Source organism: Amycolatopsis sp. NPDC051128, from assembly GCF_040682715.1.
In the GTDB taxonomy this organism is placed as follows: Bacteria; Actinomycetota; Actinomycetes; order Mycobacteriales; family Pseudonocardiaceae; genus Amycolatopsis.
Genome location: NZ_JBFBBN010000055.1, coordinates 1 through 56321, shown reverse-complemented (window position 1 = coordinate 56321; position 56321 = coordinate 1). Strand labels below are relative to the sequence as shown.

The 56321-nt window shown below is 70.6% G+C and carries 52 protein-coding genes (1 of these 52 running past the window's edge); 32 read left to right on the top strand and 20 right to left on the bottom strand.

Features of this window, described 5'->3' with window-relative positions:
* A protein-coding gene (locus AB0M82_RS37945; RefSeq protein ID WP_364732815.1) for a phytanoyl-CoA dioxygenase family protein crosses the window boundary here: on the bottom strand, positions 1-740 show its 5' portion. 91 nt of this gene lie to the left of the window's left edge; the window shows 740 of its 831 coding nt (coding positions 1-740); it begins with the start codon at positions 738-740; its stop codon lies off the left edge, out of view.
* A 247-nt stretch (positions 741-987) separates the two neighbouring features.
* On the opposite strand from AB0M82_RS37945, the gene AB0M82_RS37940 reads away from it, so the two are divergent.
* Entirely contained in the window at positions 988-1593 is a 606-nt protein-coding gene (locus AB0M82_RS37940) for an AraC family transcriptional regulator (RefSeq protein WP_364732812.1), read from the top strand.
* 54 nt (positions 1594-1647) lie between these two features.
* Here the strand turns inward: AB0M82_RS37940 and AB0M82_RS37935 are convergent, their stop codons facing one another.
* Positions 1648-2748 (bottom strand): C40 family peptidase, encoded by a 1101-nt coding sequence (locus AB0M82_RS37935; RefSeq protein ID WP_364732860.1) that lies wholly within the window; start codon positions 2746-2748, stop codon positions 1648-1650.
* Between the two features lie 149 nt (positions 2749-2897).
* Positions 2898-3860 (bottom strand): nucleoside hydrolase, encoded by a 963-nt coding sequence (locus AB0M82_RS37930; RefSeq protein ID WP_364732857.1) that lies wholly within the window; start codon positions 3858-3860, stop codon positions 2898-2900.
* 52 nt (positions 3861-3912) lie between these two features.
* Between AB0M82_RS37930 and AB0M82_RS37925 the strand changes: the two genes are divergently transcribed.
* Complete coding sequence (locus tag AB0M82_RS37925) at positions 3913-4668, top strand: acyltransferase (RefSeq protein WP_364732810.1); 756 nt, start codon at positions 3913-3915, stop codon at positions 4666-4668.
* Positions 4669-4820: 152 nt separating this feature from the next.
* Here the strand turns inward: AB0M82_RS37925 and AB0M82_RS37920 are convergent, their stop codons facing one another.
* Entirely contained in the window at positions 4821-5393 is a 573-nt protein-coding gene (locus AB0M82_RS37920; RefSeq protein ID WP_364732807.1) for an NADAR family protein, read from the bottom strand.
* Between the two features lie 21 nt (positions 5394-5414).
* On the bottom strand, positions 5415-6671 hold the full coding sequence (ilvA, locus tag AB0M82_RS37915) for a threonine ammonia-lyase IlvA (RefSeq protein WP_364732804.1): 1257 nt from the start codon (positions 6669-6671) through the stop codon (positions 5415-5417).
* Positions 6672-6758: 87 nt separating this feature from the next.
* On the opposite strand from ilvA, the gene AB0M82_RS37910 reads away from it, so the two are divergent.
* Together AB0M82_RS37910 and AB0M82_RS37905 are read left to right on the top strand one after the other, a co-directional pair.
* On the top strand, positions 6759-7256 hold the full coding sequence (locus tag AB0M82_RS37910; RefSeq protein WP_364732854.1) for a SigE family RNA polymerase sigma factor: 498 nt from the start codon (positions 6759-6761) through the stop codon (positions 7254-7256).
* The gene (locus AB0M82_RS37905) at positions 7253-8251 is read left to right on the top strand and encodes a hypothetical protein (protein WP_364732801.1); all 999 of its coding nucleotides are present in this window, start codon (positions 7253-7255) and stop codon (positions 8249-8251) included. Before AB0M82_RS37910 ends, AB0M82_RS37905 begins: the two co-directional genes overlap by 4 nt.
* On the opposite strand, the gene AB0M82_RS37900 is transcribed toward AB0M82_RS37905, so the two are convergent.
* On the bottom strand, positions 8252-9676 hold the full coding sequence (locus AB0M82_RS37900; RefSeq protein WP_364732799.1) for a short-chain fatty acyl-CoA regulator family protein: 1425 nt from the start codon (positions 9674-9676) through the stop codon (positions 8252-8254).
* A gap of 228 nt (positions 9677-9904) precedes the next feature.
* Here AB0M82_RS37900 and aceA point away from each other — a divergent pair, with 228 nt between their 5' ends.
* Complete coding sequence (gene aceA / locus AB0M82_RS37895; RefSeq protein WP_364732797.1) at positions 9905-11185, top strand: isocitrate lyase; 1281 nt, start codon at positions 9905-9907, stop codon at positions 11183-11185.
* Positions 11186-11275: 90 nt separating this feature from the next.
* Positions 11276-12883 carry a malate synthase A gene (gene aceB, locus AB0M82_RS37890; RefSeq protein ID WP_364732795.1) on the top strand — a complete coding sequence of 536 codons (1608 nt, stop codon included), beginning with the start codon at positions 11276-11278 and terminating at the stop codon, positions 12881-12883.
* A gap of 117 nt (positions 12884-13000) precedes the next feature.
* On the opposite strand, the gene AB0M82_RS37885 is transcribed toward aceB, so the two are convergent.
* Positions 13001-16624, bottom strand: a complete 3624-nt coding sequence (locus AB0M82_RS37885) for a S8 family serine peptidase (protein WP_364732792.1) — start codon at positions 16622-16624, stop codon at positions 13001-13003.
* 143 nt (positions 16625-16767) lie between these two features.
* On the opposite strand from AB0M82_RS37885, the gene AB0M82_RS37880 reads away from it, so the two are divergent.
* Together AB0M82_RS37880 and AB0M82_RS37875 are read left to right on the top strand one after the other, a co-directional pair.
* Complete coding sequence (locus AB0M82_RS37880; RefSeq protein ID WP_364732789.1) at positions 16768-17259, top strand: SigE family RNA polymerase sigma factor; 492 nt, start codon at positions 16768-16770, stop codon at positions 17257-17259.
* 10 nt (positions 17260-17269) lie between these two features.
* Positions 17270-18139 carry a hypothetical protein gene (locus AB0M82_RS37875; protein ID WP_364732787.1) on the top strand — a complete coding sequence of 290 codons (870 nt, stop codon included), beginning with the start codon at positions 17270-17272 and terminating at the stop codon, positions 18137-18139.
* On the opposite strand, the gene AB0M82_RS37870 is transcribed toward AB0M82_RS37875, so the two are convergent.
* Positions 18130-18663, bottom strand: coding sequence for a TetR/AcrR family transcriptional regulator (locus AB0M82_RS37870; protein ID WP_364732785.1), 534 nt, complete (start codon positions 18661-18663; stop codon positions 18130-18132). The genes AB0M82_RS37875 and AB0M82_RS37870 overlap by 10 nt on opposite strands.
* A 90-nt stretch (positions 18664-18753) precedes the next feature.
* Between AB0M82_RS37870 and AB0M82_RS37865 the strand changes: the two genes are divergently transcribed.
* Positions 18754-19212, top strand: coding sequence for a nuclear transport factor 2 family protein (locus tag AB0M82_RS37865; RefSeq protein WP_364732782.1), 459 nt, complete (start codon positions 18754-18756; stop codon positions 19210-19212).
* Between the two features lie 374 nt (positions 19213-19586).
* On the opposite strand, the gene AB0M82_RS37860 is transcribed toward AB0M82_RS37865, so the two are convergent.
* The gene (locus AB0M82_RS37860; protein ID WP_364732779.1) at positions 19587-20864 is read right to left on the bottom strand and encodes a glycosyltransferase family 4 protein; all 1278 of its coding nucleotides are present in this window, start codon (positions 20862-20864) and stop codon (positions 19587-19589) included.
* A gap of 122 nt (positions 20865-20986) precedes the next feature.
* Here AB0M82_RS37860 and AB0M82_RS37855 point away from each other — a divergent pair, with 122 nt between their 5' ends.
* A complete protein-coding gene (locus tag AB0M82_RS37855) occupies positions 20987-22750 on the top strand; it encodes a sugar-binding domain-containing protein (RefSeq protein ID WP_364732776.1) in 1764 nt (587 codons plus the stop codon).
* Positions 22751-22858: 108 nt separating this feature from the next.
* Here AB0M82_RS37855 and AB0M82_RS37850 read toward each other — a convergent pair whose 3' ends face one another.
* From AB0M82_RS37850 to AB0M82_RS37840, 3 genes are read right to left on the bottom strand one after another with little or no spacing between them, the layout of a single operon-like run.
* Entirely contained in the window at positions 22859-23347 is a 489-nt protein-coding gene (locus AB0M82_RS37850; protein WP_364732773.1) for a glutathione peroxidase, read from the bottom strand.
* Positions 23348-23361: 14 nt separating this feature from the next.
* A complete protein-coding gene (locus tag AB0M82_RS37845; RefSeq protein WP_364732770.1) occupies positions 23362-24867 on the bottom strand; it encodes a glycoside hydrolase family 57 protein in 1506 nt (501 codons plus the stop codon).
* Positions 24864-25637 (bottom strand): methyltransferase domain-containing protein, encoded by a 774-nt coding sequence (locus AB0M82_RS37840; RefSeq protein WP_364732767.1) that lies wholly within the window; start codon positions 25635-25637, stop codon positions 24864-24866. The genes AB0M82_RS37845 and AB0M82_RS37840 overlap by 4 nt, the downstream gene beginning before the upstream one ends.
* Before the next feature lie 53 nt (positions 25638-25690).
* On the opposite strand from AB0M82_RS37840, the gene AB0M82_RS37835 reads away from it, so the two are divergent.
* Entirely contained in the window at positions 25691-26116 is a 426-nt protein-coding gene (locus tag AB0M82_RS37835) for a hypothetical protein (protein WP_364732764.1), read from the top strand.
* On the opposite strand, the gene AB0M82_RS37830 is transcribed toward AB0M82_RS37835, so the two are convergent.
* Complete coding sequence (locus AB0M82_RS37830; RefSeq protein ID WP_364732761.1) at positions 26094-26939, bottom strand: DegV family protein; 846 nt, start codon at positions 26937-26939, stop codon at positions 26094-26096. The genes AB0M82_RS37835 and AB0M82_RS37830 overlap by 23 nt on opposite strands.
* Positions 26940-27182: 243 nt before the next feature.
* Between AB0M82_RS37830 and AB0M82_RS37825 the strand changes: the two genes are divergently transcribed.
* The 7 genes from AB0M82_RS37825 (at position 27183) to mnmA (ending at position 34982) form a co-directional block, all read left to right on the top strand.
* The gene (locus AB0M82_RS37825) at positions 27183-27968 is read left to right on the top strand and encodes an electron transfer flavoprotein subunit beta/FixA family protein (protein ID WP_364732758.1); all 786 of its coding nucleotides are present in this window, start codon (positions 27183-27185) and stop codon (positions 27966-27968) included.
* 26 nt (positions 27969-27994) lie between these two features.
* Positions 27995-28954, top strand: a complete 960-nt coding sequence (locus AB0M82_RS37820) for an electron transfer flavoprotein subunit alpha/FixB family protein (RefSeq protein WP_364732755.1) — start codon at positions 27995-27997, stop codon at positions 28952-28954.
* 149 nt (positions 28955-29103) lie between these two features.
* Positions 29104-29886 (top strand): GNAT family N-acyltransferase, encoded by a 783-nt coding sequence (locus AB0M82_RS37815; protein WP_364732752.1) that lies wholly within the window; start codon positions 29104-29106, stop codon positions 29884-29886.
* Positions 29883-30767, top strand: coding sequence for a lysophospholipid acyltransferase family protein (locus AB0M82_RS37810; protein ID WP_364732750.1), 885 nt, complete (start codon positions 29883-29885; stop codon positions 30765-30767). The genes AB0M82_RS37815 and AB0M82_RS37810 overlap by 4 nt, the downstream gene beginning before the upstream one ends.
* Positions 30768-31257: 490 nt before the next feature.
* The gene (locus AB0M82_RS37805; RefSeq protein WP_364732747.1) at positions 31258-32625 is read left to right on the top strand and encodes an MFS transporter; all 1368 of its coding nucleotides are present in this window, start codon (positions 31258-31260) and stop codon (positions 32623-32625) included.
* Positions 32626-32689: 64 nt separating this feature from the next.
* Complete coding sequence (locus AB0M82_RS37800; protein ID WP_364732744.1) at positions 32690-33886, top strand: cysteine desulfurase family protein; 1197 nt, start codon at positions 32690-32692, stop codon at positions 33884-33886.
* A gap of 4 nt (positions 33887-33890) precedes the next feature.
* Positions 33891-34982, top strand: a complete 1092-nt coding sequence (gene mnmA / locus AB0M82_RS37795) for a tRNA 2-thiouridine(34) synthase MnmA (RefSeq protein WP_364732741.1) — start codon at positions 33891-33893, stop codon at positions 34980-34982.
* A 6-nt stretch (positions 34983-34988) separates the two neighbouring features.
* On the opposite strand, the gene AB0M82_RS37790 is transcribed toward mnmA, so the two are convergent.
* The 5 genes from AB0M82_RS37790 to AB0M82_RS37770 all read right to left on the bottom strand — a co-directional run bounded on the left by AB0M82_RS37790 (position 34989) and on the right by AB0M82_RS37770 (position 39406).
* Positions 34989-36260: a DUF222 domain-containing protein gene (locus tag AB0M82_RS37790; protein ID WP_364732738.1), complete on the bottom strand. Its 1272-nt coding sequence runs from the start codon at positions 36258-36260 to the stop codon at positions 34989-34991.
* A gap of 229 nt (positions 36261-36489) precedes the next feature.
* Entirely contained in the window at positions 36490-36942 is a 453-nt protein-coding gene (locus AB0M82_RS37785; RefSeq protein ID WP_364732735.1) for a GNAT family N-acetyltransferase, read from the bottom strand.
* 10 nt (positions 36943-36952) lie between these two features.
* The gene (locus AB0M82_RS37780) at positions 36953-37354 is read right to left on the bottom strand and encodes a GNAT family N-acetyltransferase (RefSeq protein ID WP_364732732.1); all 402 of its coding nucleotides are present in this window, start codon (positions 37352-37354) and stop codon (positions 36953-36955) included.
* Between the two features lie 79 nt (positions 37355-37433).
* Entirely contained in the window at positions 37434-38477 is a 1044-nt protein-coding gene (locus AB0M82_RS37775) for an MBL fold metallo-hydrolase (RefSeq protein WP_364732730.1), read from the bottom strand.
* A 104-nt stretch (positions 38478-38581) separates the two neighbouring features.
* Positions 38582-39406 carry a phospholipid scramblase-related protein gene (locus tag AB0M82_RS37770; protein WP_364732728.1) on the bottom strand — a complete coding sequence of 275 codons (825 nt, stop codon included), beginning with the start codon at positions 39404-39406 and terminating at the stop codon, positions 38582-38584.
* Positions 39407-39540: 134 nt separating this feature from the next.
* On the opposite strand from AB0M82_RS37770, the gene AB0M82_RS37765 reads away from it, so the two are divergent.
* From AB0M82_RS37765 to AB0M82_RS37750, 4 genes are all read left to right on the top strand, one after another.
* The gene (locus AB0M82_RS37765) at positions 39541-40578 is read left to right on the top strand and encodes a methionine synthase (RefSeq protein WP_364732725.1); all 1038 of its coding nucleotides are present in this window, start codon (positions 39541-39543) and stop codon (positions 40576-40578) included.
* Positions 40579-40663: 85 nt separating this feature from the next.
* Complete coding sequence (locus tag AB0M82_RS37760; protein WP_364732722.1) at positions 40664-41368, top strand: hypothetical protein; 705 nt, start codon at positions 40664-40666, stop codon at positions 41366-41368.
* Between the two features lie 11 nt (positions 41369-41379).
* Positions 41380-43560 carry an NAD-dependent DNA ligase LigA gene (gene ligA, locus AB0M82_RS37755; RefSeq protein ID WP_364732720.1) on the top strand — a complete coding sequence of 727 codons (2181 nt, stop codon included), beginning with the start codon at positions 41380-41382 and terminating at the stop codon, positions 43558-43560.
* Positions 43553-44047 carry a GNAT family N-acetyltransferase gene (locus tag AB0M82_RS37750; RefSeq protein ID WP_364732717.1) on the top strand — a complete coding sequence of 165 codons (495 nt, stop codon included), beginning with the start codon at positions 43553-43555 and terminating at the stop codon, positions 44045-44047. Before ligA ends, AB0M82_RS37750 begins: the two co-directional genes overlap by 8 nt.
* A gap of 73 nt (positions 44048-44120) precedes the next feature.
* On the opposite strand, the gene AB0M82_RS37745 is transcribed toward AB0M82_RS37750, so the two are convergent.
* The gene (locus AB0M82_RS37745; RefSeq protein ID WP_364732715.1) at positions 44121-44774 is read right to left on the bottom strand and encodes an amino acid-binding protein; all 654 of its coding nucleotides are present in this window, start codon (positions 44772-44774) and stop codon (positions 44121-44123) included.
* A gap of 236 nt (positions 44775-45010) precedes the next feature.
* Between AB0M82_RS37745 and gatC the strand changes: the two genes are divergently transcribed.
* The 8 genes from gatC to AB0M82_RS37705 all read left to right on the top strand — a co-directional run bounded on the left by gatC (position 45011) and on the right by AB0M82_RS37705 (position 53189).
* Positions 45011-45310, top strand: coding sequence for an Asp-tRNA(Asn)/Glu-tRNA(Gln) amidotransferase subunit GatC (gene gatC / locus AB0M82_RS37740; protein WP_364258800.1), 300 nt, complete (start codon positions 45011-45013; stop codon positions 45308-45310).
* Positions 45307-46824 (top strand): Asp-tRNA(Asn)/Glu-tRNA(Gln) amidotransferase subunit GatA, encoded by a 1518-nt coding sequence (gene gatA / locus AB0M82_RS37735; RefSeq protein ID WP_364732712.1) that lies wholly within the window; start codon positions 45307-45309, stop codon positions 46822-46824. Before gatC ends, gatA begins: the two co-directional genes overlap by 4 nt.
* On the top strand, positions 46821-48326 hold the full coding sequence (gene gatB, locus AB0M82_RS37730) for an Asp-tRNA(Asn)/Glu-tRNA(Gln) amidotransferase subunit GatB (RefSeq protein ID WP_364732710.1): 1506 nt from the start codon (positions 46821-46823) through the stop codon (positions 48324-48326). The genes gatA and gatB overlap by 4 nt, the downstream gene beginning before the upstream one ends.
* Before the next feature lie 8 nt (positions 48327-48334).
* The gene (locus tag AB0M82_RS37725; protein WP_364732707.1) at positions 48335-48871 is read left to right on the top strand and encodes a hypothetical protein; all 537 of its coding nucleotides are present in this window, start codon (positions 48335-48337) and stop codon (positions 48869-48871) included.
* Between the two features lie 423 nt (positions 48872-49294).
* Positions 49295-50392: a Gfo/Idh/MocA family oxidoreductase gene (locus AB0M82_RS37720; protein WP_364732705.1), complete on the top strand. Its 1098-nt coding sequence runs from the start codon at positions 49295-49297 to the stop codon at positions 50390-50392.
* Positions 50389-51306 carry a PmoA family protein gene (locus AB0M82_RS37715; RefSeq protein WP_364732702.1) on the top strand — a complete coding sequence of 306 codons (918 nt, stop codon included), beginning with the start codon at positions 50389-50391 and terminating at the stop codon, positions 51304-51306. Before AB0M82_RS37720 ends, AB0M82_RS37715 begins: the two co-directional genes overlap by 4 nt.
* 10 nt (positions 51307-51316) lie before the next feature.
* Positions 51317-52015, top strand: a complete 699-nt coding sequence (locus tag AB0M82_RS37710) for a cupin (RefSeq protein WP_364732699.1) — start codon at positions 51317-51319, stop codon at positions 52013-52015.
* A gap of 31 nt (positions 52016-52046) precedes the next feature.
* Entirely contained in the window at positions 52047-53189 is a 1143-nt protein-coding gene (locus AB0M82_RS37705; RefSeq protein ID WP_364732697.1) for a Gfo/Idh/MocA family oxidoreductase, read from the top strand.
* A gap of 87 nt (positions 53190-53276) precedes the next feature.
* Here the strand turns inward: AB0M82_RS37705 and AB0M82_RS37700 are convergent, their stop codons facing one another.
* Positions 53277-54482 (bottom strand): PQQ-dependent sugar dehydrogenase, encoded by a 1206-nt coding sequence (locus tag AB0M82_RS37700; protein WP_364732695.1) that lies wholly within the window; start codon positions 54480-54482, stop codon positions 53277-53279.
* A 65-nt stretch (positions 54483-54547) separates the two neighbouring features.
* On the opposite strand from AB0M82_RS37700, the gene AB0M82_RS37695 reads away from it, so the two are divergent.
* Both AB0M82_RS37695 and AB0M82_RS37690 read left to right on the top strand, forming a co-directional pair.
* Complete coding sequence (locus tag AB0M82_RS37695; protein ID WP_364732692.1) at positions 54548-55456, top strand: 2-hydroxyacid dehydrogenase; 909 nt, start codon at positions 54548-54550, stop codon at positions 55454-55456.
* Positions 55457-55500: 44 nt separating this feature from the next.
* Positions 55501-56076 carry a DoxX family membrane protein gene (locus tag AB0M82_RS37690; RefSeq protein WP_364732689.1) on the top strand — a complete coding sequence of 192 codons (576 nt, stop codon included), beginning with the start codon at positions 55501-55503 and terminating at the stop codon, positions 56074-56076.
* Positions 56077-56321: the final 245 nt, after the last annotated feature.

Genomic DNA, 56321 nt, shown 5'->3' with positions numbered 1-56321 from the left:
CCTTCGCTCACCTCGAGCCGCAGCGGTGTGCCGTCCATGCGCAGCGCAGGGTGGTAGTACTCGGCGACCTGCCTGGTCTCGCCCTCGATGTAGTGTCCGATCAGCGAGCGGCGGAACCGGTCGGCGCTGGTGTTCGGCCGGCTGCCGTGCACCATCGACCCGTTGAAGAACAGGACGTCGCCGGGCGCCATGTGCACTGGCACGGCCTCGTGCCCGGCGAGCGGGACGGTGACGTCGGTGAAGCTGATCCGGGTGTCGGCGTTCTCGGTGCACAGGATCGGCCAACGGTGGCTGCCGGGAACCATCATCATGCAGCCGTTGTCGTCGTCGGCGGGATCGAGCGCCATCCACGCGGCCACGCACGTGCCCGGCTCGGCACGGAGATAGAAGTTGTCCTGGTGAAGCGCCTGCCCGCGGGCACCGGCGGGTTTGAAGTAGAGCATCGACTGCACGGCGTACGGCTCGGCGCCCAGCAACAGCGTGAGGATGTCGGCCAGCCGATGATCGAGGAGCCACCGCAGCGTGACGTCGTCCCAGCGGTGCATCTGGGCCATGCGCGGGTAGCGGCGCAACGGGTCGCGGCTGTCCGGCTGCACGCCGACCACGTCGTCGGCATAGGACTTGCGGCGCCGTAGTGTCATGAAGTGCTCGCGCAAGCTGTCCACTTCGGGTTCCGCGAAGAGTCCCCAGGCCACGGCGTACCCGTCGTTGGCGAACGCGGTCTTGAATGATTCGCTCATGCCGACAACGATGTGACTCAGGCGTCTGGAAATACATCGATTATCCGCGCGAGGAGTTGTCGGATTGACTCATCCGGACTTGGGCCCGAGCTCCGAGCTCCGGCTGCGGACACAACCGACTTATTGGCGCTGCGAGCGCACCTGGTCCTGGAACCCGCGCCCGCTGACCGATCACCTGCTGTGGTGCGTCCTCGACGGGGTCGGCACCCTCGAACTCGACGGCCGCCGGTGCGACCTGGAACCCGGCGTGAGCATCGTGTTCACGCCCGGCGACACACCGGTTGCCCGGCACGACCCCAGCCGGAGGTTGCTGGTGTTCGGCGTACATTTCCTCGCCGACGGCCCGGTCTCCCCGCCCGGTCGCTGGGCCCTGGTCCGTGACCTGCGCCTGCTCGAGTCGCTGGCCCGGCGGGGCGACATCGCCCACCGCCGCGGCGACCCGTTCGGCCGCCGCCAGACCGTGCTGTGCCTGACGCAAATACTGTTCCTGATCTGGGAGGACGCGTTACATTCCCCGTGCGGGCCGGTCGACACCGCCCTCGACGACATCAGCGGCGCCATCCGCCAAGACCCGAGCAGGCGCTGGACCGTCACCGAGCTCGCCGCGCGTGCGTCGTTGTCGCGGGCGCAGTTCACGCGTCGGTTCACGGCGCATACAGGAATGCCGCCCGGTCGTTACCTGGTCCACGCGCGGATCACCCGGGCTACCGAGCTGCTGGTGGAGACGACGATGTCGGTCACCCAGGTAGCCGCCGCTCTCGGCTATTCCGACGTCGCCTATTTCAGCCGGCAGTACAAGTGGATTACCGGGCGTACGCCCGGTAATCGGGAGTCCCACATTCAGTCGCGATAAGTCCTGCAGCTCAGTAATGGTGAGCTGACTGCCGGAATAGCAGTATTCCTCCGGTTAGTTCGTCGGGCGGCCCGCTCCCGCGTAGTCGTCGCCGTTCCTGCGGTACGAGTGCACCTGCACCGCCTGGCCGGTCTGCGGCGCGTCGATCATCTGCTGGTTGCCGATGTAGAGCCCGACGTGGTGGATCTTCGTCGCCGGCTCGCCGTAGAAGATCAGGTCGCCCAGCTGCGGGTCGGTCACGTGCGGCACGCTCCGGAACTGCGTGTCCGCCGTGCGCATCAGCTTGATCCCGGCGCTCGCGTACGCCGCCGTCGTCAGGCCCGAGCAGTCGAAGCCCGGGTCGCTGCCGCCGGTGCCGTTGCCACCCCAGATGTAGGGGAGGCCGATCTTGTCGATGGCGAAGTTCACCGCGCTCAGCACCGCCGCGTTCGGCGCCGCCGAGCCCTGGCCGACCGTGCCGTAGACGTTGACCGTGGCCAGCGTCCGGTGCAGGAACAGCGGCGCCGGCTGCAGCGTGCTGACGGCGTCCCACCAGGTCTGGCCCTGGGACAGGTCGCGGCCGCCGGCGCACAGCGCCCGGCCGGTGGACAGCGCCGCGTCGTCGACGTTCTGCACATCGGGCTTCCCGCCCGAGTAGCTCGCCTGGTGCTTCGTCCAGATCGACGGCGTCAGCTGCATCGGCCCGGCGGCGTTCGGCGTCGAGACGACCTTGTTGTAGAAGTCGCGCACCTCGATCGTGCCGAGCGGCTTGTCCAGCACGCCGGTGGTGCCGAACTGCCCGCCGCGCGCCCGGCCGTGGTCCGTGGTCACTTTTCCGACCGCGGCCAGCGTCACCCAGGACAGGTGGCACCCGGGGACGTCCTTGCCCAGCTTCGTCGTCGCCTTCGCGTAGCCGACCATCGCGCGCAGCGGGATGTCGAGCCACAGGCTGGTCTTGGACGCCCAGGCGTCGAACTCGCTCGCTTCCGGCACCTTCGGCGGTGTCGGCGTCGGCGGCGCGGTCGTCGGCGGCTTCGGCGGCGTAGGCGTCTGCCTTTGCGTCACCGTCGGTATCACCGTCGCAGCGGCGTTCGCGGTCTCCTGCTGCTTCGGCGCCAGCTGGACCCCGGCCACCAGCGCGGCCGCGACCACCACCACGGCGCCGACCACGACCACGGCCTTCCGGCGGCGGGGTTCTCCGGCGGTCTCTTTCGCGAGGGCGGGTTCGTCCGCGAGGGCGGTCTCCTCCGCGGCGTCGGGTTCCTTCGCGACGGCGGTCTCTTCCGCGAGGGCGGGTTCCTTCGCGACGGCGTCGGGCTCTTCGCTCACCGGACGGCTCCGGTCAGCCGGTCGAGCACGAATCCGCGCAGGCCGTCGAGGTCGGTGTCCATGGCGACTTCGATCGGGCGGCCGGGCGTGAACTGCGGATCGTCTTCGCCGAGCCCTCGCCGGTCGACCAGGGTCTGGCCCCGTGCCGGGCCGAGCCCGCAGTCGACGTCGACCCGGTAGGTCTCGGTGTGCAGGATGCCCGGTGAGATCGCCTCGGCGACCGCGACCGCGTCGTGCATGACCATCCGGTCCTCGCCGAACACGCGCGTGTAGTGCTGCCGGTAGGTCGAGGTGAGTCCTTCGAGGACGGCGCCGGCCGGCCCGGAAGACGCGAGCTTCGCCAGCCACTCGCCGTCGACGGCGCAGCGGTGCGTGAGATCGAGCGGCACCAGCACCACCGGGACGTCCTCCTCGACCAGCACCCGGCGGGCCGCTTCGGGGTCGCTCCAGATGTTGAACTCGGCGGCGGTGGTGCTGTTGCCGAACGTCACCCCGCCACCCATGATCACGAGCCGCGCGATCTTCGCCGCGGCGCCCGGGTGGGCCGCGAGCAGCGCGGCGATGTTCGTCAGCGGCCCGATCGGGGCGATGGTCACCGGTTCGTCGGACGTTTCCAGCAGGTCGAGCATCAGCCGGACGGCGTCGCGCTCTTCGAGGGGCCGGCTCGCCTCAGGCAGCGTGTAGGAGTGGCCCGACAGGCCGTCGCCGCCGTGGACGGCCTTGGCGTCGCGCGGCTTCGAGTACACCAGCGGCCGCGCCGCCCCGGCGGCCACGGGCACGTCCGTGCGGCCGAACAGCTCCAGCAGCCGTCGCGCGTTCGATGTCGTGCGGTCCAGCGGGACGTTGCCGAAGACCGAGGTCACGCCCAGAAGGTCGATGTCCGGGGACAGTGCCGCCAGCGCGATCGCCAGCGCGTCGTCGACGCCCGGGTCGGTGTCGATGATCAGCTTCGTGCCCATCCAGCTCCCCTTGCCCGTGAACCCGTCCCGCACACAGGTTACGGTCACGGACATGACGTCGATGTGGGGTGCACCCGCGCTGTCGAGGGTGCGGGCCTGGCGGCGCGCCCGGCGCGATCCGCGACAGGCGAAGTTCCTGACCGCCGACTCGCTGCGCTGGGTGCTGCGCAACCGCGCGTACACGCCTTGGTACCTGGTCCGGTACTACCGGCTGCTCAAGTTCCGGCTCGCGAACCCGCACATCATCCTGCGCGGGATGCTCTTCCTCGGGAAGGACGTCGAGATCCACTGCCGGCCGGGCTACGGCCGGCTGGAGATCGGCCGCTGGGTGCACATCGGCGACGGCAACGCCATCCGCTGCCACGAGGGTTCGCTGCGGATCGGCGACAAGTCCGTGTTCGGCCGCCAGAACGTGATCAACTGCTACCTCGACATCGAGCTCGGCGCGGCCACGCTGGTCGCCGACTGGGTGTACATCTGTGACTTCGACCACGTCATCTCCGACATCCACGTGCCGATCAAGGACCAGGGCATCGTGAAGTCGCCGGTGCGGATCGGGCCGGACACCTGGCTCGGCACGAAGGTCAGCGTCCTGAAGGGCACCCGCATCGGCCGTGGCTGCGTGTTCGGCGCGCACGCCGTCGTCCGTGGCGACATCCCCGACTACTCGATCGCGGTGGGCGCACCGGCCCGGGTCGTCCGCAACCGCGAAGACGACTACGCGGCCGACGCGGCTCGCCGTGAAGCCGTCGCGGACATGGCGCGGAAGGCGAACAAGGCGCTGCAGAAGACCCTCGGCGAGCAGTAGAACCCGGACGGCTGGACGTCGGTCGTCCTCGCGCTGTGCGGCCTGGCTCGGTGCCGGCTCGTTGGCGTGGTCGTTTCGGCGACCACGCGCCGCTGAACTGGGCGGACGACGTCCGGCACGCCCCATCGCCGCCCCGATCCCGGCGCCGTGAATCAGCCTCGGGCGGCACGCAGCTGTTCGCGGACCTCCATCAGCGCGAAGCCGAGCAGGTTGAGCCCGCGCCAGTAGTCCGGCTTGGTCGCGTTCTTCTCCTCGCGGGCGAGGCCGGTGCCCCAGACGAGGTCCTTCTTGGACGCCTCGACGAGCACGGCGTCGCCGGTGCCGAGCAGGAACCGGCGCAGGTCCCGGTGTTGCCGGAACTTGGCCAGGTTGCCGTCGACGGCGATGTCGAACCGGTGCCGCTCCCAGGTGGCGGTGTCGAACCCGGTGACCTCGCGCCCGAGGACCTTCGCCGTCTTCGGGTCGGGGGCCTGCCGGATCAGCTCGGCCTTCTCGTGGTCGCCGAACAGCTCGGCCTTGCCGGCCATCATGTAGTGCTCGGCGGTCGGGTACACGACACCGCCGGTCTCGAACGGGTCGAGCCACCACTGGCTCAGGCAGCTCGCTGTCACCCGCCCCGATTTCGACGGCGTGTGGCCGTAGAACAGCAGGTACTCGGGCTCCGCACCCTCGTGGACCATTTCGCGCAACGCCTCGACATCGCGGACCCCGTCGACCTTCACCATGCGCCTAGTGCACCACAACCGTCACAGCAGGAAGTGGAACAGGGGGCTGCCGGGCTCGATCCGTTCGACCTGTAGTGGGCTCGCGTCCATCCGCGCCAGCAGCCCCGGGAGGTCGGATGACCGGGCGATCTCGACGCCGACCAGCGCCGGGCCCATCTCGCGGTTGGTGCGCTTGACGTACTCGAAGCGGGTGATGTCGTCTTCGGGCCCGAGCACCTGCTCGAGGAACCGCCGCAGCGCGCCCGGCTCCTGCGGGAACCCGACCAGGAAGTAGTGCTTCAGCCCTTCGTGCATCAGCGAGCGCTCGAGGATCTCGCTGTAGCGGCTGACGTCGTTGTTGCCGCCGGAGACCAGGCACACCACGGTCTGGCCGGGCTCGACGTCGACGACCGTGCCGAGCGCCGCCGCGGCGAGCGCGCCCGCGGGTTCGGCGATGATGCCGTCGGACTGGTACATCGCCAGCATCTCGGTGCACACCGCGCCCTCGGCGACCGCGGTCAGCTCGGCGCCGCTCTCGCGGATCAGCGGGTAGGTGACCGCGCCGGCCTCGCGCACGGCGGCGCCGTCGACGAACGAATCGAGCTCGGGCAGCCGCACCGGCTGCCCGGCCGCCAGGGCCGCGGCCATGCAGGCCGCGCCCGCCGGTTCGACACCGACGATCCGGACCTCCGGGTGCCGCTCGCGCAGCCAGCCGCCGACGCCGGCGAGCAGCCCGCCACCGCCGACCGGGACGACCACGACGTCGGGGACGAAGCCGAGCTGCGCGATCACCTCCGGCGCGACCGTGCCCTGGCCGGCGACGGTGCGGACGTCGTCGAACGCGGGCACCAGCGTCGCGCCCGTGCGCTGGGCGTCCTCGTTGGCCGCGGCGAAGGCGTCTTCGTACGTTTCGCCGACGACGATGACCTCGATGTGCGCGCCGCCGAGCGTCGCGATGCGTTCGCGCTTCTGCCGCGGCGTGGTGCCGGGGACGTAGACGCGGCCGTTCGCGCCGAGCCGCCGGCACGCGTACGCGACGCCCTGGGCGTGGTTGCCCGCGCTGGCGCAGACGACGCCGCGGTTCCGCACGTCATCGTCCAGCTGGACGATGAAGTTGTAGGCGCCGCGGATCTTGTACGACCGGACGGTCTGCAGGTCCTCGCGCTTCAGCCAGACCCGGGCGTCCACCCGGGACGACAACCGCGCGCTCGGTTCCAGCGGCGTGCGGGTCACCACCCCGGCCAGCCGCTCCGCGGCTTCGTCGATCGTCGCCGCGGTCACCGTGTCGATGTCATACACCCCGATGAATCTACGACTCACGCGTCCCGGGCAACCTCCCGGGCCTCCGGGCGCATCAAAGGGGTGTCGAACAGGATGGGGACGCCGATGGAATCGGGCTTCACGGAGTACGTGACCGCGCGGGCGGCTTGGCTGCGCAAGGTCGCGTACCTGCTGTGCGGGGACTGGCACCGGGCGGACGACCTGGTCCAGTCGGCGATCACCCGGCTCTACGCGAACTGGCCGCGGGCGTCCCGGGCGGACAACGTGGACGGGTACGCGCGCCGGACGCTGGTCAACACGTTCCTCGCCGAGCAGCGGACGTCCTGGTGGCGGCGGGTGGACCTGCGCGGCGCCGACCAGGAGCGGCCCGCGCCCGGCGCGGACGTCGACGCGGCGCTCGACCTGCGAGCCGCCCTGGACCGGCTGCCGGCGCGCCAGCGCGCGACCGTCGTCCTGCGTTATTTCTGCGACCTGCCGATCGCGGACACCGCGCGGGCGCTGGGCTGCTCGGAAGGCACCGTGAAGAGCCAGACCGCGAAGGCCGTCGACGCGCTGCGCGAACTGCTGCGCGAGCCCGTCGCCATTCCGGAGGGACGAGCATGACCGACCACGAACTGGCCACGAAGCTGAGGGAACTGGCCGAGGTGCCCGCGCCGCCGGCACGGATCGACCTCGACCGCGCCCGCCGGAGCGGGACACGCCGTCGCCGATTTCGGACCACGGCCCTGGTCGTCGGGTGTGCCGCGGTGGTGGCGGCCGGTGGCGTGACGGCGGTCTCGGTGTTCGACCGGACCCAGTCGCCCGGACCCGGGTCGCCGCCCGGGCCGGTGGCCGTGGCGCCCGTGCCCCGGCCCGCTCCGGCGCCGCCCGGCAACCCGCTGGTGACGAAGGCGAGCTTCGGCTGGCTGCCCTCGCAAACCGACCGGATCGAGTACGGCGTCGGTGACCACGGCGACTTCGCGCTCGCCATCGGCCACGGTGAGCTTTCGCCGATGATCTGGCTGGGGGTCTACGACCAGGAGCCGCCGCTGGACCGCCGTCATGACATGGGCGGGAAGGCGGTGCGCGTCCCGGTCCGGGTCGGCGACCGCGACGGCTACTGGGTGACGACCAACGCGGACGACCCCCTCAACGGCGGAAACAGCTACCTGCGCTGGCCGACCGCGGACGGCCGCTGGGCCGAGCTGAACGCCTACTACCTCGCCGTACCGGACCTGCGGCAGGTGCTGCTGCGGGTCGCCGGCGGAGTCACTTTCGCCAACCGGCCGGTGCCGTTGCCGCTGCACATCGAGAGCCTCCCGGACTCGTTCCGGATCGCCAACGCCGAGCTGTGGCGTCGTCCGGACGACGACAACGTCCCGTGGCGGGCCGTGCTGCAGTACTCGTCGAACGGCGCGCAGGTGACGATCACGGTCTCCCTGCCGGGCGGCCGGGCGGACGGCCTCGGCACCCCCGTCTGCACGACGAAGAACGGCCTGCGGGCGTGCGTCGCGATCGACCACCCGGCGGCGGCGGGCATCGGCGCCCAGGCTTTGCTCGACCGCATCACGCTGCTCGGCCGGGACGAGGGCAAGTGGACGACACACGTGATCGGATGATCAGCCCTTCGGCACCGCCGGGTAGGGGACGAAGGTGCTGGTGTTCTCGTCCACGGTGAGCTGCTTGCCGATGGTCGGGAACGCGCGCTGGGAGCACGCCGGGCGTTCGCAGACTTTGCAGCCCATGCCGATCGGCGTCGCCGCGGCGGGCTCGTCGAGATCGAGACCGGTCGAGTAGACGAGCCGCCCGGCGTGCCGCAGTTCGCAGCCGAGGCCCACCGTGAACGTCTTGCCGGGGCTGCCGTAGCCGCCGATGTTGCGCGACACCGTGCGCGCGATCCAGAAATAGCTCTTGCCGTCGGGGAGCGTCGCGATCTGGGTGAGGATCTTGCCCGGCTGGGTGAAGGCCTCGTAGATGTTCCACAGTGGACAGGCGCCACCGACCCGGGAGAAGTGGAACCCGGCTGCCGACTGCCGCTTCGACATGTTCCCGGCCCGGTCCACCCGCACGAAGGAGAACGGCACCCCGCGCTGCTTGGGCCGCTGCAGCGTGGACAGCCGGTGGCACGCGGTTTCGAAGCCGACGCCGTAGTGGTCGCACAGCCGCTCGATGTCGTAGCGGAACCGTTCGGCCGAGGCCAGGAACGGTCCATAGGGGAGGATCAGCGCCCCGGCGAAGTAGTTCGCCAGGCCGACGCGGCCGAGCGACCGCGCCGCCGGGCCGGAAAACGCCCACGAGTCGGCCAGCTCGGTGATCAGGTCGTCGTACTCCAGCAGCGCGATCTGCGAAGCCATCCGGAACGCCTGCTGCCCGACCCGCAGGCTTGGCGCCAGCCGCAGCACCCGGGGGTGCGGTTCGAAGCGGTGCTGCTGGCCTGAGCCTTCGTCGATGCCTTCGCTGGTCACCTCGACGCCGTAGCGCTGCCGAAGGCGGTCTTTCAGCGCGCCGAGCACCTGGCCCCGCTGCAGCGGGATCTCCGCGGCCATCTTCTCGGCGCGTTCGTCCAGTTCGGCGACGTAGTTCTCGCGCTCGTAGAAGAAGTCACGGACCTCTTCGTGCGGCAGCGCCGCGGCGGCGCTGCCGTGCAGGCCCAGGCCGTTTTCCGTGGTCAGCGCGGCGGTGTTCTCGACGGCGTTGCGGTAGCTGCGGTGCAGCTTGACCAGCGCCTGCGCGATCGCCGGCAGGTTGGTGGCCAGCTCGTTGAGCTCACCCATGGTGACGTCGACGCCGAGTGCCTCGTCGAGCAGCGCTTCCTTGACGTCGGCCACCAGCCGCGACGTGTCGTTGTTGGCGAAGAACTCCGTGTCGACGCCGAACGCCTGCGTGATCCGCAGCAGCACCGGCACGGTCAGCGGGCGCGAGTTGTGCTCGATCTGGTTGAGGTAGCTGGGTGAGATCTCCAGCACACGGGCGAGGTCGGCCTGGCTCATCGACCGGCTTTCGCGGAGGTGCCGCAGCCGCGCGCCGGCGAAAGTCTTCTCCATTCCTGCCCTCTTCTCCGGAAGGTTTCCGGTCCTGAACGGTTACGTGACCGGTCAAGAACGCGGATTTTGGCGCGGTTGCGAAACCTGCGATTCGCAACCTTTGCAAAGAGCGTACGGACTCTTCGCACAAATTGGCAAATTGGACAGCTGGACCGGGTTTTCGCTGCCGTGTCAGGGTCGCACCAAGCAAGGCGAGCAATCGCAAACTTCGCAACACCGGGAGTACCGATGACGGAACAGGCCAAGCAGGCGGCCGCGGAGCTGGCCGCGCAGTGGGCGAGCGACCCCCGCTGGGCGGGCGTGCAGCGCTCCTACTCGGCCGAAGACGTGATCAAGCTGCGCGGCAGCGTCGTCGAGGAACACACGCTGGCCCGCCGCGGCGCGGAAAAGCTGTGGGACCTGCTGCACACCGAGGACTACATCCACGCGCTCGGCGCGCTCACCGGCAACCAGGCCGTCCAGCAGGTCCGCGCGGGCCTGCAGGCCATCTACCTGTCCGGCTGGCAGGTCGCCGCCGACGCCAACCTGTCCGGCCAGACCTACCCCGACCAGAGCCTCTACCCGGCCAACTCGGTGCCGGCCGTGGTCCGCCGCATCAACAACGCGCTGGGCCGCGCCGACCAGATCAGCTGGGCCGAGGGCCAGACGGACATCGACTGGTACGCCCCGATCGTCGCCGACGCCGAGGCGGGCTTCGGTGGCCCGCTCAACGCGTTCGAGCTGATGAAGGGCATGATCGCGGCCGGCGCCGCGGGCGTGCACTGGGAGGACCAGCTCGCGTCCGAGAAGAAGTGCGGCCACCTCGGCGGCAAGGTGCTGATCCCGACCAAGCAGCACGAGCGCACGCTGAACGCCGCCCGCCTCGCCGCGGACGTGCTGAACGTGCCGTCGCTGATCGTCGCCCGCACCGACGCGCAGGCCGCGACGCTGCTGACCAGCGACGTCGACGAGCGCGACCAGCAGTTCCTCACCGGCGGCCGCACCGCCGAGGGCTTCTACGAGGTCACCAACGGCATCGAGCCGTGCATCGAGCGCGGCCTGGCCTACGCGCAGTACGCCGACCTGCTCTGGATGGAGACCTCGGAGCCGGACCTCGAGGTGGCGCGCAAGTACGCCGAGGCCATCAAGGCGAAGTTCCCGGACCAGATGCTGGCCTACAACTGCTCGCCGTCGTTCAACTGGAAGAAGCACCTGGACGACGCGACGATCGCGAAGTTCCAGCGCGAGCTCGGCCACATGGGCTACAAGTTCCAGTTCATCACGCTGGCCGGCTTCCACGCCCTGAACTACTCGATGTTCGACCTGGCGCACGGCTACGCCCGCGAGGGCATGACCGCCTATGTCGACCTGCAGGAGCGCGAGTTCGCGTCGGAGAGCCGCGGCTACACCGCGACGAAGCACCAGCGCGAGGTCGGCACCGGCTACTTCGACCAGGTCGCGACCGCGCTGAACCCGACCAGCTCGACGACGGCGCTCAAGGGCTCCACCGAGGAAGCCCAGTTCCACTGATCCCGGCCGCGGCCTGACGACGACCCCCTCCGTCGTCAGGCCGCGTCCCTCCCACTTCCCTTCCCTGCCCACAGCTCGCGGAGGCACCCCATGGTCGATCGGCTGAACTACCGCATCGAGGTCACCGGGCCGGTCGAGGGCCGGTTCGCCGAGATCCTGACCCCGGCGGCACTCGACTTCCTGGCCAAACTGGACAACACGTTCGCCGGACGCCGGCGCGAGCTGCTCGACGCCCGCCGCGTGCGGCGCGAGGAACTGCAGTCCGGCGAGAAGCCGCTGGGCTTCCTGCCGGAGACGCGGCGGATCCGCGACGACGAGTCGTGGCACGTCGCCCCGACCGCGCCCGGCCTGGAAGACCGCCGTGTCGAGATCACCGGCCCCACCGACCGCAAGATGACGGTCAACGCGCTGAACTCCGGCGCGAAGGTGTGGCTGGCGGACTTCGAAGACGCGACGTCGCCGACGTGGCACAACGTCATCGACGGCCAGCTCAACCTGTTCGACGCGATCCGCCGCAACATCGACTTCACCACCGAGGCCGGCAAGAACTACACCATCGGCGAGGAGCCGGCGACGATCGTCGCGCGCCCCCGCGGCTGGCACCTGGTGGAGAAGCACATCCGCATCGACGGGCGCCCGGTGTCGGCGAGCCTGGTCGACTTCGGCCTGTTCTTCTTCCACAACGCACGCCAACTGCTCGCTCGCGGCGTCGGCCCGTACTTCTACCTGCCGAAGCTGGAGAACCACCTCGAAGCGCGGCTGTGGAACGACGTCTTCCTGCTGGCCCAGCGCGAGCTGGGCATCCCGCGCGGCACGATCCGCGCCACGGTGCTGATCGAGACGATCACCGCCGCGTTCGAGATGGAGGAGATCCTCTACGAGCTGCGCGAGCACGCCGCCGGCCTCAACGCCGGGCGCTGGGACTACATCTTCAGCATGATCAAGAACTTCGCCGCGCACGGCGCCGACTTCGTGCTGCCGGACCGCGCGCAGGTCACGATGACCGTGCCGTTCATGCGGGCCTACACCGAACTGCTGGTGCGGACCTGCCACAAGCGCGGCGCGCACGCCATCGGCGGCATGGCCGCGTTCATCCCGAGCAAGGACCCGGAGATCAACGCGACCGCGATCGAGAAGGTCCGCGCCGACAAGGAACGCGAGGCCGGCGACGGCTTCGACGGCTCCTGGGTCGCCCACCCGGGCCTGGTCCCGATCTGCCGCGAGGTCTTCGACGGCGTGCTCGGCGGCTGGCCCAACCAGCTCGGCAGGCTGCGCGAGGACGTCCACGTCACCGCCGAGGACCTCCTCGACGTGGCCAGCGCCGGCGGCGAGGTCACCGAAGCGGGCGTCCGCGCGAACATCAACGTCGCCCTGCGCTACGTCGACGCCTGGCTGCGCGGCACCGGCGCGGCGGCGATCCACAACCTGATGGAGGACGCGGCCACCGCGGAGATCGCGCGCTGCCAGGTCTGGCAGTGGATCCGCAACGGCACGAAGCTCGAGGACGGCACCGCGCTGACCCGTGAACTCGCGGTCGAGTACCTGGACGAGGAACTCGCGTCGGTGCGCGCCGAACTCGGCGACGGCAACCGCCTCGACGACGCGTACGAGATCTTCACCGAAACCGCGCTGGGCGAGAAGCTGCCGAGCTTCCTCACCACGGGTGCCTACGCGCGGTACCTCACGGACGCCCGGTAGCAGGGCTCCGTCGGCCCCTACCTGACGAGGGGCCGACGGAAACCACACTGGTTGGGATGGTGTGGTCCGAACCGGTCCGGTGGCGGCGGCTCCCCGCCACCGGACCGGTTCATTTCGTCACCCGATCGCGTAGGCCCGGATCACCGTCTGCCGCACCGTGTTTCCGCTGTCGTCGGCCGCGCTCGCCCGCAGCGAGACGAACCCGCTCGCCGGGTTCCGCACCACGACCGTCCAGTGGTCCCCGGTCCGCGTCGTCACCGCGGGCTGCCAGGTGCGTCCGTCGTCGGTGGACGTTTCGACGGCCAGCTTCGTCCCGCCACCGCCGCCTTGCCGCTCGACGAACGCCGGGAACGCGAAGATCCGGCCGCCCGGCGCGCGGTTGCGGAGGTCGACCGCCGGGTCGAACCGGGCGGTGAGCAGCGGCAGGGCCTTGCCGTCCGCGGCGGCCGACGAGCGGAACGCCCACTCCGCCGAGACGTCGGTCCACAGTGGCCACCAGGCGGCGTGCCGGTGCGCCTCGGCGGTGAGCCGGTACGCGCCGTCGGCGTCCGGCACGGGGATCGTCGCGAGCGTGGGTTCTCCCGAAGGCTCCACCGGAATCGCGACGCCGTCCCTGGTGAGACCCACCGAGCCGGTGTCGCCGGAGAACGACTCGGGCTTGCGTGTTCGGCCGGCGGCGTCGCCGAACAGCGGCAGCCACAGGTCGAAGACGCCGTCCTTGCGCCACGCCCATGGCCGCGGCTTCTCGCCCGAGTGCGTGATGGTCAGCCCGCGCAGCGACGGCCCGGCCACGGCTTTGTTCCAGCCGAGCTGGTACTTCCGGCCCGCGGCCACGTCGAGGTTCTCGGTCAGCTCACCGCGATAACCGCCCGTCCACACCGTGTCCCACTTGCCGGGGGAGTAGTACTCGACGCGTTCCTGCTGCGCGGCCACGGGTTCGGTGTAGCCGTACCCGACCAGCCGGCCGAAGAACTCGCGCGCCGCGACGTAGCGGACTTCGCCGGGCGCGTTGTCGTGGTAGGCGGTGCGCACCTCGGCGAGGTCGCGGGTCTTCGGCCGCTGCACGCGGGGAGCCGTCACTTGCCGCTCGACGCCGTCGGCCAGTTCGTAGCGGAAATTCGGCGACGGACGGCTGACCACCGTCGCCGAAGCGCGGCCCGTCTTTGCCAGCTCCGTGAGCCGCTGCACGGTGACGCTCCGCCCGCCCCAGATCGTCGGCAAGCTCAGCTTCGGCAGTTCGCCGCCGAGCACCGTGGTCCCGGCCGTGTCGCCGGCCAGGGCGACCAGGCCGAGCTTCGCCCCGGCGTTCTCGACGTTCACGAGCCGCCGGTACATCTCGTCGACCGCCATGCCCAGCGACAGCCGGATGACCACGAGCTTGCCGTGCGCGTCGATCCTCGCCAGGTCCTCGGGCGTGCCCGCGCCGCCGAACGCCACCGGGAGCGTGGTGCGCCCCTCCGGGGCGGCCGACTCCAGCCAACGGCCCCGGACGGCGAACGGCTGTCCGTCGTCCGCGCTCAGCTCCAGGTCCGGCTCAGTCGCCCGCCGTTCCTGGCTGAAGGCGAAGCTCGCCGACGAAGTACCCGGCACGGTCGCGGCGAAGGCCTCGTGGAAGCGGGGATCGAGGTCGAACCCCTCGGCGAAAACGCATGCGCAGGCCGTGATCCGGCTCAGGCGCTGCACGCGGTGGGAGCCGCCGCGCGCGGCGGGGTTGTCCGCCTCCAGTGACACCGGCTTGCCGTCGCGCGCGTCCAGGGTCTGCGTGACGGCGTGGTCGAGGACCAGCTCGGGGTGGGTGATGAAGCTGTACGACGGTTCCCGGCCCGGCCGCGGCGTCTCGATGACGCTGTGCACGACGTAGCGGCCGCGCGGCAATCGGTAGGTGCCCGGCTCACCCTGGGTGAGCGCGCCGCTGTCGAGGTCGAGGATCGCTACCGGCGGATAGCCGGTCGGGGCCCACGGCTTGCCGTCCCGGTCGACGAGGCCGACGGTGAGGTCGTACGTCTCGTCCTCCTGCTTCACCGACAGCGCGGTGCGGGTGCTGATGTCCCCGCCGCGCGCGGTGAGGACGCCAGAGTAGGTGCCCGGGTGCCCGTCCCGCGCGGTGAACGTGAGCTCGGCCGGGGCGCTGCCGCCCGCGGGCACCGTCACGGTCGCCGGGAAGGTGACGATTCCGCCGAGGTCGGCGGTGAGCGTCAAGGTGACCGGGGTGGCGCCGGAGTTGTACCAGGTGACCGTGGCCTTCCTGGTCATCCCATGATTGGGCCATGGGAGGTTGGCCGACGCGCTGCCGGTGGCGGTGACCGTCGTGGTCGTCGCGCGGGCGACGTCGACGCGGCCGGTGCCGACCGCGGCCGGTCCGGCGTCGACGGGGGTGGCGGTGCTGGTCAGGGCCGCCTTGAGGCGCTCGGCGGTCCAGTCGGGGTGCTGCTGGGCGAGGATCGCCGCCGAGCCGGCGACGTGGGGCGACGCCATGGACGTGCCGCTCAGCGTCTGGTAGCCGTCGCCGACGGGCTCACCCGCGGGCGGGATCCCGGCCGGCCGCGCCGCGGTGATCGATTCGCCGGGCGCCGCGACCTCCGGCTTGGCCGCGCCGTCACCGACTCGCGGGCCGCGGCTGGAGAACGGGCTCAGGACGTCCTGTTTGGACACACTGGCGACGGCGAGCGCCGCGTCGGCCGCGGCCGGGCTCGAGACGCTCTCGTCCTGGCCGAAGTTGCCCGCGGCGACGACGAAGAGCGTGCCGTACTGGCGGGTCAGGGTGTTCACGGCTTCGGAGACCGGATCGGTTCCGTCGGACGGCCCGCCGCCGAGGCTCATGTTGACGACGCGGGCGTGTGCTTCGGTCGCCGCCCACTGCATGCCGGCCAGGACCATGTCGAACGTGCCGTCGCCGGAGTCGTCGAGGACCTTGCCGACGGCCAGCGTGGCGTCGGGCGCGACGCCCCGGTACTTCCCTCCCGACGCCGCGCCGGAGCCGGCGATCGTCGAGGCCACGTGCGTGCCGTGCCCGGCGCCGTCCTCCACACTGCCCTTGCCGGTGAAGTCCCTGCTCAGCGCCACGTGGCCGGCCAGGTCCGGGTGCGCGGAGGCGATCCCGGTGTCGAGCACCGCGACGCCCACCCCGCGGCCGGTCAGGCCGGCCTGCCACGCGGTGGGCGCGCCGATCTGCGGCACGCTCCGGTCGAGGCTCGCGTGCACCTTCGCGTTCAGCCACACCTTCGCGGCGCCCGCCTTGAGCGTGACGGGATCCGCGGTGAGCCGGTTCCAGAACGCCGCGGCGCCGGACTTCGGCTCGTCGAGCGCGGTGTAGCCGAGCGCGGACGGCCGGGCGGCCACGCCGGTCCGGGCGGTGACCGCCGGACCGGCCTCGCGGACCAGCAGCGGGACGTGCGGCGTGCGGGCGTCGTCGTAGCCCTGCCGCAGCAGGCCGGTGACGTTGAACAGCTGCTCGTCGAGCCGCCCGGCCCGGACCAGCCCGGCGGCGTCGCCGGGCAGGACGTACTGGTCGCCGTGCCGGGCGTACTGCTCGAACGGCACCGGGCGGTCCCGGTGGGCGGGCAGCACCCGCACGTCCGCGCCGCTGACCAGCACCTGGTCGCCGGTGACCAGGGTGATCCGGCTCGGCGCCACGGCCGGCCCGCCCGCCGGTCCGGCCGGCGGTGCGGCCGCCGCGGCGGGTGCGGTGAGCACGCCCGCGGCCAGGGTCACCGCGAGGACCGCGGTGATCGGTTTCCTCATGGAATGGTTCCTCACTATCGGGGGTCCCTCGACCAGTGGAACGGCCCCCGCGCGCCCACGGGTTGCCCGGAAGTTCGATCTCCGAGCAACCTCGGCGGCCACCGGCCCCGTTGGACAGGTGTGGGGGCGACGAGGAGGAATCGGTGAAACGGTCGGAAGAAGCGGGGTACCGCGACTACGTCACGGCCCGGATGGAGGTGCTGCGCCGCACGGCTTACCTGTTCTGCCGGGACTGGCATCTCGCCGACGACCTGGTGTCGATCACCATCGGCAAGCTGTACCGGCACTGGCCGCGGGTCCGGCGCGTGGCGCACCTCGACGCCTACGTGCGCCGGATCCTCGTGCGGACGTGGCTGGACGAGAAGGCCAGGGCGTGGCGGCGGGAAGAGCCGGCGGAGACGCTGCCGGAGCCGGTGGTGCTGCCCACCGACGACGTCGTCGAACGGATCGGCCTGCTCGAACTGCTCGACGCGCTGCCGCCGCGGCGCCGGGCCGCCGTGGTCCTGCGCTACTACTGCGACCTGTCCATCGAAGAGACCGCCGAGATCCTCGAGTGTTCACCCGGAACCGTGAAGAGCCAGACCGCGCGCGGTCTCGACTCGCTCCGCGCGCTCGTCGCCGCGAGCCAGAGCTGATGGAGGGAAAATGAGCAAGGACCAGTTCGACGCGGCGATCGGCGTCGTGCCACCGTCCACAGTAGACTTAGAGGCGGTGCTGGAGCGAGAACGCCGGCGCGCGCGGGTCCGCCGTGTGGTGAACCCGTGGACCGCCGTGGGTGCGGGCGTGGCGGCGGTGGCCGTCGGCGCGGCGGTCGTCCTCACCCCAGGCGACCCGGGCCCGAGCATGGTTTCCCCGGGCGCGGCCGCGACACCGTCGGCGCCGCCCTCGTCGGATCCGTGCGGCCACTCCCCGTACCCGCCGCAGACCGGCGCCCCGATCCCGGAAAGCTCCGCGGTCGCGGCCGGCCGGCTGACGAAGGTGCTGACCACCGCCGTCCGGCAGCGGGTCGCCGCGGGGACCCGGCTGAGCGTCAACAGCCAGGGGCAGTATCCGAAGGGCACCCAGCACGGGCCGCTGACCTTCTACCACGTGTTCTCCGCCCAGGTGTCGCACGGCGACGGGTGCAGCGGCGGCGAGGACTACTTCAGCGCCGCGGCCACGACGTCGGAAGGGCCGCGGCGGGGCAATGTCTGGGCCGTCGTCACGCGGCTCGGCGGAAACGCCACGCCGGAGACCGAGTGCGGCCCGTCGCCCGTCGGGACGCAGGGTTCGTGTCACCGCAGGACCGGGCCGCACGGCGAAACGATCGTCGAGCAGACGTTCACGCTCCCCGACGGGCCGACGGTCAACCGGACGAACGTCGCGAGGTCCGACGGCACGGGCGTCATAGTGGAGGCGCAGAACGTCGCAGATGACGCGAAGCAGGGTGGCGCTCCCGACATGCCGTCACCGCCGCTGAGTCTCGCCCAGTTGACGGAGGTCGCGCTCGATCCGGGGCTGACGCTCTACCCCTGAGCGGCCAGCAGGACCTTCGCGGCCCCGCGCGCCGTGGTCGCCTCGCCCGGGTCACCGGTGATCGCGGCGAGCACGGTCGCGCCCTCCACGAGCGAGAACAGCTGGTCGGCGAGGCCGCCGCCGGGCACGAGGTCGTGCAGGTAGGCGCGGACCTCGGCCTTGTGCCGGCGGATCGCGGCGGCGATTCCCGGGGCGGGCTCGCCGAACTCGCCGAAGGAGTTGATGAACGCGCACCCGCGGAAGCCCGGCTCGGCGAACCAGTTCTTCAGCCAGTCGAACACGGCGAGCGGGTCGTCGCCGCGGGCGTGGACGAATTCGCGCAACGACTTCCGCCAGCGCTCGTCACGGCGCAGGAGGTAGGCCTCGACCAGGTCGTTCTTCGCGGGGAAGCACTGGTAGAGCCGTTTGAGCGAGACGCCCGAGCGCTCGCGGACGGCGTCCATCCCGACCGCTTGCACGCCGTGGGCGTAGAAGAGCTCTTCGGCGGCCTCCAGCAGCCGGTCGGTCGCCTCCGTGGAATTCATGTCACCTGCCCCTGGCGCGGAGAATGGTCGTTCTCTAGTCTAGCGGGAGAACTGGAGAACGTACGTTCTCCGCGTCCGGAAGGAGCCTTCATGACCCCGCGCCCGCCTTTCCCGCCGTTCGACGAAGACACCGCCCGCCAGAAGGTCCAGGCCGCCGAGGACGCGTGGAACACCCGCGACCCGGAGCGGGTTTCGCTGGCGTACACGGAGGATTCGGTGTGGCGCAACCGCGACCAGTACGTCGTCGGACGGTCGCGGATCGTCGGGTTCCTGACCGCGAAGTGGGCGCGCGAACTGGACTACGCCCTGCGCAAGGAGCTGTGGGGCTTCCGTGGCAACCGCATCGGCGTCCGGTTCCAGTACGAGTCGCGGACCGCCGAAGGCCAGTGGTTCCGCAGCTACGGCAACGAACTGTGGGAGTTCAGCGACGAGGGCCTGATGCGACGGCGCGAAGCGAGCATCAACGACGTCCCGATCGCGGAGGCGGACCGCCGCATCTTCGGCCCGCGCCCCGAGTCCGAGCACGGCGTGCTGCTGCCGGTCTTCTAGCCCGCGGCCGAACCGTCCCCGGTCTGCGGCGCGCCGCGGGGTGGCACCTTCACCTGACCGGGCCGGGATTTCGCCGCCAGCACGGTGAAGCGCACTGTCACGGGCTTTCCCGAGTGAACGGGACGAACCGATCACGGAAGGCGAATACGTACCGGTCCCTGCTGTTCCGCTTACTGTTTCCAGCGGGCACCGGCGCGTTGCTCGCTGCGAGGCGCACGTCGCGCCGTCCCCGAGCAGCCCCCATGACCAGCAGGTCGAGAACCACCCTTTTCGCCGTGTCAGCCGTGGCCATCGCCGTCGACGGAGCCACGGCCGCGCCCGCCGCGGCTCAGCCGGACTGCGTCCGGCCCTGCCATTTCTGAGCCGGCGGCTACCTACAGTTCCGGGATCTCGGCCGGGACGGGTTCGAAGGCGTTGCCCGTGGCGATCTTCGGCCGGGGCAGCTCGACCGGTTCGCCCGGTTTCGTCCGCCGGTAGACGGCGGCGGTCGCTTCGGCGATGCGGCCCCAGTCGAAGTCCGCGGCCAGCCGGGACTGCGCGGCCCGAGCCCGCTCCGCCGCGGCCTCGGCGTCGCCGAGCACCGCCGTCACCGCGTCGGCCAGGGCGCTGACGTCGCCGGGACTGAACGCCAGCCCGGTCTCGCCGTGCACCACGACCTCGCCGAGCCCGCCGGCGGTCGACGCCACCAGCGGCGCCTTCGCCGCAGCGGCCTCCAGCGCGACGATCCCGAACGGCTCGTACCGGCTGGGCAGCACGACGGCGTCGGCCGCGGCCAGCGCCGCCCGCAGGTCCCGGTCGGACAGGTGCCCGACGAAGTCGACCGCGCGCCGCACCCGCAGCTTCCGCGACTGCTCGACCAGCTCGTCGAAGTGTCGTCCTTTTCCGGCGACGACCACACGCGTGCCGGGGTGGCGGCGCCGGATGCGGGGGAGCGCGGCCAGCAGGTCCTGCACGCCCTTCTCCCACTCGAGCCGTCCGAAATAGAGCAGCACCGGCGCCCCGGCCGGGCTGTAGACCTCGCGGGCGCGGGCGATCTCCTTCGCGGGGACCTGCCAGCCGCGCTCCTCGATGCCGTTGTGGATCACGGTGACGTCGCCGGCTTCGACCTCGAAGAGGTGCGCGACCTCGCGGCGCATCGCCTGCGAGCAGGTGATCAGCGCGTCGGCGCGGTTCGCCAGCCACCACTCGACGGAGTGAACCTGCTGGTTGAGCGGGTGCGACAGCCAGCCGGAGTGCCGTCCGGCCTCGGTCGCGTGGATCGTGCCGATCAGCGGCACCCGCGCGGCCTCGGCGATCGCGATGGCCGGATGCGCGACCAGCCAGTCGTGCGCATGGACGACGTCGGGCTGCCAGCCGCGCAGCAGGTCCTGCGCGGCGCGGATCATGGCGTGCCCCATGGCCAGCGTCCAGGCGACGAGGTCGCGTTCGAACGTCACGTGCATCGGGTCCTCGGCGACCCGGATGATCCGCACGCCCTCGACGACGCGGTCGGTGCGCGGGTGCGTCCCGGCGTCGGTGCCCGCCGCGTGCCGGCAGAGCACCACGACCTCGTGGCCTTGGCGGGAGAGGTGGCAGGCGAGCGCGTGCACGTGCCGGGCCAGGCCCCCGATGGCCACTGGCGGGTACTCCCAGGACAGCATCAGCACACGCATGCGCAGAGGCTACTCGCGAGTCGGGAAGGCTCGGCGAGCCGTGCTGGACGAGGGTCGGGATCTCGTGCGAATGTGACGTCGATCACTGGTCGATCGGGAGATCTCTGCCACCATCGGCCGGGATGACTTCTCCCGAGGACACCGGCTGGCGCCGGCTCGACCCGCCCCTGCCGACCCCGTGGACCGGCGAAGTCGGCCCGGGCAACGCGCTGCCCGAGTACCCCCGACCTCAGCTGACCCGGCCCCGCTGGCTGAACCTCAACGGCGTCTGGGAGTACGCGGGCTGGCCGTCGTCGCCGGACGAACCACGGCCGTCCGGGTACGCCGAGCGCATCCTGGTGCCGTTCCCGCCCGAATCGGCGTTGTCCGGAATCGGACGACGCGACGAGGTCCTCTGGTACCGGCGCCTGGTCGAGATCCCGGACGATTGGCGCGGCGACCGCGTCCTCCTGCACTTCGGCGCGGTCGACCAGACGGCGAAGGTGTGGGTCAACAACCAGCTCGTCGCGACGCACGAAGGCGGCTACACGGCGTTCAGCGCGGACATCACCGACGTCCTGCGGACCTCGGGGCCGCAGGAGCTGACCGTGCGGGCCGAGGACCGGACCGACATCGAGCCCTTCCCGGTCGGCAAGCAGCGCAACGCGCCGGGCGGCATCTGCTACACGGCGTCGTCCGGAATCTGGCAAACGGTGTGGCTCGAGCCGGTGCCCGAGAGCCGCGTCGACCGGCTGGAGCTGACCCCGGACCTCACCGGCGTGACGGTATTCCCGCAGGTCACCGGGGGCGCCGAGGTCGTGGTCGTTCTTTCGGCAACGGACGCAGAGGTCGCGCGCGCGTCCGGCCCGGCCGGGACGTCGGTGCGCGTGGACGTTTCCGAACCACGCCTCTGGACACCCGAAGACCCCCACCTCTACACGCTGCACGTCCGGCTCCTCGACCGGCACGGCGACCTCCTCGACGAGGTCGGCAGCTACGTGGGCCTGCGGACGGTCGGCCTGGTCCCGGACGAGCACGGCCGGCCGCGGATCGCGCTCAACGGGCGGGTGACCTTCCTGCACGGCCCGCTCGACCAGGGCTACTGGCCGGACGGCATTTCGACCGCGCCCACCGACGACGCGCTGCGCTTCGACTTGGAAAAGACGAAGGAGTTCGGGTTCAACTTCGTCCGCAAGCACGTCAAGGTCGAGCCGGCCCGCTGGTACTTCTGGGCCGACACGCTGGGCTTGGTCGTCTGGCAGGACATGCCGTCGCTGACCGTGTCGTTCGACGGCCCACCCGGGATCGCGCCGGACCCGGTCCCGCGGGCGCGGGAGCGGTTCGAAGCGGAGCTGACCGAAATGGTGACCCAGCTGCGGGCGGTCCCGTCGATCGTCGGCTGGGTGCCGTTCAACGAAGGCTGGGGCGAATTCGACACGGCCCGGGTCGCGGAGCTGGTCAAGGCCCTCGATCCGACCCGGCTGGTGATCGCGAACAGCGGCGTCAACTGCTGTTTCTCCCGGCCGGACAGCGGCGCGGGCGACGTCTACGACGACCACACCTACGTGGGCCCGGGTTCGCCGTCGGTCCACGACGGCCGGGCGGTGGTCGACGGCGAGTACGGCGGCCTCGGCCTGGTCCTCGACGACCACCGCTGGCCCGGCCCGCCGAACGCGTACGAAATGACGCCGACGCCGGAGCGGCTCACCGAGCGCTACGCGGAGGTGAGCGCGGCTCTGGAGCGAGTGGTGGCGGAGCGCGGCCTGTCCGGCGCGGTCTACACCCAGACGACGGACGTCGAGAACGAGGTCAACGGGCTGCTGACCTACGACCGTCGGGTGGCCAAGGTGGATGCGGCGGTGGTCGCGAAGTGCGTCCGGGCGGTCATCGAGGCGGGCTCGGCCTGATTTCCGCGACGCGGGTCGCCTGAAGGTGCCCGGCGGCCGTGGTCGGCTTTCGGCAACGCGCCGGGACGGCTCCGCGCCGCCCCGGCGTTCGGTGTCGGAATCCGGGCGTTACGCAGGCAGCGCGGCCTCGATGGCCTTGACGACCGCCTCGTCCTCGGGCTCGGTGCGCGGCCGGAACCGCGCCAGAACCTCGCCGTCCGCGCCGACCAGGAACTTCTCGAAGTTCCACTGGACGTCGCCCGCCGCGCCCTCGGCGTCGGACGTCTTGGTCAGCTCCGCGTAGAGCGGGTGCCGGCCCTCGCCGTTGACGTCGATCTTCTCGAACAGCGGGAACGTGACGCCGTAGGTCGTCGAGCAGAACGTCTGGATCTCCTCGGCGCCGCCCGGTTCCTGCCCGGCGAACTGGTTGCACGGGAATCCGACGACGGAGAAGCCCTGGCCGCCGAAGCGCTCCTGGAGCCGCTCCAGGCCCGAGTACTGCGGGGTCAGGCCGCACTTCGACGCGACGTTGACCACCAGCAGCGCCTTGCCGGCGAGCGAGCCCAGCGAGCTGTCCTGCCCGTCTAGGGTCTTGACCGGAATTTCGTGAAGCCCCATGCGATGAGTCCCTCTCAGTCGTGCTTCAGCGCCCGGGCGTCGAGGTGCCCGAACGGTCCGTCGTCGGCGCGGTAGGCGGCGGCGAGTTCTTCGGCCCGTGCGCGGTCGCCGCGCCGCAGCAGCCCGGCGAGCGCGTCGAAGCGCTCGGTGTGCACCGCCGCGCGGCGTCGCGCGTAGTCCGCCGCGGAATCCTTGGTGACCATGAACGCCCAGTCGCTCTCCAGCGCGAGCATCGCCTCGGCCACGGCCTGGTCGGCGACGGTGTCCCGGGCCGTGGCCGGCAAACCGGCGACGAGGTCCAGCAGTCGTTTCTGCAACGCCGCGTTGGCGTCGACCATGTCCTTGACCTGCTCGCCGTCCCAGACGCGCCAGTCCTTGCCCGACCCCCACGACGAGGAGGGCAGGTCGATCGGCGCGCCGACGTGGCCGGCTTCCACCGCGCCCTTCAGCGTCGTCACCCGGACACCGGCCTCGGGGAGCGCGCGCAGCACGCCTTCCAGCCAGGCCGGTCCTTCATGCCACCAGTGCCCGAACAGTTCCGTGTCGTAAGCGGCGACGACGAGCGCTTCATGCCCGTGTTGCGCCTTCAGTGAACGCAGCCGCATCACGACGGTGTCGACGAAGTCCTTGACGTGCTGCCCGAGCACGTCCGCCGCGAGCGACGGGTCGTATGGCGCCTTGTCCGGCGGCTCGACCGTCTTCCCGGTGACGCGCGACGCCTTGAGCCCGACCTCGTGCGCCCACGTGTGAAAGTCGCGGTACGCCGCATGGCCCGGGTAGCCGGCCTTCGGCGACCACACGCGGTAGGTGACCTCGAGGTCCCGGCCGAACGCGAGGACGTCGGTGCCGCCGACCGGCCGCGCGGACCACGTCTCACCGCGCAGCGACGGGCCGTCGACCATGAACCGCCGCACGCCGGCGGCCGCGTAGTCCTTTTCCATACCAGGCGCGTAACCGCACTCCGGTGCCCAGAACCCCTCGGGCCGCGACCCGAGCCGCAACGCCGTGTCGGCGAGACCGGCGTTCAGCGCGAACTCGCGCACCCGCGGGTCGAGCAGCGGCTGGAACGGGTGGGCCAGCGGACCGCCGAGCAGCTCGATCGTCGAACCGTCGACCAGCGACCGCAGGATCGGGGAGAACCCGTGCCGCCACCGCGTGCCGAGTTCTTCGGCCGCGCGCACCGCGGTCCGGTGCTCGGCCGCCGCGAGCTCGCGCAGCAGCGGGTCGCCGCGCCACAGCGTCGCCGCGTGCTGGGCGCGCAGCTGCCAGTGGCCGAGCCAGTCGTGGAACGCGCGGATGCTGTACGGGTCGTCGAGCTGCGCGGCGAGCACCGGCGTCACGCCCAGCGTCAGCACATCGCGGCGGCCTTCGGCGGCGAATCGTTCGAGCAGCTCGACCATCGGCAGGTAGGAGTGCGCCCACGCCTGGTAGAGCCATTCCTCGCCGACCGGCCAGCTCCCGTGGTGCGGCAGCCACGGCAGGTGGCTGTGCACGACGAGGCAAAAGGTGCCTTCGCTCATCGGCGCACCGCCACGGCGATCAGATCGAGACTGGCGTCGAGGTCGTCGCCGTGGATCTCGAACCCGGTGGCCTCGATCGCGGCGACGTCGGCGAGCAGCGCGGCCGGCCAGACGGCCTGGCCCGGCAGCTCGCCCATGACCACGTCGAGCTGCGCGTCGATGATCGAACCGCCGTACCGCTCGTCGAGCGCGCGGACGGCCTCGCCGTGGTGCAGCCCGTGCAGCGACTCGACGTCGAAACCGGCGTCGGTCAGCAGTCCGGCCAGCTCGCCCGGCGCCAGCTCGCGGGTGTGGAACGGGTTGAGCGGCGTGTCGCTGTCCGGGGTGAAGGTCAGCCGGTTCGGCGTCGTGACCAGCAGGCGCCCACCCGGCTTGAGCACCCGGTGGCATTCGGCGAGGAACCCGGATTGATCCCACAAATGCTCGATGACCTGGAAGTTCGCCACGACGTCGACGGCGCCGTCCCGCACCGGCAGGTACGCCAGGTTCGCCCGCGCGACGGCGACCTCGGGGTAGCGGCGGGCGACGTGTTCGGTGGTCGGCACGTCGTAGTCCAGCGCGAGCACCCGGCGGGCCGTCGTCGCGAGGAGCCCGGCGCCATAACCCTCGCCGCAGCCGGCTTCGAGCACCGTCGCGTCCGTGCAGTGGGAGAGCAGGGCGGCGTACGCGGCTTCGTGGCGCCGGAACCAGTAATTCTCCTCGGCGATGCCGGGGACGGTCCGTTCGCCGGTCAGGTGCAGCGCCTCGGCCCGGGTGGCTGGGGTGGTCACCTCCGCGACCCTAGCGGGTGTCACGTCCGGCGCGGCCGTCTCGTTCCGTGGTCATGCAACGGACCATCACGCGCATATTGCTCGTCTTCTTCGGCCTCGTCGAAGTGCCCGTCGGCCTCTGGCCGCTGATCTCACCGACCGGCTTCTACCAGGACTTTCCCGGCTTCCGAAGTGGCTGGGTCGCGATGGACGGCCCTTTCAACGAGCACCTCCTGCGCGACTTCGGCGGGCTCAACCTGGCGCTCGCGGCCCTGCTGATCGGGGCCGCCGTGATCGGCACCACAGCGGTGGCGCGGCTCGCGGCCGTCTCGGCACTGCTGTTCGGCGCGCCGCACTTCTTCTACCACCTCGGCCACGTCGGGCACTTCGAGCGGATCGACCAAGTGCTCATCCTCGCGACGACCGGGCTCGGGATGCTGCTGCCGCTCGCGCTCCTGCTGGTCCCCGGGCGCCGGGTCAGTTCACCGGCGACACCGTGATGCCGAGCGCGCCCGGCCCGAGGTGCGCGCCGATGACCGTGCTCGCCTCGACGACCATGCTCTCGGCCATCCCGGGCACCCGGCGTTCGATCTGCCTGCCGATCTCGAGTTCGCGGTCGTCGGCGCCGAAGCGGGTCACGGCGATGTCGGCGCGGAAGCCGCCGGACTTCTTCACCGCGAGGTCGACCATCTTGGCCAGCGCCCGCCGCGTGCCGGGGACGCGGGCCAGCGGCGCGACCTCGCCGTCCTTGACCGTGAGCAGCGGTTTGATCGAGAACGCGGTGCCGAGCATCGCCTGCGCGGCGCCGATCCGCCCGCCCCGGCGCAGGTACTCCAGCGTGTCGACGTAGATGAACTCGGTGCTCGCGGCGCACCGGCGCTCGGCGGCTTCGATGACGCGCCCGGCGTCCGCGCCGGCCGCCGCCGCCCGGGCCGCGGACACCGTGGCGAAGCCGAGGCTCATCCCGGTGGTGCGGCTGTCCAGCACGTGCACCGGGATGCGGACCTGCTGGGCGGCCTCCCGGGCCGCGCGGACGGTTTCGGACATGCGGCCGGAGATGTGGATGCTCACGATGGCGGACGCGCCGGAGGCGGCCGCTTCCTGGTAGGTCCAGAAGAACGCCCCCGGGTCCGGGGGCGCCGTGGTGATCACCTGCCCCGCTCTCATCGCGTCGATCACCTCGCCGCGGTCGAACCGGTTCTCGTCGTCGGAGCGGCTTCCCAGGTTCAGCTGGATCTGGACGACTCCGATGGCCCAGCGGGCGGCGACGAGGTCGGGGAGGCAGGAGCTCGAGTCGGTGATGACGGCGATGCGCGCGGGCATGGTGCGGGAGATTAACGGGGATCGACTTACTGGCAGTAGGTCACGGTTGCTCCGATCGGACGAACGGCAGATCGGGTGGGGTAACCGGTCAACTACCAGGACGATCGTCCCAGTAGATTGCGCATCCAGGTGAATGGCGTCACCTCGACGGGTCCTGGCGACGGAATGCCCCTAATCTACCGGCCAGTAGAGCACTGACCCGTGGGCGTCCGCGGGCCACAACCGGGAGGTCGAAGCAGACCCATGACGAACATCGTTGTCCTGGTCAAGCAGGTACCGGACACCTACTCGGAGCGGAAGCTCAACGGGTCCGACCACACCCTTGACCGCGAATCCGCCGACGCCGTGCTCGACGAGATCAACGAGAAGGCTGTCGAAGAAGCGCTGAAGATCAAGGAAGCCGGCGAGGGCGAAGTCACCGTGATCTCGGTGGGCCCGGACCGCGCGACCGACGCCATCCGCAAGGCGCTGTCCATGGGCGCCGACAAGGCCATCCACGTCTCCGACGAGGCGCTGCACGGCTCTGACGCGATCGCCACCGCCAAGGTGCTCGCCGCCGCGATCTCGAAGGTCGAGGGCTTCGACCTCGTCATCGCCGGCAACGAGTCGTCCGACGGCCGCGGTGGCGCCGTCCCGGCGATCCTGGCCGAGCTGCTCGGCCTGCCGCAGGTCACCTACGTGCGTGAGCTGACCGTCGAAGGCTCGACGATCAAGGCCACCCGCGAGACCGAGGACGGCCTCACCCGCCTCGAGGCGAACTTGCCCGCGGTCGTCAGCGTCGGCGAGAAGATCAACGAGCCGCGCTACCCGTCGTTCAAGGGCATCATGGCCGCGAAGAAGAAGCCGGTCGAGAAGTTCACCATCGCCGACCTGGGCATCGACGCGGGCGAGGTCGGCCTCGCCAACGCTTGGTCCGCTGTGACCGAGTCCTCGCCGAAGCCGCCGCGCACCGCCGGCGAGAAGGTCGAGGACGAGGGCGACGGCGGCACGAAGGTCGCCGAGTACCTGGTCGGCCAGAAGCTCATCTGACAAGGGTTCGAGGAGGAAGTAGAACAATGGCTGAAGTACTCGTCCTCGTCGACCACGTCGACGGTGAGGTCAAGAAGGTCACGCTCGAGCTGCTGACCGCCGCCCGTGCGCTCGGTGAGCCGTCGGCCGTCGTCGTCGGCCCGACCGGCACCGCCGCCAAGGCGAAGCAGGCGCTGGCTTCGCACGGTGCCGCCAAGGTGTATGTCGCGGAAGGCGACGACGCCGCGAACTACCTGGTCACGCCGAAGGTGGACGTGCTCGCCGCGCTGGCGCAGCAGGTGTCCCCGGCCGCCGTCCTGGTCACCGCCAGCGGTGAGGGCAAGGAGGTGGCGGCCCGCCTGGCCGTCCGGCTCGGCTCCGGCCTGATCTACGACGCCGTGGGCGTCAACGGCGACGGCGTCATCGACCAGTCGATCTTCGGTGGCGCGTTCTCGGTGAAGTCGAAGTCCACCAAGGGCGCCCCGGTCGTCTCCATCCGCCCGGGCGCGGTCGAGGCCGAGCCCGCCGAGGGCGCGGCGGCCGAGGAGACCGTCGAGCTCCCCGCGGTCGACGCGGCGAAGTCCACCCGCATCACCGGCGTCGAGCCGGTGACCGGCGGTGACCGCCCTGAGCTGACCGAGGCCTCGATCGTGGTCTCCGGTGGCCGCGGCGTCGGCTCGGCGGAGAAGTTCGACGTCGTCGAGAAGCTGGCCGACTCGCTCGGCGCGGCTGTCGGCGCCTCGCGTGCCGCCGTCGACTCCGGCTACTACCCGGCGCAGTTCCAGGTGGGCCAGACCGGCAAGACGGTGTCGCCGCAGCTGTACATCGCGCTCGGCATCTCCGGCGCCATCCAGCACCGGGCCGGCATGCAGACGTCGAAGACGATCATCGCCGTCAACAAGGACGCGGAGGCGCCGATCTTCGAGATCGCCGACTTCGGCATCGTCGGCGACCTGTTCAACGTCGCGCCGCAGCTGACCGAGGCGGTCCAGAAGCGCAAGGGCTGATCCACAGCCGACGTGAAGGGCCTTTCGGGACGTCCCGAAAGGCCCTTCACGCGTTTCGGGGCCGGAAAACCGGCAATTAACTGAACGTGCACTGACCGGTCATCGGATGGCACTCTCCGCGGCCTCCTCCGCGCAGGTAAACCTTGACCATGACGACGTCACAGCTCCTCGTCAGCACTGATCAGGCGGGTGCCGAGCGCCCCGCGGACGCTCCCCGGTATTCACTTCTCGTCGCCCACGCGAACGAAGAAGTGGTTGCCGCGCAAAAGCTGCGCCACCGGGTTTTCGCCGAGGAGATGGGCGCGCGCCTGCACTCCCCGCGGCCCGGACTGGACGTCGACGAGTTCGACGAGTTCTGCGACCACCTCGTGGTCCGCGACGACAACACCGGCGACATCGTCGGCTGTTACCGCATGCTGCCCCCGGAGCGCGCCGCCCAGGCCGGGAAGCTGTACGCCGACAGCGAATTCGACCTGACCGCGCTCGACGGCCTGCGGGTGTCGCTGGTCGAAACCGGCCGTTCGTGCGTGCACCCGGACCACCGCAGCGGCGCCGTCGTCAGCCTGGTCTGGGCCGGGATCGCTCGCTACATGCTGCTTTCGGGCCACCGCTACCTCGCCGGCTGCGCGTCCGTCCCGCTGGTGGACGGCGGTTCCTTCGCCGCCGGCGTGTGGGATGTCCTGCGCACCAAGCACTACTCGGACGAGGCCACGCGCGTCTCGCCGCTGATCCCCTGGGACCACCAAGGCGTCGAGCGCCCGGCGCGGGCCACGTTGCCCCCGCTGATCAAGGGCTACATCCGGCTCGGCGCCAAGGTGTACGGGCCGCCCGCGCACGACGCCGACTTCGGCGTCGCGGATTTCTTCGTCGTGCTGGACCTGCACAACGTCGACGAGCGGTACCTGAAGTTCTTCCTCGGGGCCCAGGGATGAGCCACGCCTGGATGCCGGCCTCGCCGTGCGGCGACGGCTGCCTCACCGACGGCGACCCGATGGTCGGCGTCCCGCGCCAGGTCCTGCGCTTCGCGGCGGCGATCTTCGTCGTCCTCGCGGCGCTGCTGTCGGCACCTTTGTTGCTGGTTGCGCGGCGCCGAGAGCGCTTCGTCGCGCTGATCTTCCGCGGTGTGCTCCGGGCATTCGGCGTCCGGTTGGACGTCCGGGGCGGCGCCGATTTCCTGACCGCCCCCGCCGGCCGCGGCGCGCTGGTGGTCAACAACCACATCTCGTGGCTGGACATCGCGGCGATCAACGCGCTGCGGCCGATGCGCGCGCTGGCCAAGCAGGAGATCGCGGGCTGGCCGGTGCTCGGCGGCCTGGTCCGCCGCGGCGGCAGCATCTTCCTCGACCGCGAGCGGCTGACGACACTGCCCGCCACGATGGCGTCGCTGGCCGACGCCCTTCGGACGGGTTCGCTGGTGAGCGTCACCCCGGAGGGCACGACCTGGTGCGGCCTGGCTTCCGGCCGCTTCACGACGGCGACGTTCCAGGCGGCCATCGACGGCGGCGTCCCAGTGCGCCCGATCGCGTTGCGGTACCGCCTCGCGGACGGCCGCGAGACCAGCCGCCCGGCGTTCATCGGCCCGGAGTCGCTGATCGCGTCCCTGCGCCGGGTCGCGGCTCTGCGCGGCCTGGTGCTGGAGGTCCACATCTGCCCGGAGATCGCCCCCGGTCGTGCGGAGACCCGCCGCGAGCTGGCGGCCCTCGCCGAGGCGGCGGTCCATTCCGCGCTGGGCACGGTGCGGATCCCGGTGCAACGGCGGCGCCGGACCCCGCGCGGGCAGAAGGCCCCGCTGGCTTCGCCTCCCGCGAAGTGATCCGGGCCCTGTCGCCGCGATCCGGCGACAGGGTCCGGGTCGGCTTGGGGTGAATGCCTGTTCTGGTCGACGTGAGCGCGGGCCTGCCATCGTGATCCGGTGACAGGCCCGTTCGCCGCTCGGCAGAGTCAGGCTCGAGGTCCGCCGAGGCTGGCTAGGTGCCGGTCGGGCTTGAAGTTCCGGCGAGACTGGCTTGGGGCCGGTCAGGTCCTGAGCATCCGGTGAGGTCGCCCCGGAGCCTGGATCAGGCAGTGAAGATACGCCGGTGCCGGTCAGGGCGTGCCGAACGGGCGTGGCGTTGGCCTGGCCCGGAGAGGTGCCTCGTACCGGCTGGGCCTGCTCGGCGTCATGCGCGCCGAAGACCGCCGAGACGCCCTGCCGATCGAGGCCACCAAGGGTGGCGGCCGACCTGCCGCTGGAACCGGCGATGCGCCGCTCAGCCTGAAACCGGCTTGACCTCCAGCGGGCTGGAGGTTGCACGCTGCTGATCATGGCCTCGACGATCGCCTCAGCACCCCCTCGCCGAAGCGTGCTTTGGAGCGCGGAACACCGGCTGACCACGATCGCGCTGCTGCTCGTGGTCACCTTGGTCGCGTTCGAGACCATGGGTGTCGCGACGGCGATGCCGACCTTGGTAGCCGACCTTCACGGGCTGTCGCTGTATTCGTGGCCGTTCACGGCCTTCCTGATTTCCAGCGTGGTCGCGACGGTGCTTTCGGGCCGGATCGGCGACCGCCGCGGCCCGGCGCCGGCGCTGCTCGCGGGGCCCGTCCTGTTCGCGGCCGGCCTCGTCGTGGCGGGGACCGCCAGCGGCATGCCGATGTTCCTTCTCGGCCGCGCGCTGCAGGGCTTCGGCTCGGGACTGCTCCTGGTCTCGGTCTCGCTCCTGATCGCGCTGACGTTCACCGACCACGAGCGCCCGGTGATCTACGCCGCCAACGCCGCCGCGTGGGTCCTGCCGGCGGTGATCGGCCCCTCGGTGGCCGGGGTGGTGACGGTCAGCATCGGCTGGCGTTGGGTCTTCCTCGGCCTGGTCCCGCTCGTGGTCGTCGGTGCGGCCATGCTGGTGGTGGTCATCCGCCGCTTACCTGCGCACGCACCCGCCACAGGCGGCTGCCGCGCGAGCGTGCCCCAGGCGATCATCGCGGCGCTCGGCGTCGCGGCGTTGACGTGGGCTGCACAGCACCAGTCGCTCCTTTCCCTCGGCTACGGCGCGGTCGGCCTCGTGGCGCTCGGCTACGCCCTCCGGACACTGCTGCCGGTCGGGACGCTGACCTCCCGCCCCGGCCTCCCCACGGTCGTCGCCTCCCGCGCCCTGATCGCCGGCGCGTACGCCGGGATGGAGGCGTACCTGCCGCTGACGATGAGCGCGGTCCACGGCTACAGCCCCGCCCTCGCCGGCCTGCCGCTGACGATCACGGCTTTGGGCTGGTCCGCGGCCTCAGCCGCGCAGGGCCGGTTCCTCAGTTGGTCGAGGGAGGCATCGCTGCGGACGGGGTTCTGGCTGGTCGCGGCCGGGTTGGTCTGCTTCGGCCTGGTCTCGCAGCCCTGGTTCCCGGGCTGGCTGGCGTTCGTGGCCTGCGCCGTCGGCGGCGCCGGTATGGGCATCGCGATGCCCGCGATCTCCGTCCTCCTGCTCCGCTACTCGCCCGAAGGCGAACGCGGGTACAACACCTCGGCGATGCAGCTCGCGGACTGGATGGGCTCAGCGCTGCTCATCGGCTTGGGCGGCGTCCTGCTGAGCGTGGCGGGCTCGGTTCTCGACCCGTCGCCGGCGATGGCCCTGCTCACGGTGGCCTTGGTGGCACTCGCGTTGCTGGGCGTCAGGCTGACCGGACGGTGGCCGTCGAAGGTGTGACAGCCCACTTCGAGGGCCAGGGTGGGCTTCGTCACGCGCTGAAGCGGACTACCCTGAAGGGGCGATGACCTATCTCGACCACGCGGCGACCACACCGATGTTGCCCGAAGCCATAGCGGCGATGACCGAGGCGCTGTCCACCGTGGGCAACGCCTCCGCGCTGCACTCTTCGGGCCGCCGGGCCCGGCGGCTGGTAGAGGAAGCCCGCGAAGCCATCGCCGACGCCCTGGGCGCCCGTCCTTCCGAGGTGATCTTCACCGGCGGTGGCACCGAGAGCGACAATCTCGCGGTCAAGGGCATCTACTGGGCCCGCCACGACGAGCAAGAGCGGCGCCGTCGCATCTTGTGCGGTGCTGCGGAGCACCACGCGGTGCTCGACACCGTCGAGTGGCTCGAAGCCCACTGCGGCGCCGAGATCACGTTGCTGGACGTCGACAGCCAAGGCCGCGTCTCGCCTGACGTCCTCCGCGCCGCCATCGCCTCGGATCCCGAAACTGTGGCGCTGGCGACCGTGATGTGGGCCAACAACGAGGTCGGCACGATCAATCCGATCCCGGAGCTGGCCGCGGTCTGCGCCGAGTTCGACATCCCGCTCCACACCGACGCGGTCCAGGCCGTCGGCGCCGTTCCGGTCGACTTCGCCGCCAGCGGCGTCGCTGCGCTCACCCTGACCGGACACAAGCTCGGCGGCCCGTTCGGTGTGGGAGCACTCCTGCTGGGACGCGACGTAACCTGCGTGCCCCTGCTGCACGGCGGAGGCCAGGAGCGCAGCGTTCGTTCCGGCACCCTCGACGTCCCCGCGATCGTGGGCTTTGCGGCTGCCGTGCGAACCAGCGTCGCGACCCGGGCCGAATACGCCAAGAGGGTCGAGGAGCTGCGAGACGGCCTCATCGAGGTCATCCGACGCGAAGTGCCTGACGGCGTGCTCAACGGTGGAGAAGGCGAACGGCTGCCCGGCCATGCCCACTTCACGTTCCCCGGATGTGCCGGCGACAGCCTGTTGATGCTGCTCGACGCCAAGGGCATCGAATGCTCGACAGGATCCGCCTGCACGGCGGGTGTCGCCCAGCCGAGTCACGTGCTGCTCGCCATGGGTGCAGACCCGGTGGCGGCCCGTGGTTCTCTCCGTTTCTCCCTTGGCCACACATCCACTGCCGCAGACATCGAGGCAGTGGCCGCCGAGATCGGCGGAGTCGTCACGCGGGCCCGGCAGGCCGGCCTGGCCGGAATGCGCAAGCAGACCCAGAAGCAAGAGGTGTAAGGCAATGCGGGTATTGGCCGCGATGAGCGGAGGAGTGGACTCGGCGGTCGCTGCGGCACGCGCGGTCGACGCTGGGCACGACGTCGTCGGCGTGCATTTGGCGTTGTCGGCCAAACCAGGCACCTTGCGGACCGGCTCGCGCGGGTGCTGCACGATCGAAGACTCGCATGACGCTCGGCGCGCTGCCGACATCCTCGGAATCCCCTTCTACATCTGGGATTTTGCGGAGCGCTTCACCGAAGAGGTCGTCGAGACCTTCGTGGGCGAATATGCCGCTGGGCGTACACCGAACCCGTGCGTCACCTGCAACGAGAAGATCAAATTCGAAGCTCTTCTCGAAAAGGCGATGGCGCTCGGATTCGACGCGGTCGCGACTGGCCACTACGCGCGCCTCTCCGTCGTTGACGGCGTGCCCGAGTTGCGTCGGAGTGCGGACAGCGGCAAGGACCAGTCCTACGTGCTCGCCTCCCTCACTGCGGAACAGCTCAGCCACGCCATGTTCCCTCTTGGCGACTCCTGGAAGACCGACGTGCGAGCCGAAGCGGAGCAGCGGGGTCTGTCCGTCGCCAACAAGCCGGACAGCCACGACATCTGTTTCATTCCGGACGGGGACACGAAGAAGTTCTTGGAGAACCGGTTGGGGCAGCGTCCTGGTGAGCTCGTGGATGCGGAAACCGGTGCGGTACTCGGACAGCACACAGGAGTGCACGGGTTCACCGTCGGGCAGCGCAAGGGGCTGGGTATCGACGCGCCGGCGCCGGACGGCCGTCCTCGGTACGTCCTGTCGCTGGAACCGGTCTCCGGTTCTGTCAAGGTCGGCTCCGTGGCTGGGCTCGGGGTCAAGGTGATCGAGGCTGATCGCGCGATCTGGCCGAGTGGTCGGCCGCTGACCGAACCGACCGAGTGTGTGGTCCAGGTGAGAGCCCACGGAGGCATCGTCGAAGCGGTCGCCGACGTGGACTCGGACACCATGACTGTGCACTTGCGTGAACCGCTGCGCGGAGTCGCCCCGGGCCAGGTCGTCGTCCTCTACCGCCCGGATGCCGAGGGTGGGGATATCGTCCTGGGCAGCGCGAAGATCTCGGGCACACGCTGACCTCCGTCACTTCCGTGGCTTCTTGCCGAACCAGTTTCCTCGTCGGCGGCCGGGGTGTAGCGACGGTGGCGTTGTCGAGTGCACCTGCCCGGCCGGTGTCGCGACGTTCACGGTGCCGTCCGGAGTGACCTCGTATTCCCAGCCGGGCTGCCCCTTCAGCTTGCGGTGCCGCGAGCAGTAGGTGATCGGCTGATCCGCCGCCCCTTCGGTCTCGCCCTGGGCGCGAGTCGCTTCGACTGCGCAACTTTGCGCGGGGCGCGTACAACCGGGCTGTCGGCATTCCTGGTCCCGGACACGGATGAACTCGTCGCGCTTGAGCGGGTAGCGCGTTGGCGAAAGCTCGATCGCCTGACCAGTTTGTGGGTCGGTGAGAACCCGTCGCAGCGTCGTGTCGGGCCCGCCGATGATATGGCGAGCCACCGACGCTGCGATGGATCCGCGGCCGGCCAGAACGGCCGGCGATTCGCTGAGGCCGAGGTAGGTCTCCAGATCGATGTGCAGGAACACTTCGGTGCGCGGACTTGGACCGCCCGTGCCACTGAGGAGCAGATCCATGGCCACATCAGCGCGGAGTTGATCCAGTGTGCGGGACTCGTCCGGAGTCTTCAACGCTCGAGCGGCCCGGTCGATGCGGGCGAAGGCGGCGGTCGCCTTCTCGGTCGGTGCGTTGTTGACCGACAGATGGGCCACGCCGGTGTCCTGGTGGTGCAGGGCCAACCGACGCTCGACGAGCTTTCGCTCGGTGCGGAGCGCTGCTCCTTCCGGATCGGCCTTCGCGGCTGCGTGGGCCGCGGCCCGGCGGACCTGGGTAGCGTTCCGCCCCGGAACCCGGTCCACGAGCGCCGCATCCACGACGCGTACGCGATCTGGGGACAACCACGCCGTCGCATCCGTGATCTTCATGACGCGATAGAGGTCGAGTTTACCGTCATCCATGAGGTTGAGCATGCGAGGGAGACGAGCAATCAGTGCGTTGGCCGCGGAAACGATGGAGCTGGCGCGGTGTTCTGTTATGGACAAGGCCAAAGCCACTTCCGAAGCCACGCTGGGAGCACGTCTCCGGCGCACGCTCAGGTCTGCGATCGCTCGTAGTTGAAGGGCTTGCAGCTTGGAAATCTCGGCGTCGGTATCGCGGATGAGATCGATGACCTGGTCGTCTTTCATGCGCTGCAAAGTATGCGGGTCGGTGCGGATCGATCCCTGCATGAGCGAGGGTTTGTCGTCGGTGTTCCGATCGGTCTCAGGAGTGATCTTTCGGAGCGGTTGTGAAGATGCCATGAGCGTGACGGTACGGGCGTTCGCAAGAAAAGTCATCGTGGTTCGCGGGAAAGGGTGGTAAAAGGGAGTGAACGGTCCGTTCGCGCTCTTCGCGACTTGACGGACCGGAATTAATTCGGGATGGTTCGCGTGCGTGGGTAAATTCGTCACCGATGCCAAGAGGAGGGTCGGAAATCTTATGTCCTATATAGACAAACAGGTGTCCGATGGGCGTCGAGGCTCTCCACGTTCAGAGTTTGAGCTTGAACCCCGTATGAGTCGGCTCGAAACCGAGCCGCTCGTAGAACCGATGTGCTGCTGTCCTCGAGACGTCCGACGTGAGCTGCACAAGTGCGCATCCGCGCCGTCTCGACTCGTCAATCGCCCAGCGCATGATCTCGGCGCCGAGTCCGGAGCCTCGATGGTCGACGTGGATCCGGACGGCCTCGATTTGACCACGAAGCGCGCCGCGCCTGGCCAGGCCGGGAATGATCGTCAATTGCAGTGTTCCGACGGGCTCATCGTCGGACGCGGCGACCATCAGGAGTTGGTTCGCGTCCGCGTCGATCTCGTCGAAGGCCCGCAGGTACTGCTCGAGGTCTCGAGGGTCGTCGCGGGTGGCGCCGAGCTGATCGTCCGCCAGCATGCGCACGATCGCACCGACGTCGCCGCGCCGCGCTCTGCGGATGGTGTAGTCGGTCACGGCGCCAGTATCACAGGACGCGGGTGAACCCTTGGTAGGTGTGTTCGAGCCCGAAGCGCGCGTAGAAGTCTCGCAGGTCGGCGCGATTGAGCCCGGAATCCAGGTGCAGGCGGGTGCAGCCTCGCCGGCGGGCTTCGTCGATGCCCCAGGTCAAAAGCGCGCTCGTCACGCCGCGCCGGGCGGCGCGGATGCCTTCGAGCAGGCCACGGGTCGCGCCTTCCCACGCGAGCCCCCGCAATATCGTCAGTTGGGCGGTGCCGGCGACGCCATTGTCGTCCTCGGCCACCACCAGCGTGACGTGCGGTGTGTTCATGAGTTCCCGGAGCGCGGCTGCCAGCGGTTCGCCCGGTGCGCCGAACAAGCGCACGAGCGCCTCGATGTCCGTTGCCCTGGCACGTCTGATGACATCCATTGCACCCAGTATGCAGGAAGCCCGTCGACGGTCATAACCGCTACAACACGACTACCCGCGGTGTTGACTGCCGTCTCCCTCAGGGCACCGTGTAGTGCCGAACCCCGTCGGCGGCCTGGGCGGTCAGTTTGCCCTGTGACACCAGCAGGTCGAGATGTGCTGCGGTTTCCAGGACCGCGAGCATCTGGTTGAACGAGTCCATTTCGGACAGCTTGCGGTTGCGGCGCGTCCAGCCTGTCCGGTGCGCGGCTTCGAACGCCGTACTTGCCCCGGCCGCGATCTGGGCACCCATCGTCTCGAGGCGGTGCCGGTGATGTTCCAAAAGTTCGTCGACCCGCGTATGCACGCTTTCGGACACCGGACCGTGCGCGGGAAGCATGCGCCGGTCGGGCATCGCGCGCACCAGCCGCAAGGAGTCGATGAAGTCGTTGAGCGGCAACTCGGCCGGCACGGGCTGGAACCCGATCGAGGGCGTGATGTGCGGCAGCACGTGGTCACCGGAGAACAGCAGACCGGCGGAGTCGTCGACAAAGACGACATGCCCGGCCGTGTGCCCTGGAGTGGCGACGACGTCGAACGCCCGTCCTGGCAGGATCGGCCGTCGTCCCGGTGTCAGCCATTCGTCGGGCGCTTCCCAGAGATCGGCCTCCGTGTGCCGGCGGTTCGTGCCGAACTCGCGGGCCAGCGCCTCGACGACTTCGCCGGCGCCGGCCTGGAACAACAGATCGACTTGGGCTTCCATCGGCAGCCGGTCGGGGTTGCCCGACACCTTGAGCGATGGCTCTTCGTCCTGGCCGAGGGCGATCTTCGAGCCGAATTCACGGCGGAGGACGACAGCCTGCGAGTAGTGGTCCCGGTGGACGTGAGTGACGAGGAACTCGCTGACGTCCGCGAGTTCGGCGCCGATGCCGCCGAGTGCATCCGCGAGCTGGTGGCGGGCCACGGTCAAGGCCCATCCCGAGTCGACCAAGACCAGCTTCTCGCCATCGGTGACCGCGTAGACGTTGACCGCTCGCAGAGCATCGTTGGGCAATGGCAACGGAATCCGGTAGACGCCGGCCGAGACCTCGTAGATTCCGGGCTCGGTCCAGTTCCTGTCGCTGCTTTCCGGCAACGGTTCCACGGTGACCTCCGTCCCGGCGAGACTGCGGCGTCCCGGCCTTTCTTCACACTGAGCCGTGCCGGGCCCGCTGTCCACCGAGAGAAGATGAGACGCCGGTCACTCGATCAGTTGGTGTCCTGCTTCAGGGCGGTGTCGATCGTGAGGGCGGCGGCGACCACCATGCTGGCCAGTGGATCCGGCAGAGGGTGGGGGATCTCCACGACGTAGTTGTCCGCCGTCGTGAAGGCAGCCTTGAGGAACCCGCCCCAGGTCTTGGTTATCCGGGCGACCTCGGTGCCGGCGTGGTCCCGGATCGAGAAGTTCCAGGCGCGCCAGTTCTCGGCGAAGATCCCGCCGACCGAGTGGCCGTCGACGACGAAGCCGAATCGGATCTTCCCGAAGACGTTCTCCTGGACGATCTCGCCGATCGGCGTCTCGTCGGCCCTCGTGACGAGGAACCGTGACTTGAACACCTTCGCGGGCCGGGTCACCTTGAGCACGGTGCTGTGGTTGGCGTCGCGGACTTCGAACTTGTGGGTCAGGAACTGGTCGTAGTTGGTCAGGAGCCGGATCGCCTTCTTGAGCGTGCTCTGGCCGACCTGGACGACCCCGCCGAGCTGGTTGCCGTGCTGGTCGAAGACGCCGAACTCGTTGGCCATCTCAATCAGCTTGGCGCGTTGGTTGACCACCAGCACCGGCTCGGTGAACAGAGTCCCGCCACCGCTGCGCGTACCGCCTCGACCACCGGTCGCGCGATTGACCTGGCTCTGGATCCGTGCCGGGTCGTGGCCACGCTCGATGTCCAGCTCGATCGGCGCTGAGTCGCTCGATGGCGGTGCCTGGTTGGCCGGCCGGGTGTCGGCGGTCCAAGCCTGGCCATCCCACCAACGGTGCAGATGGGGATCCCGTGCGTCGGGGTACCAGCCGGGTTGCGGTGGCGAACTCGTCATGGCCGCGCAGCCTATCCGCGTGGACCCGCTCGTGGTGCCGGTAAGCGGAAATGCGGTGAATGTCCGCCTCGTGGCGGCTCGGTGCGGTGGCCCGGTCGGCGTCGTCGGCTGGTGATCGACCAGAATCGGTGGTCGTGGATGAGCGACTTTGGCCCAGCGGCGCCGCGACGGCGATCGGTTCGATGCCGGGGACAGACCCCGCGGAGGCGGCGGCGGTCGTGTTCGGGGAGCTGCCCGACTTCCCGCACCTGCCAGAGCTGCCGGCTCGCGGCGTCGGTGCCGACATGCTCGGCCGGACCGCCGCATTGCTGGTGGACCTGGCCGTCGACGTCGTGCCGAGCGGTTATCGCGTCGTGACTCGGCCGGGGCACGAGCACCGCCGGGCCGTCGACCTGCTCCAGTGGGATCTCGACGCCGTGCAGGAGGCGCGCGAGAAGACCGGGATCACCCCGCCGATCTTCAAGGTCCAGGTCGTCGGCCCATGGACGCTCGGTGCCGGGATCGAACTGTCCCGGGGTCATCGGGTGCTCACCGATCGTGGTGCGTTGCGCGACTTCACGGCGTCCCTCCTGGACGGCCTCACCGAACACGTCGCGGAGGTGCGGGCCAGGACCGGAGCGCCGGTGGTCGTCCAGTTCGACGAGCCGTCGTTGCCCGTGGTGCTGGCCGGCGGCCTGTCGACGCCGTCCGGGTACGGGAACGTGGCGGCGGTGCCGGAGCCCGAGGCCCGTGACCTGCTCGCCACCGTGATCGACGGCGCTCGGCGGATCACCGGCCGGCCGGTGATCCTGCACTGCTGCGCGGAGAAACCGCCCCTCGGCCTGCTGCGTGAGGCCGGCGCGGATGCCCTCGCCTTCGATCTCACCGCGCTCGGCGGCGCGTCCGCCGCATTTCTCGACGAGATCGGCGAAGTGTGGGACGGCGGGGCGACATTGTTCCTGGGCGCGGTCCCGACGACCGCGCCCGCGTCCCCGCTGAGCCTGAAGGACGTCGGCGAGCCGGCGTTTCGGCTGGCCGACCGGCTCGGCTTCAACCGCAGCGTCCTCGCCGAACGGGCAGTGCCGACTCCTGCCTGCGGCCTCGCCGGTGCGACGCCGGAATGGATGCGCCGGGCCCTCTCGCTGGCGCGTGATCTCGGCAAGGCCTTCGTGGAGCCGCCGGAGGACTGGTGACGGAATCCGGCAACTCGCCGACGTCCGCTCTGTCCGGCAAGTAGCGTGGCCGGGGTAGCCGATCGAACGAGGACCATTTCCAACCATGCGCCTGTTCCGCCGCAAGAGCACCGCCGCCGATCCGCCTGACCCGCGCACCGCGTGGCCCGAACAGCGCGTGCCGGAGGACCCGGCGGCCGCCGCGGAGGCGTTCTGGCACGGCTGGTTCGATCTGCTTCCGATGGTGAGCGCGGCGCTCGGCGAGGGTGAGCCGCACCGGGTCGAGCACGAACTCTGCCAGCTGGTCGAGGCGCTGCATCCGCGGCTGCACTTCTCGCTCGAGCGTGGGCGTCAGGCGATCTACGCCCTGGTCGTGACCGGCCAGGAGGACCCGGAGCTGCGGCCGTTCACCGACGCGTGGCGGGCCGCTGCGCCGCCGGACGACGCGATCTGGGAGTACCACGACTCCGTGCCGGCGGTGCCCGATCCGACCGAGGTAACGGTGAACCTCGGCGAGCATCGGATCGCGCTGGCCGACGTACGGGTCGTCGCGCAGGTGGACGTTGAGGCGCAGGTGATCGACGTCGCCGTCTTCCATCCGGGGTTCGGCGACCTCGACGACGCCGCCCGGCAAACCATGACCTTCCTGCCCCTCGACGCCACGTTGGGTGAACGGCTCGCCGCTGAACGACTACGGCGTGTCGAGACCGCCGAAGCCGAGCCGGCCGGGGCGATCACCCTTCTGGAGTTCCGTGAACTGGTCCGCGGACTGGGCAACGGGCCGGGCGAAAATGTCGGTACCTCCAGCTAGGGTTACTACCCGTGAGCAGCACCGAACTCCCCCAGGACCAGATTGCGGCGGTCGACGCCCCGGTGGCCGCGGAGGACGTCACCGACGTCCCGGCCGACGTGCGCGAGCGGCACAGCGCCCTCGCCGAGGAACTGCGCGACCACCAGTTCCGCTACTACGTCCTGGACTCGCCGATCATCTCCGACGGGCAGTTCGACGAGCTGCTGGGCGAACTGCAGCGGCTCGAAGAGGCGCATCCGGCGCTGGTCACGCCCGATTCCCCGACCCAGCGGGTCGGGGGCACGTTCTCGACCGAGTTCACCGCGCACGATCACCTCGAGCGCATGCTCAGCCTCGACAACGTCTTCGACCAGGAGGAGTTCCTGGCCTGGGTGGAGCGTGTCGAGAAGGAGGTCGGGCGCACCGAGTTCCTCGCCGAGCTGAAGATCGACGGCCTGGCCGTCAACCTCCTCTACGAGAACGGAACCCTCACCAGGGCGCTCACCCGGGGTGACGGCCGGACGGGTGAGGACGTCACGTTGAACGTCCGCACGCTCGACCAGGTGCCGGTGACGCTGACCGGCACCGACGAGTTCCCGGTGCCTGCTCTGGTCGAGGTGCGCGGCGAGGTCTACTTCCGCGTCGAGGACTTCCTCGAGCTGAACGCGAAGATGGTCGAAGCGGGCAAGCCGCCGTACGCGAACCCGCGCAACACCGCGGCCGGGTCGCTGCGGCAGAAGGATCCGAAGATCACCCGTGAGCGCCGGCTGCGGCTGATCTGCCACGGACTCGGCAAGCGCGGGGGATTCGAGCCCCAGCGTCAGTCGGAGGCGTACGACGCGCTGGCCGCGTGGGGGCTGCCGGTGTCACCGCACAGCAAGGTCCTCACTTCGGCCGACGAACTCACCGCGCACATCGCCTACTGGGGTGAGCACCGGCACGACGCGGAGCACGAGATCGACGGCGTGGTCATCAAGGTCGACCAGGTGGCGCTGCAGCGGCGGCTGGGCACGACGTCGCGCGCGCCGCGGTGGGCGATCGCGTACAAGTACGCGCCGGAAGAGGCGATCACGACGCTGCTGGACATCCAGGTCGGCGTCGGGCGGACCGGGCGGGTGACACCGTTCGCGGTCACCGAGCCGGTCAAGGTCGCGGGGTCGACCGTGGCGAGGGCCACCCTCCACAACCAGGAGGAGGTCAAGCGCAAGGGCGTGCTGATCGGCGACCGGATCGTCATCCGGAAGGCCGGTGACGTCATCCCCGAGGTTCTCGGGCCGGTGGTCGACGCGCGCACGGGCGACGAGCGCGAGTTCGTCATGCCCACCGACTGCCCGGAATGCGGCACGGAGCTGGCCTACCAGAAGGAAGGCGACAAGGACATCCGCTGCCCGAACACCCGGTTCTGCCCCGCGCAGCTGCGGGAGCGGCTCTTCCACCTGGCCGGGCGCGGCGCCTTCGACATCGAAGTCCTCGGGTACGAGGCGGCGGTCGCGCTGCTCGACGCGCGGGTGGTCGCCGACGAGGGGGACGTCTTCGATCTGGACGAGGAGAGTCTCGCCGAGGTCGAGCTGTTCCGCACCAAGGCCGGCGAGTTGTCGGCGAACGCGCGAAAGCTGCTCGCCAACCTCGACGCGGCGAAGGACCGGCCGTTGTGGAAGGTGCTGGTCGCCCTGTCGATCCGGCATGTCGGGCCGACCGCGGCGCAGGCGCTGGCGCGTGAGTTCGGCTCGATCGAGCGGATCGAGCAGGCGACCGAGGAGGAGCTGGCGGACGTCGACGGCGTCGGCCCGACCATCGCGCACGCGACGCAGGAATGGTTCGAGGTCGGCTGGCACCGCGAGATCGTCGAAAAGTGGCGACGCGCCGGCGTGCGGATGGAGGAGGAGCGCGACGAGTCGATCCCGCGCAACCTCGAAGGGCTGTCCATCGTGGTGACCGGCTCGCTCGACGGGTTCTCCCGCGACGAGGCCAAGGAGGTCATCATGGCCCGCGGTGGCAAGGCCGCCGGGTCGGTCTCGAAGAAGACCGCGTTCGTCGTCGTCGGGGACTCGCCGGGTTCGAAGTACGAGAAGGCGGTGCAGCTCAAGGTGCCGGTGCTAGACGAAGCCGGTTTCCGCGTCCTGCTGGAGCGGGGGCCCGACGCCGCGCAGGAGGTGGCGCTGCCGGCCGGTGACGAGACCGTCGAAGAAGAGGTTGGGGGAGCGGATGGGTGATGTCGAGATCCGGCCACCGCGGCCGGAGGAGTACGCCGCGGCAGGCGAGGTCACGGTGCAGGCCTACGACGTCGACGGGCACCTGGCGGGCGACGTCGGGTATGACGCGGAGTTGCGTGACATCGCACGGCGGGCCGAGCTGGCCGAAGTGCTCGTCGCCGTCGACGGGGCGGGGGAGGTGGTCGGCACCGTGACCGTCGTGCGTCCCGAATCTGCTTACGCCGAGATCTCGCGTCCGGGCGAGCTGGAGTTCCGGATGCTGGCGGTGGCGCCGTCGGCGCGTGGCCGGGGCGTCGGTGAGGCGCTGACGAGGGCTGTGCTCGACCGTGCGCGGCGGCTGGGCATTCGCAAAGTCGTGTTGAGCAGCGTCGACAGCATGCACAGCGCGCATCGGCTCTATGAGCGTCTCGGGTTCGCCCGCCTGGCCGAGCGGGACTGGCGGCCGTTCCCGCACATCAGCCTGATCGCCTATCAAATCGATCTCTGACCAGGGCGTTGTCGAATGAGGACCACGCCGTCCCCGTGCTGACGACGCGCGGGCCGTGGCCTGTTCGGGCGCGTTATCCGTCGAGGACGACCGCGACGATCCCGGCGAGGTGAGCGAGCCGGGCGACCTCGGCGGCGCGGAAGTTCGGCCCGCCCGGGCGGGCGACGAGCAGTGCCTTGCCCGGCTTGCCGAGCGGCGTGGCGGCCAGCTCGGTGCCGAGTTCCTTCCACGTCTCCGGGATCCAGGCTTCCTCGCTGTCGAGCACCGTCGCGCGTTCGAGCGGCAGCCAGGGCAGATCGGTGATCGGGGTCTCCGGGGCCGCGCTGGACGAGGCCAGCCGGACCGCGCCGGTTTCGGCGTGCTCGACGATCATCGCCCAGCCGGCGCGCACGATGCGGGGGACGCCCTCCGCCAGGATGTCGAGGCCGGTCTTCGGGCGTGCGGCGATCTCCTCGACCAGTTCGAGCTCGCGATGGGTGTCCAGGACGCCCGCGTAGGGGCGGACCGCGTCCACTTCGACGCCCTCGACGCTCTCCGCCGCCGTGATCAGCGCGTCGGGCAGCCGGCCCGACGGGAGCTCGACCACGAGGTCGTCGACGGCCACGCCGCTGCCGCGTTCGACGACGTCCACGCTGAGGATGTCGGCGCCTACCGTGCCGAGCGCCGTGGCGACCGCGCCGAGGGTCCCCGGGCTGTCCGGAAGGAGGACCCTGATCAGGAACGACACCACGCGCCCCTCTCGCCTCTGGCGTCCCAGCCTTGCCGTGGGACGCTCAATGCCGGTCGCCGATTGTGACAGACCCACCCGGCTCGCGGGACCCGCTGTCCGCCGGGCGGGATGCGAGCGTCGCCGGACGGCAGCCGGCTTGCGCCGGGCGTAACCCAGTCGAGTCCGCCCGCGCCGCCACCATAGACTTGCAGCTTCCGAGACAACCCGCACAGCACAACCCGGGAGTCACCCGCGTGCCCAACATTTCCCGAGACGAGGTCGCGCACCTCGCGAAGCTGGCCAGGCTGGCCGTGACCGACGACGAGCTCGACGTCTTCGCCGGCCAGCTCGACCAGATCCTGGACTCGGTGGCCAAGGTGAGCGAAGTCGCCGCCGACGACGTGCCGCCGACGTCGCACGCCGTGCCGCTGACGAATGTCTTCCGACAGGACGTCGTCGTCCCTGGGCTCTCCCAGCAGCAGGCGCTGGCCGGTGCGCCGGCCGCCGAGGACGGTCGTTTCCGGGTGCCGCGGATTCTGGGGGAAGAGCAGTGAGCGAGCTCATCAAGCTGACCGCCGCGGAGCTGGCGGAGAAGATTCACTCGCGCGAGGTGTCCGCGGTCGAGGTCACGCAGGCCCACCTGGACCGGATCGCCGAGGTCGACGACCACATCCACGCGTTCCTGCACGTCGACACCGAGGGCGCGCTGGCCGCGGCCAAGGCCGTCGACGAAGGCCTCGCCGATGGCAAGGCGCCCGCGTCGCCGCTGGCCGGCGTGCCGCTGGCGCTGAAGGACGTCCTGACCACCGAGGGCGTGCCGACGACCTGTGGTTCGAAAACGCTCGAAGGCTGGATCCCGCCGTACGACGCCACCGTGACGCGCAAGCTGCGTGAGGCCGGTGTCGTCATCCTCGGCAAGACCAACATGGACGAGTTCGCCATGGGGTCGTCGACCGAGAACTCCGCGTACGGCCCGACGCACAACCCGTGGGACCACGCCCGCATCCCGGGCGGGTCGGGCGGTGGCTCGTCGGCGTCGATCGCGGCCTTCGAAGCCGCCATCGCCATCGGCACCGACACCGGTGGGTCGATCCGGCAGCCTGGGTCCGTCACCGGCACCGTCGGGGTCAAGCCGACCTACGGCGGGGTGTCGCGGTACGGGCTCGTCGCGTTTTCGTCGTCGCTCGACCAGGCCGGACCCTGTGCACGGACGGTGCTCGACGCCGCATTGCTGCACGAGGTCATCGCGGGGTACGACCCGCGGGACTCGACCTCCATCGACGCGCCGGTGCCGCCGGTCGTCGCCGCTGCGCGTCAGGGTGCGAACGGTGACCTGAAGGGCGTCAAGGTCGGCGTCGTCAAGGAGTTCGGTGGCGACGGCTACCAGCCGGGCGTCCTGCGGTCGTTCCAGGCCGCGGTCGACCAGCTGCGTGCGCTCGGCGCCGAGGTGGTCGAGCTGTCGTGTCCGAATTTCGTCTACGCGCTGCCCGCGTACTACTTGATCGCGCCGAGCGAGTGCTCGTCCAACCTCGCCCGGTTCGACGCCATGCGCTACGGCCTGCGCGTCGCCGACGACGGGACCCACAGTGCCGAAGAGGTCATGTCGCTGACCCGGGAGAAGGGCTTCGGCGCCGAGGTCAAGCGGCGGATCATGCTGGGCACGTACGCGTTGTCGTCCGGCTACTACGACGCCTACTACGGCTCGGCGCAGAAGGTGCGCACGCTGATCACGCGTGACTTCGAGGCCGCCTTCCAGCAGGTCGACGTCCTCGTGTCGCCGACAACGCCGACCACCGCCTTCAAGATCGGCGAGCGCGTCGACGACCCGATGGCGATGTACCTCGCTGACCTGTGCACGATCCCGTCGAACCTCGCCGGCAACGCCGCCATGAGCGTGCCGAGCGGGCTGTCCGACGAGGACGGCCTGCCGGTCGGGCTGCAGATCATGGCCCCGGCGCTCGCCGACGACCGGCTTTACCGGGTCGGCGCCGCCTATGAGGCCGCCCGCGATGCCGCCGCCGGTGGGGCTCTCATCCACAAGGTCCCGGAGCTGGGAGGAACGAAGTGACTGCCGTGGCCGAGTTGATGGACTACGCCGACGTCGTCGAGCGGTTCGACCCCGTGCTCGGGCTCGAGGTGCACGTCGAGCTGAACACGAACACGAAGATGTTCTGCGGCTGCGCGAACGAGTTCGGCGGCGAGCCGAACACGAAGGTCTGCCCGACCTGCCTCGGCCTGCCCGGGGCGCTGCCGGCTCTCAACGGCAAGGCCGTCGAGGGCGCGATCCGGATCGGGCTCGCGCTGAACTGCGAGATCGCCGAGTGGTGCCGGTTCGCCCGGAAGAACTACTTCTACCCGGACATGCCGAAGAACTTCCAGACGTCGCAGTACGACGAGCCGATCGCCTTCAACGGCTACCTCGACGTCACGCTCGACGACGGCGAGGTCGTGCGCGTCGAGATCGAGCGCGCGCACATGGAAGAGGACACCGGCAAGTCGCTGCACGTCGGTGGCGCCACCGGCCGGATCCACGGCGCCGAGCACTCGCTGCTCGACTACAACCGGGCCGGCGTGCCGCTGATCGAAATCGTCACCAAGCCGATCGAGGGCACCGGTTCGCGGGCACCCGAGGTCGCGCGCGCCTACGTGTCGGCGTTGCGCGACCTCCTCCGCGCGCTCGACGTGTCGGACGTCCGCATGGACCAGGGCTCGCTGCGCTGCGACGCGAACGTTTCGCTGATGGCGAAGGACGCGACCGAGTTCGGCACCCGCACCGAGACGAAGAACGTCAACTCGCTGCGCAGCGTCGAGCGCGCGGTGCGCTACGAGATGACGCGGCAGGCGGCGATCCTCGCCGACGGCGGCACGATCAAGCAGGAGACCCGCCACTTCCAGGAGGCCGACGGCACCACGTCGCCGGGTCGCACGAAGGAGACCGCGGAGGACTACCGGTACTTCCCGGAGCCCGACCTGGTCCCGATCGCGCCGTCGCGCGAATGGGTCGAGGAGCTGCGCGGCACGCTGCCGGAGATGCCGTCCGAGCGGCGGAAGCGGATCCAGGCCGAGTGGTCACTTTCCGACGAAGCCCTGCGTGACCTGCTGAACGTCGGCGCCGTCGACCTGGTCGCGGCCACGGTCGAGGCCGGCGCGTCGCCGGACGAAGCCCGCGGCTGGTGGGTCAACACCCTGGCGCAGGAGGCGAACACCCGTGAGGTCGAGCTGGCCGACCTGCCGATCTCGCCGAAGCAGCTGGCCGAGGTCATCGCGCTGGTGTCGTCCGGCGAGCTGACGAACAAGCTGGCCAAGGAAGTCGTCCAGGGCGTGCTCGCCGGTGAGGGTGAGCCACGTGACGTCGTCGAGAAGCGGGGGCTGAAGGTCGTCTCGGACGACTCGGCCCTGCTCGCGGCGATCGACGAGGCCTTGGCGACGCAGCCGGACGTCGCGGACAAGATCCGTGGCGGCAAGGTGGCCGCGGCGGGCGCGATCGTCGGCGCGGTCATGAAGGCGACGAAGGGGCAGGCCGACGCCAAGCGGGTCCGCGAGCTGATCATCGAGCGCGTCGGTTCCTGACCGTTTTCATGACACAGCCGTTTTCCGTCAAAAGCGTCACCTGGCGCGAGTGGCTTGGCCTGGCGGCCGGGCTGCTCGCGCTGGGCTCGACGTTCCTGCCGTGGACCACGCTGAGCACCAACAAACCGGACATCGAGGTCGTCCTCTCGCAGTTGCCGCACAGCGACGTCGTCCGCGACGCGTGGCACTCGAGCTTCTTCGCCTGGTGTCCGCCGTTGCCGTTGCTGCTGGCCGGGCTGGTCGTGGTCTTTTTCGGACGAATCCGGAAGCTGCGGGTCAGCGGCCTGCCGCACCTGTGGCTGGTGGTCGCCGCGGCGTCGTTGCTGCTGATGGTGCTCGGCTGGTTCACCCTCGACTGGGAGTTCGACGCCGACCAGCGCGGCATCTTCGAAGCCGCCGGGATCGCCATCGGTCCCGGCTTCGGCCGGTTCCTCGGATTGTTCGCCGCGCTCGTATCGGGCGTCGCCGCTTTCTTGGACATGCGGGCGATGCGGGTCGAAAGCCGGCAGCCGCGGAAACGTGAGTCTCGCAGCAAGAGCCTCTGATCGCCGGAGGTGTGGTCGCCGGTCGGGCTGGCGCACCGGCTGACGAAGGTTTACCCGATCGGGGGATTTCACCATGTGGACGGCCATGGCTTTGGAAGAGTCCTGAGTCACACCGCCGAACTTCCTGGGCAGTCTTGACCGCGCTGACCTCGTGGCTGTTCGGAACTCTTTCACCGCACGAAACCGGTTGACGGTGGGGAATCCCCTTTGGATGAGTCACCTGGGCCGGGGGGTTGCCGAGTTGCCCGTTCCGGGTCGGCGGCCGACATTGACAACGTTGACAACGCGATCGGCCGTTGCGCGAGAAAGCGCTTTCTGGAACGGTCGGAGGTGTTCGGCCCGCCACCGCGCGGGTCGCCGTCGTGGGCGGACAGCCGCGTGGATCACCGCCGCGCGCGAGGTCGTCGAGGAGGGAGGTCCGGGTTGGCTCACGGGAAACGCTTACGAGTCGCCGTCGTCGGGGCCGGAGCCATTGCGGACAGCCACCTGGCCGCCTACCAGGCCCATCGCGACGACGTGGACATCGTGGCCGCCGCGGACGTCGACGAGGCCAGGGCCGTCGCGTTCTGCGCCGCGACCGAGCACGCCAAGCCCTACCGCGATCTCGACGCCATGCTCGCCGAGCAGGAACCCGATCTCGTCTCGATCTGCACGCCACCGGGTCTGCACGTCGAGCAGACCAAGAAGGTGCTCGCGGGCGGCGCCTGGGTCTGGTGCGAGAAGCCGCCGTGCCGGTCGCTCGCCGAGTACGACGAGATGACCGCCGCCGAACGGGAGGGTGGCCCGTACGCCGCCTTCGTGTACCAGCAGCGGTCCGGCTCCGGCGCCGCCCACTTCCGGACCCTGCTCGCGGAGGGGGAACTCGGCCGTCCGCTCGTCGCGCACTGCCAGACGACCTGGTACCGCGACGCCGCCTACTACGCGGTGCCGTGGCGCGGGCGGTGGGACACCGAGGGCGGCGGGCCGGCCATGGGGCACGGCATCCACCAGATGGATCTGCTGTTCCACCTGCTCGGCGAATGGGCCGAGGTCCGGGCGATGACCGCGCGGCTGGTGCACGACGTCGAGACCGAGGACGTCTCCACCGCGCTCGTCCGGTTCGAGTCGGGCGCGCTCGCGACCGTCGTCAACAGCGTCCTCTCGCCGGACGAGGTGAGCCGGATCCGGATCGACTGTGAGCACGCCACCGCCGAGCTCACCCACCTCTACGGACACGGCAACAAGAACTGGCGCTACACCCCGGCGCCGCACCTGAAGACGGACGACACGCGCCGGTACACGCCACCTGACGACGTCGGCAGCTCGCACGCCGCCGCGTTCACGCCGATCCTCGCCGCTCACCGGGCCGGCCGCCGGCCGCCGTGCAGCGGGGACGACGGGCGGCGGGTGCTGGAGTTCGTCGCCGCGCTCTACAAGTCCGCGTCCACCGGGCTCGGCGTGCGTCGCGGGGAGATCGGGCCGGGCGACGCCTTCTACTGGTCCATGGCCGGTAGCCCCGCCGCGGAAACGGCACGCCGGTGAGCGCGGCGATCACCGTGACCCACCGGCACGGCGACCACGTGACGGTCGAGGCGGCCGGGGTCCAGCTGATGTCCTATGTGTACAAGCCTGACCCCGTGGCCTTCGAGTCCCGCAAGCCCTACGCCCACCCGCTCCGCACCCTCCGGGGCCGGCACGTCAGCGGCTACCGGCCGTCGGACCACCGCTGGCACAAGGGCCTGCAGATGACGTCGAGCCACCTGTCCGGCCAGAACTTCTGGGGCGGCCACACCTACGTCCCCGGCGAGTGGTACCAGGATCTGCCCGACCGCATCGGCTCCATGCGCCACGACGGGTTCGCCGGCTTCACCGTCGAGCGCGACCGGCTGAGCTTCACCGAGCAGCTCACGTGGGTGGCCAACGGCGGCGACGCATGGGCGCGGGAGCGGCGCGACATCGTCGTCCACTCGGTCGAGCCGGACGAAGGGGCCTGGGCCCTCGACTGGGGGATCGAGCTGACGAACGTCCGCGATACCCCGCTCGTGTTCGGCAGCCCGACCACGGCCGGCCGGGAGCTGGCCGGGTACACCGGCCTGCACTGGCGTGGTCCGCGCGACTTCAGCGGCGGCAGCGTCCTCGGGCCCGGCGACCTCGGCGGCGAGGAGATGATGGGCGCGCAGGCGCCGTGGCTGGCGTTCGTCGGGGAGCACGACGACGTCGACGGGCACTCGACGCTCGTCTTCGCGCACGCGCCCGAGAACGACAAGGCGATCCACGAGTCGCACTGGTTCGTCCGGTCCCAGGACACGCCGATGGTCGCCTTCTCGTGGGCGTTCTTCGAAGAGTTCACCCTGCCGCCGGGGGAGAGTTTCACCTACCGCTACCGGATCGTCGTCGCCGACGGGGCCTGGGATCGCGACCGGGTGACGCGGTACCTCGAGAGCCACGGATTCTGAGGCGCAGGGCATGGACGAGTTCCCGCTACCGGGTGGCATCGGCGTCTCGCACCTGCGCGCCTACGACTGGACGGCCGAGGACGGCGTCTGCGGCGGCAGCCCGCACCTGCACCTCGCCTGCACCGAGGCCTACGTCGTCACGGGTGGGCAAGGCGCCGTCCAGACCCTGAGCACCGGCGGCTACGCCGAGACGCCCCTGGAAGCCGGGGTGATCGCGTGGTTCGCGCCGGGCACCGTGCACCGGATGGTGCAGGGCGGCGGCCTGCGCGTCACGGTGCTCATGCAGAACAGCGGGCTGCCCGAGGCGGGGGACGCCGTGTTCACCTTCCCGCCCGACGTGCTCGCCGACGCGGGCGCCTACGCCGAGGCCGCGGCGTCGCCGAAAACCGACGACGCCGCCCGACATCGGCGTGACCTGGCGGTTCGCGGCTACCTGCCGCTGCGGGAGGCCCTGCTCGACGGCGACTCGGAGCCGCTTCGGGCGTTCCACCGCGCGGCCGTCGCGCTCGTCGCGCCGAAGGTCGCCGAGTGGGTTCCGCGCTGGCAGGCCGGGGCGCTGAAGGCCGCCGAACTGACCGGCGTGCACCTCGAGGCGCTCGCCGGCGGCGACGGCAGCCACCTCGAACATTCAGGCGTCCGGGTCACGACGCCGTCGAACCCGGACGGCTACGGCATGTGCGGACACCGCGCCGAATACGACATCCCATGAGACGTTCCCTCGACCAGGAAGGCCGGCAGTGATGAACGAGTCCAGTATCGGAGTGCTGCTCAACGGGGTGACCGGCCGGATGGGCTACCGGCAGCACCTGCTCCGGTCGGTCCTGGCCATCCGCGAGCAGGGCGGCGTGGAGCTCCCGGACGGCAGCCGGGTGCAGCTCGAGCCGATCCTCGCCGGGCGCAACGCGACGAAGCTCAAGGAGCTCGCCGACCGGCACGGCCTGACCGCGTGGACCACCGACGTCGACTCGGCCTTGGCCGACGTCCAGATCTACTTCGACGCGCAGCTGACGTCGGCGCGCGAGCCGTCGGTGCGGGCGGCGATCGCCGCGGGCAAGCACATCTACGCCGAGAAGCCCCTCGCCGACACGCTGCCGGCGGCGCTGGAGCTGGCCGGGCTCGCGCGGGACGCCGGGGTCTGCCACGGCGTCGTGCACGACAAGCTGTTCCTGCCCGGCCTGCGGAAGCTGCGGCGGCTGGTCGATGGCGGGTTCTTCGGACGGATCCTGTCGGTGCGCGGCGAGTTCGGCTACTGGGTGTTCGAGGGCGACTGGCAGGAAGCGCAGCGGCCGAGCTGGAACTACCGCGCCGAGGACGGCGGCGGGATCGTGCTCGACATGTTCTGCCACTGGAACTACGTGCTCGAGAACCTCTTCGGCCGCGTCTCGGCGGTGACCGCGAAGGCGGTGACGCACATTCCGCGTCGCTGGGACGAGCAGGGCGAGGCGTACGCGGCGACGGCGGACGACGCCGCGTACGGCATCTTCGAACTCGAGTCGGGGGCCATCGCGCAGATCAACTCGTCGTGGTCCACCCGGGTCTTCCGCGACGAGCTGGTCGAGTTCCAGGTCGACGGCACCGAGGGCAGCGCCGTCGCCGGCCTGCGCCGCTGCCGCGTCCAGCACCGCTCGGCGACGCCGAAGCCCGTCTGGAACCCGGACCTCCCGGCGACCGAGCCGTTCCGCGACCAGTGGCAGGAAGTGCCGGACAACACCGAGTTCGACAACGGCTTCAAGGCCCAGTGGGAGGAGTTTGTCCGGGATGTGGTCGCCGGGCGGCAGCACCGCTACGACTTCTTCTCGGCCGCGCGGGGGCTGCAGCTCGCGGAGGCCGGGCTGACGTCGTCGGCGGAGGGACGGCGGGTGGAGCTGAAGCCCCTGGCGTAGATCGGTCCTGGAGAACCGAGATGCTTCGGGGACCCGGCCTGGTGCTCCTCGTGGTCGACTGCGGACCACGGGCGTGAGCCGGCCGGGTCAGTCCTTGCTGTTGCCGCCGCCGGACGTCGCCGGAGTGATCAGCACCACCCGGTCGTCGCTCGAAACCGGGACGCCGCCGTCCTTGTTGACCGTGCCGGCCACGGCGAGCTGCGGGTTGATCATGCTCATCCCGGCGAGCCGCCCGAAGGTCGCCGGCGGCTTGCCGGTCTTCCCGTCGAGGCTCACCGTGGGCTTGCCGCTGACCGCGCCCTCCGCCGTCACCGGCAGGTTCTGCAGGTTCCCGGCCAGCGACGTGCCGACCGAGACCGAGCCGTTCGCGTCGACGAAGTCGGCGCAGCCCGCGACGCCCGGCTTGTCCGGCCACGTCCACGCCGGCGTCAGTGGCTGCCCGGCCTGGATCCGGTAGAGAGCGTCCTTGTCGGCGAGCCGGTCGGTGACCCAGACGCGGCCGCCGTCGGCGGACGCGCACAGCCCGCCCGGCGCGTGCAGGCCGGCGGCCACGACCAGCGAGCCGTTCGGGTTGCCCGCCGCGGCCTTGCCGGACGTTTCGATCCGCAGGACCTTCCCGGCGAGCGAGTTCGGGTCGGCCGCGGCGTTCGGGTTGCCCGCGTCGCCGGTCGCGACCAGCAGCGCGCCGCGGTTGTCGGCGCTGATGGCGCCGCGGTTGCCGGTCGCGCCCTTCGGGATGCCGGTGAGCACCGGTTTCGGCGCCTGGCCCTTCGCGAAGCGCACGACGCGGTTGTCCGTCGGTGTGGTGAGGTAGGCGAATACGAGCTGGTCTTCGACGTAGGACGGCGACAGCGCGAGGCCGGTCAGGCCGCCGTCGCCGGCCGCCTGGACGTCGAGTTTCGCGAAGTCCGTGGCGTCCTTGCCCGCGGTCGCGAGCAGCACGCGGCCGCTCTTGCGCTCACCCGCCAGCGCGCTCGGCGTCGAGCCGTCGCCCGGCAGGCCGGCCACCGCGGCGACCGTGTCCAGGCAGGTCGCGATCACCGACGGGTCGAAGTCCTTGCAGCCCTGGGGCGGCGGCACCGGCGTGGCCGACTGGCCGGGCGGGGCCTGCTTGCCGTTGCCGCCGGAGTCCGCGCCGGGGCCCTGGACCTCGGGCGGCGATTCGGGGCTGGCCACCGGCGCGGGGCTGAACGTCTGGCCCGCCGCGGAGTCGTCGAACCGCGCGCACCCGGCGGGCAGCAGGACGCCGCAGGCCAGGATCGCCAGCAGGGCCGACCGGTACCGGGTTCGCATGATCCACCAGCCTAGGGCCCGGTGCGTGAACCATGGGTGAGCACTCCTCTATTACGTTGGGGATCATGACGCTGACCGTGCTGGTGCCCGACGACGAGGGCATGACCGTGCTCGCCGAGGTCCCGCGGGTCCTCCCCGTGCGCTACCAGTGGGGCGAGCCGGTCCCGCCGGAGGCCGCGAAGGCCGAGGTGCTCATCCCCGGCCGGCACCCGGCGGGCGAGGAGCTGTGGCGCACGCTGCCGAACCTCAAGCTGATCCAGCTGCTGTCCGCCGGCGCCGAGGACTGGGTCGGCAAGGTGCCCGACGGCGTCCTGCTCTCCACCTGCCGCGGCGCCCATGGCGGCAGCACCGCCGAGTGGGTCGTCGCCGTGCTGCTGTCGCTGTACCGGAGGCTGGACGCCTTCGCTGTCGCCCAGCGCGAAGGCCGGTGGGAGCGGCACAGCGCCGACACACTGCAGGGCAAGCGCGTGCTCGTCATCGGCGCCGGCGACCTCGGACGGCACCTGCGGCGCCGGCTCGAGCCATTCGAGGCGCGGTGCACGATGGTCGGGATGACCGCGCGGGAGGGCGTGCACGGCGTGCGCGAGCTGCCCGGGCTGCTCGGCTTCCACGACGTCGTGGTGCTGATGGTGCCGCTGACCTCGCGCACCCGCGGGATGGTGAACGCGGAGTTCCTCGCCGAGATGCGCGACGGGGCGGTGCTGGTCAACGCCGCGCGCGGCGCCGTCGTGGTCACCGACGCCCTGGTCGCCGAACTGACCACGGGCCGGCTGCGTGCCGCCCTCGACGTCACCGATCCCGAGCCGCCGCCGGCCGGGCACCCGCTGTGGACGGTGCCGGGCCTGGTGCTGACCCCGCACGTCGGCGGGGCCGTGCGCGGGGTGCGGGGCCGTTCGTACGCCGTCGCCGCCGCCGAGATCGCCCGGTACGCCGGGGGCGAGCTGCCGGACAACCTCGTGCACGGGGAGTACTAGCGCGGCGGCTCGCCAGGCCCGGGCGGATCCCATAGCCTTCGCGCGTGAGCAGTGGAGACGAGTTTTCGCAGCAGCCCACCAGCCTCCTGTCCGGCGTCGAGGACGACGGGGCCGACGACTCCCCGCGCCAGGGCGGGCTCGGGCTCGGCCTGCTGGTCCTGCGGCTGGCGCTCGGCGTGACCATGGGCGCGCACGGGCTGCAGCACCTGTTCGGCCTGTTCGGCGGGCCGGGCATCGCTGGGTTCGCGCGGGTGCTGGAAACTTTCGGCTACCACAAGCAGACGACGCTGCTGTCGTGGATCACCGGCGTCACCGAGGTCGGCGGCGGCGTGCTGGTGATCGTCGGGTTGTTCACGCCGCTGGCCGCGGCGGGCCTGCTCGGCGTCGCCGCGAACGCCGTGTTCGCGAAGTTCCACGGCGGCTTCTTCGAAGGGCAGGGGCAGGGTTTCGAGTTCGAGCTGCTGCTCGGGGCGGCGGCGCTGAGCCTGCTGTTCACCGGCGCCGGGCCGATTTCGCTGGAGCGGAACACGCCGTGGCGGAAGCGGCCGCTGCCGCTCGGGCTGGTGGCGCTGCTCCTCGCCACGGCGGCGACCGTGGTGGTCATCGTCCTGACTCGATAGGGCCTGGGGACAACTCGGTCACCAGCGTGGGGCCTGTGGACAACCCGGCTCCGCGGGCCGGAATTGTCGGTGCCCACCGGTAACGTTGAAACCGGGGGCCCCCTCACGCGCGCGGGGGTTGGGGTTCGGGCTCGAAAATCCGTGAAGGCCAGGCGGATTCACGCGGTGGTTGCAACACCTGTTGTTTGTTGATCCAACAGTAGCGCGGTGAGGGCCTCGGCTGGTGTCCGCCAGCCGAGGGTCTC

Excerpts from the sequence above, each read along its gene's own strand:
- AB0M82_RS37930 (WP_364732857.1), bottom strand. The coding sequence starts at position 3,860 with ATGGGCACGAAGCTGATCATCGACACCGACCCGGGCGTCGACGACGCG.
- AB0M82_RS37925 (WP_364732810.1), top strand. The coding sequence starts at position 3,913 with ATGACGTCGATGTGGGGTGCACCCGCGCTGTCGAGGGTGCGGGCCTGG.
- AB0M82_RS37920 (WP_364732807.1), bottom strand. The coding sequence starts at position 5,393 with ATGGTGAAGGTCGACGGGGTCCGCGATGTCGAGGCGTTGCGCGAAATG.
- AB0M82_RS37910 (WP_364732854.1), top strand. The coding sequence starts at position 6,759 with ATGGAATCGGGCTTCACGGAGTACGTGACCGCGCGGGCGGCTTGGCTG.
- AB0M82_RS37905 (WP_364732801.1), top strand. The coding sequence starts at position 7,253 with ATGACCGACCACGAACTGGCCACGAAGCTGAGGGAACTGGCCGAGGTG.
- AB0M82_RS37900 (WP_364732799.1), bottom strand. The coding sequence starts at position 9,676 with ATGGAGAAGACTTTCGCCGGCGCGCGGCTGCGGCACCTCCGCGAAAGC.
- aceA (WP_364732797.1), top strand. The coding sequence starts at position 9,905 with ATGACGGAACAGGCCAAGCAGGCGGCCGCGGAGCTGGCCGCGCAGTGG.
- aceB (WP_364732795.1), top strand. The coding sequence starts at position 11,276 with ATGGTCGATCGGCTGAACTACCGCATCGAGGTCACCGGGCCGGTCGAG.
- AB0M82_RS37885 (WP_364732792.1), bottom strand. The coding sequence starts at position 16,624 with ATGAGGAAACCGATCACCGCGGTCCTCGCGGTGACCCTGGCCGCGGGC.
- AB0M82_RS37875 (WP_364732787.1), top strand. The coding sequence starts at position 17,270 with ATGAGCAAGGACCAGTTCGACGCGGCGATCGGCGTCGTGCCACCGTCC.
- AB0M82_RS37870 (WP_364732785.1), bottom strand. The coding sequence starts at position 18,663 with ATGAATTCCACGGAGGCGACCGACCGGCTGCTGGAGGCCGCCGAAGAG.
- AB0M82_RS37865 (WP_364732782.1), top strand. The coding sequence starts at position 18,754 with ATGACCCCGCGCCCGCCTTTCCCGCCGTTCGACGAAGACACCGCCCGC.
- AB0M82_RS37860 (WP_364732779.1), bottom strand. The coding sequence starts at position 20,864 with ATGCGTGTGCTGATGCTGTCCTGGGAGTACCCGCCAGTGGCCATCGGG.
- AB0M82_RS37855 (WP_364732776.1), top strand. The coding sequence starts at position 20,987 with ATGACTTCTCCCGAGGACACCGGCTGGCGCCGGCTCGACCCGCCCCTG.
- AB0M82_RS37850 (WP_364732773.1), bottom strand. The coding sequence starts at position 23,347 with ATGGGGCTTCACGAAATTCCGGTCAAGACCCTAGACGGGCAGGACAGC.
- AB0M82_RS37845 (WP_364732770.1), bottom strand. The coding sequence starts at position 24,867 with ATGAGCGAAGGCACCTTTTGCCTCGTCGTGCACAGCCACCTGCCGTGG.
- AB0M82_RS37835 (WP_364732764.1), top strand. The coding sequence starts at position 25,691 with ATGCAACGGACCATCACGCGCATATTGCTCGTCTTCTTCGGCCTCGTC.
- AB0M82_RS37830 (WP_364732761.1), bottom strand. The coding sequence starts at position 26,939 with ATGCCCGCGCGCATCGCCGTCATCACCGACTCGAGCTCCTGCCTCCCC.
- AB0M82_RS37825 (WP_364732758.1), top strand. The coding sequence starts at position 27,183 with ATGACGAACATCGTTGTCCTGGTCAAGCAGGTACCGGACACCTACTCG.
- AB0M82_RS37820 (WP_364732755.1), top strand. The coding sequence starts at position 27,995 with ATGGCTGAAGTACTCGTCCTCGTCGACCACGTCGACGGTGAGGTCAAG.
- AB0M82_RS37815 (WP_364732752.1), top strand. The coding sequence starts at position 29,104 with ATGACGACGTCACAGCTCCTCGTCAGCACTGATCAGGCGGGTGCCGAG.
- AB0M82_RS37810 (WP_364732750.1), top strand. The coding sequence starts at position 29,883 with ATGAGCCACGCCTGGATGCCGGCCTCGCCGTGCGGCGACGGCTGCCTC.
- AB0M82_RS37805 (WP_364732747.1), top strand. The coding sequence starts at position 31,258 with ATGGCCTCGACGATCGCCTCAGCACCCCCTCGCCGAAGCGTGCTTTGG.
- AB0M82_RS37800 (WP_364732744.1), top strand. The coding sequence starts at position 32,690 with ATGACCTATCTCGACCACGCGGCGACCACACCGATGTTGCCCGAAGCC.
- mnmA (WP_364732741.1), top strand. The coding sequence starts at position 33,891 with ATGCGGGTATTGGCCGCGATGAGCGGAGGAGTGGACTCGGCGGTCGCT.
- AB0M82_RS37790 (WP_364732738.1), bottom strand. The coding sequence starts at position 36,260 with ATGGCATCTTCACAACCGCTCCGAAAGATCACTCCTGAGACCGATCGG.
- AB0M82_RS37780 (WP_364732732.1), bottom strand. The coding sequence starts at position 37,354 with ATGGATGTCATCAGACGTGCCAGGGCAACGGACATCGAGGCGCTCGTG.
- AB0M82_RS37770 (WP_364732728.1), bottom strand. The coding sequence starts at position 39,406 with ATGACGAGTTCGCCACCGCAACCCGGCTGGTACCCCGACGCACGGGAT.
- AB0M82_RS37760 (WP_364732722.1), top strand. The coding sequence starts at position 40,664 with ATGCGCCTGTTCCGCCGCAAGAGCACCGCCGCCGATCCGCCTGACCCG.
- AB0M82_RS37750 (WP_364732717.1), top strand. The coding sequence starts at position 43,553 with ATGGGTGATGTCGAGATCCGGCCACCGCGGCCGGAGGAGTACGCCGCG.
- AB0M82_RS37725 (WP_364732707.1), top strand. The coding sequence starts at position 48,335 with ATGACACAGCCGTTTTCCGTCAAAAGCGTCACCTGGCGCGAGTGGCTT.
- AB0M82_RS37710 (WP_364732699.1), top strand. The coding sequence starts at position 51,317 with ATGGACGAGTTCCCGCTACCGGGTGGCATCGGCGTCTCGCACCTGCGC.
- AB0M82_RS37705 (WP_364732697.1), top strand. The coding sequence starts at position 52,047 with ATGAACGAGTCCAGTATCGGAGTGCTGCTCAACGGGGTGACCGGCCGG.
- AB0M82_RS37700 (WP_364732695.1), bottom strand. The coding sequence starts at position 54,482 with ATGCGAACCCGGTACCGGTCGGCCCTGCTGGCGATCCTGGCCTGCGGC.
- AB0M82_RS37695 (WP_364732692.1), top strand. The coding sequence starts at position 54,548 with ATGACGCTGACCGTGCTGGTGCCCGACGACGAGGGCATGACCGTGCTC.